We start from the raw sequence: 55341 nt of genomic DNA, 5'->3' as shown, positions 1-55341 counted from the left end.
GCCGCTGATCGCGCGCGTCAACGGCTACGCGCTGGGCGGCGGCTTCGAGATGGTGCTGGGGGCCGACATCGTGGTGGCCGCCGAGACCGCGAAGTTCGGCCTGCCCGAGGCGCGGGTGGGGCGGATGCCGCTCGATGGCGGCATGGTGATGCTGCAGCGCAAGATCCCGCACAACCTCGCCATGGGGGTGATGCTGGGCGGGCGGCGCATCGACGCGGCCACGATGGAGCGCTTCGGCCTCGTCAACGAGGTGGCGGGGCAGGGCGAACTCGACGCCGTCACCGAGCGCTGGATCGAGGATATCGCCGCCTCCGCGCCGCTGTCGCTGCGCGCGATCAAGCAGGTGGTGAACCGCACCGGCCATCTGAGCCCGTCCGAGGCGCAGGCGATGAAACTGCCCGCGGTTGTGAAGGCGCTCAAAAGCGCCGATGCTGACGAGGGCGTTCGCGCCTTCCTCGAAAAGCGCGCGCCGGTCTGGCAAGGCGCCTGACCGGAGAGACGACATGCACGCAGCCTTCCTGCGCTATTTCACGGTGGTGGCCCGCGCGGGATCGATCCGCGCGGCCTCCGAGCAGCTGCATGTCGCCTCCTCCGCGATCAGCCGGCAGATCCAGAAGGTCGAGGACGAGCTCGGCACGCCGCTGTTCGAGCGGCTGCCGGGGGGCTTGCGGCTGACGCAGGCGGGCAAGCGGCTCTTGGCCCATGCCGATCAGACCTTGAACGATTTCGAGGTGCTCAAGGGCGAGCTGGGCGCGCTCAGGGGCGAAAAGACCGGCACCGTCTCGATCGCCTCGCTCGACAGCCTGCTGGTGAGCTTCCTGCCCGAGCAGGTGAGCCGCTATCACAAGGCCCATCCCAAGGTCGATTTCCGGGTGCGCACCGGCGCGCATGGCACCGTCGCCACCATGGTCGCCGAGGGCGAGGCCGATCTCGGCATCACCTTCAGCCTCGCGCGGCCAGAGGACACCGAGTTCATCTCGCCGATCCCGATGCCGCTGATGGCGATGGTCGCCAAGGACCACCCGCTGGCGGATCGCGCCTCGGTGACCCTGGCCGACTGCGCCGCCTACAACCTGCTCTTGCAGCTCGACACCGCGCCGATCCGCTCGTTGATCGAGATGGAACTGTCGGTGCTCAACCGCACCGGCCGGGTGCTGGCGGCCTCCAACAACCTGCTGATGCTCAAGCCGCTGATCCTCGAAGGCGACGGTGTCGCCTTCTACACGCCGCTGGGCATGGTGCGCGAACTCACCGAAGGCAGCATCGCCGCGGTACCGCTCGCGGGCACGCGCCTCGGGGGCCTGGAACTGGGGCTTCTGGTGCCGCGCCGCCGCAAGCTGACGCAGGCCGCCGAGGCCCTCGTCGCGCAGCTGACCGAGGGGCTGGAGGAGCTGCGCGACGCGCCGTGGATGCGCAAGTTCAACGCGCTGGAAGGCGCGTGAGCCTCGCGCTCGAGGTCGACCGCTGGTGGCCGCGCCCCGGGCACGGCGCCCCCGAGGGGCCGCGCCGCATCACCTTCGGCCCCGAACCGCAGGCGGTGCCGGGGCAGGGCGGCACCGGGCTGATGGCGCTGCCCGCGCCGATCAACGGGCACGATCATGGCTACGGCATCCGCACGCTCGATTTCGGGGCGAATGACGACGCGCTGGAGCCGTGGATCGCCGGGCTGCGGCTCAGGCCGCGCACCGATCCCTATCTCGAGGCGCTGGTCGCCTTTTCGCGGCTGGCCCGCGCCGGCTGCGCGGGCACCGTGCATTGCCATAACTCGCTCAATGCCGACCGGCTGGTCGAGGAGGCGGGCGAGGTGGTCCGCGCGGCGCGTGATGTCGGGATCCGGCTGGCGCTGAGCTGTCCGCTGCTCGATGCCTCGCCACTGGTCTATGGCGGGGCGGAGGCCTACCGGCAGAGCCTCGATGCTGCCGATGCGGATTGGCTCGACGGGCTGCTGCCGCGCTATGCGCCGATCCCCCAGCAGATCGCCGCCGTGGAGGAGATCGCCCGGCGCCATGCCGGGCCGATGGTCGACGTGCAGCTCGGCCCCATCGGCCCGCAATGGTGCTCGGACGCGATGCTGGAGGCGGTGGCCGAGGCCTCCGAGCGCCACGACCGGCGCATCCACATGCATCTGCTGGAAAGCCCGCGCCAGCGCGACTGGCTCGACCGGCGCTTTCCGGGCGGGGTGGTCGCGCATCTCGACGCGATCGGGTTCCTGTCGCCGCGCCTCACCGTGGCGCATGGCGTGCAATTGACCGAGGCCGAGGCGGAGCTTCTGGCCGAACGCGGCGTGCGGCTCGCCTCGAACCCCTCGGCCAATCTGCGGCTGCGATCGGGCATCCTGCCCGGCGCGGTCCGCGCGCGCGTGGCGACCGGCATCGGCCTCGACGGCACCGGGTTCGACGACGCGCAGGACATCTGGGCCGAGATGCGGCTCTTCGGCTTGCTGCAGGCGGGGCGGGGGCTGGAAACCGAGATGCCCGTGGCCGCCGTCTTCGACGCGGCCTGCAGGACCAATGCCGATATCGGCGCGATGCCGGAAGGGGCCGACGTGGTGACGCTCGACTGGGCCACGCTGAGCGCCGAGGCGCTGTGGCCCGACGACGCGCCGGGCGAGAGGCTGCTGGCCCGGATGGGCGCGCGCCATGTCCGCGATCTCGTGGTCGCGGGCCGCGCGGTGCTGCGCGACGGGGCGCTCACCGGCTTCGATGCCGATGCGGCCCTGGCCGAGCTGATGGCGCAGGCCCGCGCCGACCTGCCGCGTCTCGACGCGCTGCGGGTCGATGTCGCGCGGATCGCGGCGCTGACGAAGGCGCATTACGCGCAAAGCTGAGGCGGGCGGCTCAGACCTCGACCAGGTCGTAATGGCGGATGCTGCGGGACTCGACCAGCTCGGCCTCGGCCGGGTCGACATGGGGCTGCGTGTAATCCTCGCCCGCGAAGGCCCGGAGCGCGTCGAGATCGCGCCAGATCATCACGAAGGCGAATTCGCGCGGGCTGTCGGGGCGCGCGGCGCCGGGCAGCACCTGCACGAGACCGTCCGTGGCCCGCATGAGCGGGATCGCCGTCTCGCGGAAAAAGCGTTCGAAAGCCGCTTCCTTGCCGGGCCGGGTCACGACCTGAAATATCCGCATGATCATGGCTGGACCTCCCTCGCCTCGATGCGCGGGGCTGGACGCCCCGGTCCCTCCCCAGCATAGCACGCGCTCGCCATGGCAGGGCCGCATCGAAAAAGGCGCGCGCCGCGGGGAAGCGGGCGCGCGCCGGGGGTCACCGGGAGGAGGTGGTGACGCCGTGCCGGTCAGGCCTGGATGTAGGTGGTCTTGACCGTGGTGTAGAATTCGCGCGCGTATTGCCCCTGCTCGCGCGGGCCGTAGCTCGATCCCTTACGCCCGCCGAACGGCGTGTGGTAATCGACGCCCGCCGTCGGCAGGTTGACCATCACCATGCCGGCTTCGGCGTGGCGGCGGAAATGCGCGGCGCGACCGAGGCTGGTGGTGCAGATCCCGGCGGAGAGGCCGAAATCGGTGTCGTTGGCCACGCGCAGCGCCTCGTCGTAGTCGGCGACCTTGATGACGGTGGCGACGGGGCCGAAGATTTCCTCGCGGTTGATGCGCATCTCGTTGGTGGTGTTCGTAAAGAGCGCGGGCGTCATGAAGTGGCCGGGCGTCGGCCCTTCGATCACCTCGCCGCCGCAGACCAGTGTGGCGCCTTCGTCCTGGCCGATCTTCACGTAACGCTTATTCTGTTCGAGCTGGTTCTCATCGACCACCGGGCCGATATGGACAGCATCGTCCATCGGGTCGCCGACCTTGAGCGCCTTGAGCTTCTCGGTCAGCGCCTCGACGAAACGGTCATGGATGCCCTCGGTCACGATCAGTCGCGACGAGGCGGTGCAGCGCTGGCCGGTCGAGAAGAAGGCACCGTTCAGCGCGCAGTTCACCGCCGTGTCGAGATCGGCGTCGTCGAGCACCACGAGAGGGTTCTTGCCGCCCATCTCGAGCTGCACCTTCTTCATCTGCGCCACGCATTTCTCCGCGACCATGCGCCCGGTCTCGACCGAGCCGGTAAAGCTTACCGCGTCGATCTCGGGGTTGTCGAGGATCTCGGCGCCGACCTCCGAGCCGCGGCCCATGACGAGGTTGAACACGCCCTCGGGCACGCCCGCCTCGTGGAGGATCTCCGCGAGCGCCCAGGCGCAGCCCGGCGTCAGATCGGCGGGCTTGAGAACCACGCAGTTGCCATAGGCCAGCGCCGGGGCGATCTTCCAGGCCGGGATCGCGATGGGGAAGTTCCACGGGGTGATCAGCCCGATCACGCCCAGCGCCTCGCGCTGCACCATGACCTCGACGCCGGGGCGCACGCTGTCGATCGCGTCGCCGGTCTGGCGCAGCGTCTCGCCCGCGAAGAAGCCGAAGACCTGGGAGGCGCGCATCACCTCGCCCTTGGCCTCGGCAAAGGTCTTGCCCTCCTCGCGGGCCAGAAGTTCGCCCAGCTCCTCGGCACGCGCGGCGATGGTGTCCGAGACCTTCCTCAGCAGGTCATGGCGCTGCTGTGGACCGGAGCGGCTCCAGGCGGGAAAGGCGGCGCGGGCCGCGGCGATGGCGCGCTTGGCGTCGTCCTTGGAGGCGCGGGCATAAAGCCCTACGATCTCGTCGGTATTGGCGGGGTTGCGGTTCTCGTTGACGTCCGCGCCCTCGACCCATTCGCCCGCGATCAGGTTGCGGTGCTGCTTGGTCACGTCGTTCATCTTCATCTGGTCTGTCCTGTCGTTCTGGAAAATTGTCGCTCAGGCCGGCTCGGCGGCGTGCGGGGACAGCTCGGGCAGGGCCCGTGCCTGTTCATCGGTGAGCGGGGCAAGCGGCAGCAGCACGCGGGCATAGCCCGGCAGGTCGTGCAGCCGCGCGACCAGCGCCTTGACGCTGGGGATCAACGGCGTCGCCGCGATGGCGCGGCGGCGGCGGCCGACCTCATTCGCAAGGGCGGCGTCCGCGGGATCGGTCCAGAGCCGCTGCGCCAGCGGCGCGGTGAGATTGACGGTGGCCGAGATGCAGCCCGCAAAGCCGCGCGCCTCGCATTGCGCGAGCGCGGCCTCGTCGCTCGGAAACACGTCGAAACCCCCGATCCGCGCAAGCTCGGCGGCGTAGTCGAGATCGCCGGAGCTGTCCTTGGCCCCGGCGATCCGGTCCGGGAAGCTGGCCTTGAGCCAGGCCGCGAAGCCCGGCTCGAAGCGAAGCCCGGTCATCTGCGGGAAATTGTAGAGATAGATCGGGATCGGCCGGTCCGCCGTCGCCTCCATCAGCCGCTCGAAATACGCGTGCAGCCCGGCCTCGTCGACGCCCTTGTAGTAATAGGGCGGCAGCACCAGCGCCGCGGCAAAGCCCAGCTCGGCCGCGTGCCGGGTCAACGTCACGGTGGTGGCGAGATCCGGGCAGCCGGTGCCGACCATCATGCGGGCGGGGGCGATCTCGCGGGCAAGGACGCTCATCAGCTCCATCCGCGCGGGAGCGGGCAGCGAGCTGGCCTCGCCGGTGGTGCCGAGAAGGTTGAGCGCGTCGCAGCCATTGTCCAGAAGCCAGCGCGCATGGCGCAGCATCGGCGCCGGATCGGGGCGTCCGTCTTCGGTCAGGGCGGTAGCGATCGCGGCAATGACGCCGCGCGGTCGTTTGGGGAACATCTGCACCTCAGGCTGTCTGGCGTTCGGATTTCGGATAGGCCGCGACGAGAGGGTGGTCCGCATCGGTCGAGACCGACTTGTCCCAGCCGCCGGGATCGCCGAGCCCGCTGACCTCCGCGCCGAAGAATTCGCGGTTGATGGCCTCGAAGGGGCGCGCGGCCTCCGGCAGTTCCCGGTCATAATGGATCGCGTCGACCGGGCAGATCGACAGGCACAGCCCGCAATTGATGCATTCCTCGGGGTGGATGTAGAACATCCGCCCGCCTTCGTAGATGCAGTCCGCCGGGCAGGCCAGCGTGCAGGCGCCATCCTTGATGTCGATGCAGGGCTCCGCGATCACATAGGCCATGGGGGTGCTCCTCCGGGTCACGAGGCGACTATCGAGCCGCAGGGTGATCCAATAAAGAAGAGAATTCCGGCTAGGCCGATGCCAAAACGGCAACGCTTGGCGGGTGCGCGGCGCTGCCGAAACGTCGGCACCTCCTGGCCAGAAGCGTCCCTCTCCGAGCAGGCCCGCCTGGCGGCAACGGCTCTCGCGCCCATCTGTCAGGTGCGGAGGAAGGCCCGCCGCCACGCGGCCGCGCCGATCATCGCAGCCGGGCGTCCTCGAAGCCCTGCGTGTCGTGGCAGGCGCTGCAGTTCTTGCCGAACCGGCCGTCATGGACGTCGTCCTCGGCATGGCAGGACACGCAATCCCGGGAGATCGCCATGCTCGTGGCCGCGGCCTCGGTATGGCACGATCCGCAGCTCACGCCCTGATGCGCGCCGGTGAGGGCGAAGTCGGTTTCGGTGTCGTGGTCGAAGGTCCAGAACTCCCAGCCATTCGGATTGTGGCAGGTCTCGCACTGGTCGGAGAGGCTTCCCTCGTGGATGTCGTCATCCTGGTGGCAGCTCGCGCAGGAAGGCTTGGCCGAGCGGAAGGCGGGGTCGAGATGGCAGCCCTCGCAAGGCACGAGCGTGTGCAGCCCGAGCAGGGGAAAGCGGGTGATGTCGTGGTCGAAGGCGACGTCGACGGCCCACCCGGTCGGCGCGTGGCAGGTGTCGCAGGCCTCGCCGAGCTGACCCTCATGCGCGTCGTCGGCCTCGTGGCAGCCAAAGCAGTCGGTGGCGAGATCCTCGGCGAAGGCGTTGGTCGCGTGACAGGCTTCGCAAGCCGCATCCTCATGGGCACCGACCAAGCTGAACTCGGTGTCTCGGTCGTGATCGAACTTGACCTCGGTCCAGGCCTCGACCACGTGGCAGGTGTCGCATTCCTCGCCGAACCGCCCCGCATGCACGTCCTGTATCTGGTGGCAGCCGATGCAGTCCGTCGGCAGCCCCTCATAGACCTCGCCGACATGGCAGGACGTGCAGGTCACCTCCGCATGTGCCCCCGCGAGCGCGAAGCCGGTTTCGGAATGGTCGAAGGGCTTCAGCTCGGCCCAGCCCGTCTCGGCATGGCAGGCGGCGCAGTCGGTTCCGAGGCGCCCCTGATGCGGCTGGTCCTCCTCGTGGCAACCGACGCAGTCGTTCGGCGCCTCACGGAACTTGGCCTCGTCCGCATGGCAGGAGGCGCAGGGCAGGATCGCATGCGCGCCTTCGAGCATGAAATCGGTATCGGTGTGATCGAAGGTTTCCGTGTCGAGCTGCACGATATCGGCGTCGCGCCCGTCATGATCGGTGTGGCAGTACCGGCATTCCTGCTCCAGCACCTCCTGCCTGCGGCCGTGAAAGCCGCGCCGCTCGGCGATGTCGCGATCGACCAGTTCGTGGCAGTCGAGGCAGAGTTCGGATTCGCCTTCCTCCGAGAAGGAGACATGGCAGTTCGAGCAGTCGTCCTCCAGCTCGGCATGCCCCTCGATGAGATCGCCCGGCATGACCAGCCGTTCGAGCAGGGATTGTGCGAGGGAGGGGGTGGGCATCAGCAGCAGGAAGACCCCGGCCAGAACCTGGCGGACGGCGCGGAGCGTTATGCTGCTAACAAGGTACATTCAATACAGATGAACCCCCACGACATGCACGATAGCAGCAAAGACGAGGATCACGAACAGCGGAAGGTGAAATAGGTGCCAGAGCGCGAACAGCCGCTCATAGAGCGCGAAGGACTGGGCCCGCGCGACGGCATGGAGATAGCTGTCGAGGTGCTGCTTCACCAAGGCGCTGCGGTCGCGCCTGGGGCCGTCCTTGCGTCCGAGCAGCTGGGCGTAGCGCCGCATCACGTCGCGCCGCAGCCGATAGCGCGAGACCGGTCCGGTGAGCGTGCGATGGAGGTTCGACCACAGATCCTGCGACGGGGTGAGGCGGCGCGTCTCGTAGTCCTTCAACGTCTCCAGAAGCCATGACGGGTCGGGCATGTCCGTGTCGAACTCGTGTTTCAGGTCCTCCATGTCGTTCAGGTATTCCCGCACCGAGGCCCGCCGCCCGTAGAGCCCCTTGTGGATGCGCGAATAGAACAGGCGTCCGATCAGGCCGCTGCCCGCCACCACCAGCATGGCAAAGAAGGCCATCGTGCTGTTGAGCGACCCGAGCGTGAAGTTGGAGTGCAGGATGATCAGCACCGGGCCGATGATGCCCAGCATCATGTGGATCCTGAACCAGTTGCGGACATTGCCGATGAAGCGCAGCCCGGCGAACCGCTTGCGCAGCGGGTAGAGCAGCAGGGTCAGCATCGCCAGCGCGCCGCCGATCCCGAGGAAATACCCAAGCCCCGTCTCGGCCGTGAGATCGCCCTCCAGCCGCCGGGTCCAGGCATAGCCAAGGACGAGGAAGGAGAGCGTCAGCATCACCGGCAGCTCGAACGCACCCGAGGTCCGCCGCTGGGCCTTCAGTTTCTTGCTCTTGGGCTGGGTCGCCTCTCCGCCAGACGGGCTGGCACCCGGATCCACTCCGGCAGTTCCGACGAGTGTTGCAGTCATCTACGGGCCTCGGGGCAGGGAACATGTGATATCGACCGAGGCCGCGTAATGGCTCCGCGCGGGTCGCGCCACTTCGGCCGTGTCGATGTTCCGATTCCGGCGGGTTTACGCGCGCGCGCGGCCGGGTCGCGGCGGAAACTGGCGCAAAATTGCGCAGCTTCAAGCCGGATTTCTGGACAAAACTTCGTTATGGGCGAAGAATGCCTCAACGCGCTCCGGTCGGGAGGAACCTACGGAGCGCCGCCTTGCGTGGCCTCGACGACCGGCAAAGCACCGCGAAGCCGCCGTCAGGCGCCGCCGAAGGATCGGGGGTGATCGGCGATGGTGGCGGAGATCGGACTGTTCGCCTTGGTGCTGGCGCTGATGATCGCGCTCGCGCAATCGGTCGTTCCCCTGATCGGCGCCAAGCGGGGCGAAACCCAGCTCATGTCGTTTGCGGATGCCGCTGCGGTGGTGCAGCTCGGCTTCGTGGTCGTCGCCTTCGCGGCGCTGGTCCGCGCCTTCATGGTCACCGACCTGTCGCTGCGCGTCGTCGTCATGCATTCGAACTCCGCGATGCCGATGCTGTTCAAGGTGACCGGCGTCTGGGGCAACCACGAGGGATCGCTGCTTTTGTGGGTGCTGATCCTGACGCTGTTCGGCGCGGCGCTGGGGCTCAGGGGCGACAACCTGCCCGCCACGCTCAAGGCGCGCGTCCTTGCGGTGCAGGGCATGATCTCGGCGGCGTTCCTCGCGCTGATGATTTTCACCTCCAACCCATTCGCGCGGGTGTCCCCGGCGCCCGCCGACGGGCAGGAGCTGAACCCGCTGTTGCAGGATGTGGGCCTCGCGATCCACCCGCCGTTTCTCTATCTCGGCTATGTCGGCTTCTCGGTGACCTTCGCCTTCGCCATCGCCGCGCTGATCGAGGGCAGGGTCGATGCCAGCTGGGCGCGCTTCGTGCGGCCTTGGGTGCTCGCTGCGTGGTGCTTTCTGACCATCGGCATCACGCTGGGCAGCTTCTGGGCCTATTACGAGCTGGGCTGGGGCGGCTGGTGGTTCTGGGACCCGGTCGAGAACGCGAGCTTCATGCCGTGGATCGTGGGCACTGCGCTGCTGCATTCCGCGCTCGTGGTCGAGCGACGACAGACGCTGATCGTCTGGACCGTGCTGCTGGCGATCCTGACCTTCTCGCTGAGCTTGGTGGGGACGTTCCTGGTGCGCTCGGGGCTCCTGACCAGCGTGCACGCCTTCGCGACCGACCCGTCGCGGGGCATGGGGGTTCTGGCGATCCTGTTCGCCGCCACCGGCGGCGGGCTGGTCCTGTTCGCGATGCGGGCCGGGTCCTTCGACCGGCCGGCCGTGTTCGCCCCGGTCAGCCGCGAAGGCGGGCTGATCCTGAACAACATCTTTCTGGTGGTGGCGGCCGGCACGGTCTTCGTCGGCACCTTCTACCCGCTGGCCGTCGAACTGCTGGGGCCGGACAAGATCTCCGTCGGTCCGCCCTATTTCAACCAGACCTTCGTGCCGCTGATGATCCCGCTGCTCGTCGCCGTCGCGGTGGGTCCGATCCTGCGGTGGAAGCGCGACAGCCTGCGCCGGGCGCTGGGCCAGCTGCGGCCGCCCGCGGCGGTGGCGCTGGTCGTGGCGCTGGCGGTCTTCGTCGCGGGCGGCGGCGCGCATCCCTTCGCGGCGGCGGCATTCGGCCTCGCGGCATGGCTGGTGGCCGCGTCGCTCTGGGCGCTGGCGCTCTGGATCCGGCTGTTTCGCGAGCCGTGGCGCCGCAGCGCGACGCTCGCCCGCAAGGTACCGCGCTCGGTCTACGGGATGGTGATGGCGCATGCGGGCCTCGGCCTTCTCGTGGCCGGCATCACCGGCGTCACCGCCTTTCAGGAGGAGCGGATTCTCTCCATGTCACCGGGCGACCGGGTGGCGCTGGCCGGTTACGAGGTCAGCCTCGACCGGGTCGAGCAGCTCAATGGCGAGAACTTCATCGCCGAGCAGGGCCGGTTCACGATCGAGCGCGACGGCGAGCCCTTTGCCGTCATGACCTCGGAACGACGCTTCTACACGGTGAGCCGCAACACCACCACGGAGGCCGGCATCCGGGCGGTGGTGCTCTCGAACCTCTACGTCGCGATCGGCGAGCCGAATGATGGCGGGCAATGGGTGGTGCGGCTCTACCACCACCCGCTGGCGCTGCTGATCTGGCTCGGCCCGCTGAGCATGGCGGCGGGCGGCTTCGTGTCGCTCAGCGACCGCCGGATGCGCATCGGCGCGCCCCAGCGATCGCTGGGGCGCCCCCAAGGCGTGGAGGCGTGATGGCAGGTGGCATCCGCAAATCCGTGCTGATCCCGGTCGCCGTCTTCGTGCTGATCGGCGGGGCGCTGCTCGCTCTGGCGTCGTCGGGCGGCCGCGAGGTGGCCGGCGAGGGGTATCTCGACCGCCCGCTGCCGGAATTCGCGCAGCCGCCGCTCATCGGCGACGAGCGCGGGCTTGCGGCCTCGGACATCCGGGGCGAGGTGGCGCTGATCAACGTCTTCGCCTCGTGGTGCGCGGTCTGTCTCAGCGAACACCCGATGCTGATGCGTCTGGCCGAGGAGGAGGAGGTCGCGCTCTACGGCCTGAACTGGAGGGATCGGCCCGGTGCTGGGCGGAGGTTCCTCGACCGGCACGGCGACCCCTATGTCGCCACGGGCGAGGATGCCGCAGGCAGGCTCGGCGCGCAACTCGCCGTGACCGGCGTGCCCGAGACCTATCTCGTCGATGCCGAGGGCCGCATCCGCTATCGCCATGTCGGCGCCCTGACCGAGCAGGTCTGGCAGGAGGTTCTCAAACCCCTGATCCGCGAAATCGAGAAACCGTCATGACCGGCCCGCGGCAGCTCGCGCGGGCACTGGCCGTCGCCTGTCTCTGCGCCCTCGCTCCGCTCGCCGCGCCTGCCGTGCAGCCCGACGAGATGCTCGCCGACCCGGCGCTGGAGCAGCGGGCGCGGGCGTTGAGCCTCGAGATGCGCTGCCCGGTCTGCCGCAACCAATCGATCGATGATTCCAACGCCGAGCTCGCGCGCGACTTGCGGGTGCTGATCCGCGAGCGGCTGGTGGCGGGCGACAGCGACGCCGAGGTGATCGACTACCTCGTGGCCCGCTATGGCGCCTACATCCTGCTGCGGCCGCAGATCGGCGCGAATACGCTGCTGCTGTGGCTGGCACCGGCGCTGATGCTGGGCGCGGCCTTCGCCGGGTTCTCGATCCTCTGGCGACACAAGAGACCGTCGCCCGAGCCCGAGGCCCTGTCGGAGGACGAGAGAGCGATACTCGCGCGGGCGCTCGGGCAGGGAGCGGGGCAGGGCGCGGCACAGGGGGACGGACCATGACGCTGTGGATCATCTTGACGGCCATGATCTCGGTGGCGGCCACGCTGGTGGTCGCCCCGTTCCTGCGACGCCGGATGGGCGGTCCGGGCAGCAGCGACCAGTCGATCGCTGTGGCGCGCAGCCAGATCGAGGCGATCGAGGCCGAGGTGGCGCAGGGGCTGCTCGCCCCGCAGGAGGCACAATCGGCGCGCACCGAGATCGAACGGCGGATCGTCGCGGCGTCCCGGGCGCCGCGCTTTGCGCTGGGCGAGGCCCCTGACAAGGTGCGGCTGGTCGCGGTCGCGGTCGTCTCGGGATGGGTGGTGATCGGTTCGGCCGCGCTCTACCTCTCGATCGGTCGGCCCGATCTGCCGGCGGCGCCGCACCTGCCGATGGCCAGCCTCGCCCAGCCGGTCGCGCCCGCGCCCGCGACCGCCACGGTGTCGCCCGCGAGCCCGGTGCAGGCGGAGATGTCCCAGCCCGCCGGCAGCGTCGACGGCGCGATCGCCAGTCTCGTCGCGCGGCTGCGCGAGACGCCCGATGACGCCGAGGGCTGGCGGATGCTGGGCTGGTCCTACTTCAACACCGGGCGCCATGCCGAGGCCGCGAAGGCCTATGCGCAGGCGGTGGCGCTCGTCGAGGACGACCCCGATCTCTGGTCACATTATGGCGAGACGCTGGTGAGGGCGGCCGACGGGCTGGTCACGACCCCCGCGCACGAGGCCTTCGACGCGGCGCTGGCCCTGAACCCCGACGACGCGCGCGCGCGGTTTTTCAAGGGGATGGCGCTGGAGCAGGATGGCGACCCGCGCGCGGCGATCGACCTGTGGATCGAGATGCTGGCCGATGCGCGGCCCGACGCCGATTGGGCGCCGGGTGTCTTGCAGCGCGTGCGCGAACTGGCTAGCCAGCACGGCATCGATATCGCCGGGCGGCTGCCGGATGGCGAGTCGCTGCTGCCGCCCCCGCCGGTCGCCCCGGGTCCGACGCGGGCGGATGTCGAGCAGGCGGCGGGAATGACGCCCGCCGAGCGGCAGGCGATGATCGCCGGCATGGTGGACGGGCTCGAGGCCCGTCTCGAAGACGCGCCGGACGATCCCGAGGGCTGGATGCGGCTGATGCAGTCGCGGATGGTGCTGAACGATCCCGAGGCGGCCCGCGCGGCCTACGAGCGTGCGTTACGACAGTTCTCCCGGTTCCCCGATACCCTTGCCCGGATCGATGCCAAGGCCGACGAGCTGGGCCTCCGGGCGGATTGAACAGAGGAACGGACCCCTGATTGATACGACATTCCTGATCTATGCCGTGCCGTTGGCGCTGGTGTGGGTGGTGTTCGTGGTCCTGCGCCGGCGGGGCGAACGCAGGGCGCTGACGCAAAAGCAGGAGGCGCAGGCCGCCGGGCTGACCCAGCCCGCCTCGCTGCACCCGGACATCGACGCGAACATGTGCATCGGCTGCGGGGCCTGCGTGCGCGCCTGTCCCGAGGGCCAGATCCTCGGGCTTGTGAACGGCAAGGCCGAGCTGGTCGAGCCCGCCAACTGCATCGGTCACGGCGCCTGCGCGGCGGCCTGCCCGATGGATGCGATCAGCCTGGTCTTCGGCACCGCCGAGCGCGGCGTCGACATCCCCGAGGTGGGGCCGGATTTCCAGACCAACGTGCCCGGCATCTACATCGCGGGCGAACTCGGCGGCATGGGGCTGATCCGCAACGCGATCGAACAGGGCCGACAGGCGATTGGCGAGATCGCGAAGCAGAAGCCGCAGGCGCCCGAAGGCGGGGTCGACGTGGTCATCGTCGGCGCCGGCCCGGCGGGCTTCGCCTCCGGCCTCGGCGCCAAGCAGCACGGGCTCAAGCACGTGATCCTCGAACAGGAGAGCTTCGGCGGCACGGTTTCGCATTTCCCGCGCGGCAAGCTGGTGATGACCGCGCCGGTGACGCTGCCGATCTATGGCAAGGCGAATTTCCGCGAGACCACCAAGGAAAAGCTCATGGAGTTCTGGACCAAGGTGCTCGAGGATACCGGGCTCGAGATCAACTACGAGGAACGGGTCACCGACATCGCGCCCGAGGGCGACGGCTTCGTGGTCACCAGCACCAAGGGCACCTACCGCACCCGGGCCGTGCTTTTGACCATCGGGCGGCGCGGCACGCCGCGCAAGCTGGGCGTCGAGGGCGAGGAGCAGAGCAAGGTGGTCTACCGCCTGATCGATCCCGAGCAGTACAAGGGCCAGTCGGTGCTGGTGGTGGGCGGCGGCGACAGCGCGATCGAGGCGGCGACCAGCATCGCGGACCTGCCCGATACCGACGTCACCCTGTCCTATCGCAGCGCCGCCTTCTCGCGGGTGAAGCCCAAGAACCGCAAGCGGCTCGAAGAGGCCGAGGCCGAGAAGCGCCTCGACGTGATCCTCAGCTCGAACGTCAAGGCGATCGGCGAGACGCATGTGGAGATCGAGCAATCTGGCGAGACGACGAGCCGTCCCAACGACGCCGTCATCGTCTGCGCGGGCGGCATCCTTCCGACCCCGTTCCTGAAATCCATCGGCATCACCATCGAGACCAAACATGGCACTGCATAAATCGCCGCTCGTGCTGGCACTGGCCCTGCTGGCCTTTCCGGTTCACGCCGAGGAGGGGGCGGACCCGACCACGGCCTTGCGGCTCGAGGAGGCGCAGTGGGCGGTGCGGCAGCGCAATTACTCCGAGGCCGCCGAAATGCTCACGGCGCTCGCCGCCGCCGGCAATGCCGAGGCGAACTACATGCTGGCCACGCTCTACCGGAGTGGCCGTGGCGTGCCGCAGGACGAGGCGATGGCCTTCGACCTGACCCGGACGGCGGCCGAGGCGGGGCATGTCGAGGCGCAGTTCAGCCTCGGAACCCTCTACCTCTCGGGGCGCGGTACGGACGAGGATGCCGCCGAGGCGCGCCGCTGGATCGCCGCCGCGAGCGAGGCGGGGCATCGCCGGGCCAGGGCGGCGCTGTCGGAGCTGGATGCTCGCGCCGCCGAGCCGGCCTCGAACGCGGCGGTGTCGCCGCCGGAGGGGGAGACGCCGGCGATCACGCTCGCGCCATCGCGGATCGCGACCGAGCTGGGCTGGACCCTGCTGATGGAGGCGGCGCGCCGTGGCGAGGTAAAGACCGCGCGAAAACTGCTCGAACAGGGTGCCGCACCGGACGAGACCGACAAGCAGGGGCGCACGGCGCTGATGCACGCGGCCGAGGCCGGGCATCTCGACACGGCCCGATCGCTGGTCGAGGCGGGGGCCGATCCCGACCTGCAGGATGCCGAGGGCAGGACGGCGCTGGGGCTCGCGACCGGCGCGGGGCATTTCGAGATCGTCGAATATCTCGTCATGAAGGGCGCGCGCAGCGATCTTGCCGACAGGTCGGGCAACCGCCCCCTGCAACTGGCGATCGCGGACGGACGGACCCGCATCGCCATGCTGCTGGCGGGCGAGGACCTGTCCGTCCAGAACCCCGAGCACCAGTCACGCCTGCTCATGGCCGCGGCGCGCAGCAGCGGGCCCGAGCTCTTGCGCCTGCTGTCCGATCACGGCCTGCCGTTCGATCTTCTGGACGAAGACGGCCGGGGCGCGCTGTGGCATGCGGCCGCCTCTGGCAACGCGCCCGCGACGGCCTTGCTGATCGAAAACGGGCTCGGGCTCGATCAGGCGGACCATGCCGGTGAGGCGCCGCTGCATGCCGCGCTCCGCTTCGACCAGACGGAGACGGCGAAGCTGCTCCTGGCCGGGGGCGCCGATGCCAACCTCGCCACCTCCACCGGCAACACGCCTTTGCTGATCGCGGCGCAACAGGGCAATCTGGACGCGGTCCGCCGCCTTCTGAAGGCCGGGGTGGACATCGATCTGCGCAACGAAAAGCGCAACTCGGCGCTGATGCTCGCGGCGCAGGCCAACCGTGTCGAGGTGGTCCGCCTGCTGCTCGAGGCCGGCGCCGACAAGTGGCTCCGCAACCAGGACCGCCACCGTGCGCACGATCTGGCCCTCGCGGCGGGTCACGCGGAGGTCGCCGAACTGCTGGAATAGGCGCTCGTTCGAGGCGTCAGAAATCCTGCCTTATGCCGATGAAGGCGTAGCTCTCGGTGCTGTTGTCGCGCGTCGTCGACGTCTCGGTTCTCGACAGCCGGCCGCCGATCTCGAGTTCGAGCATGGTGTTGTCCCTGATCTCGTAATCGACGTTCAGTGAGGGGATCGCGAAGATCTCGGTGCCGCCGGTGTTCTTCAGGTCCCGGTGGCCGAGCCGCAGGCGGGGCCGCAGCCGCCATTGCTGCGTCGGCTCGAAGCGGTAGGAGGCATCGGCGAGCACGAGCGTCGACGACGAGGTGTCGGCATAGCGCGCCGATGCGCTCACGACATCGGTTTCCGAGAACACGCCGGAGCCGAAGACGCCGATGGAGGCGTAGTAATCCTTGCCCGGGGCCGGGATCTCGGCCACGCCGCCCGAGGCGGGGTTGCCTTCGGTGTCGAAGATCGTGGCATCCATGTTGAGCAGCCATGTCTCGTTCAGGGGCCGGAAATAGGTCAGGGTGGCCGAGCGCGACGCGGTGGTGCGGTCCAGCGCCAGCTGTCTCAGCTCGCTCAGCGTGAAGCTGTCCCGCAGGTCGTCCAGCGTCATGCCGAGTTGACCCTGCTCGGCATTGCTCAGCGCGAGCGTGGGGGACTGGACGAAATCGAGGCTGAGCGTGATCGTCGAGCGGTCCTCGAAGATATGCGTGCCCGAAACCCGGGCGTAGTTCAGCCGGTCGAAATAGATGTCGTAATCCACGGCGGCGTCGGCGCTGAACCACTCGCCCTCGTATTCCAGCTCGAAGCCGACCGTGCGGCGATCGACCAGCGATCCGACGCGTTGCTCGGCCGCATAGATCGTCAGGTCGGTGTCGGGATAGATCTCCGCGAAATCGACGCTGATGCCATAGAACAACCGGTCGAAGGCAAAGAGGGAATCCCGCACGCTGTCCACGGGCGAGCCGATCTGGAAATGGCTGCTGATATCCTCCTGATGCTGCCAGCTGAGGGTCGCGCCGTCGAACCGGTCGAACACCCCGCCGGATCGGACAAGGTGCCGCCCGAAACGCAGCGACAGATCGGTCCCCTTCTGATCGTAGTCGAGATAGAGCCGGGAGAAGCGGAAGTTCTCTTCCTCGTCGTCGAAGTCGATTTCGAAAGCGCCCGCGACGCGCCAGGACAGAAGGTAGTCCTCGGTCTCGTAGGAGCCGATGGTGCTCAGGCTGGTCACCAGTGAGTTCTGCAGCACGAAATCGTCCACGGATCGGCGAGAGGTGTCGAACTCCGTGAAACGGGTCGTGCCCTGCCGGAAGAAATAGGTGGAATCGACGCTGCCGGAGTATTCGAGCTTCGGAAACGTCTCTTCCTCTTCCTCTCGTTCGTCCTCCTCCGCCTCCGGCGCATCCGCGCGCCTCCGGTCCGTGACCTCGGGGGGCTCCGGCTGCTCCAGATCGGGAGTAACGGGTACGTCCTCTTCCTCTTCCTCTTCCTCCTCTTCCGCCTCCGCCGGTTCGGGACGGGCACTGTCCGCTTCGGCGACCTCGCGAAGCGGTTCGGGCGGGGCGCCCCTCGCCGTGGTCAAGGCGTCGAGGCGCTGACGGACGCGGACAGCGCCTTCGCTGTCCGGATATCGCTCCAGATAGAGCAGGTACTCGGCCTCGGCCTGCGCGAACTGCTCGTTGCGCTCCCGCACGACGCCGAGCAGTTCCCGGGCCTCGGCGCTCCGGCTGTTCTCGGGCGCATTCAGGATCCTGGTCAGCAAGCGGATCGCGAGATCATAGTCCTCTGCAGTGATCGCGGCGCGCGCATCGGCGAAATCGGTCTCGATGTCGTCCTCGTCGACGGCAGGCTCGTCGCCCGCGGTCTCCGCCGGATCGGCATCGGTTTCCGGCTCCGACAGGGCCGTGCCATCCGGCTCCGGCCCGTCCGGCTCGGGACCCTCTCCCGTGAGGCTGGCAAGGCATTCCCCCTCGTCACCGGCATCGGCGACCGCGACGGACAGGCGCAACCCGTCCGAGGACATCGTGGCGTTCGTGATCACCGCGCGGGCGAAGGAAATGCCGAGCACGAGGTCCGCTCCCGATTGCTCGAGGCCGATGCTGGTCACGCCGAGATCGCTCGATGACGGGGCGGGAATGGACTCGGGCGCGTCCAGTTCGAGGCCCTCGCCATCCTCCGTTTCCTCGCGCAGGACGAAATCGATCTGGCTGCTGGCTTCCGCCCCGCTCTGCACGAGGAGTTCCAGCGGCTCGGCGAACTCCACGGCGAGGATCGGGCAGCCTAGATCCGGATCGAAATCCGCGCTCGCCCCGACCAGCACGGCCTGCGCCCGGGCGGTTTCCGGACAGGTCAGCGCGGCGAGCAGCGAGAGCGCCGCGATCGGGCCGTAACCTGGTTTGCAGTCCAACCCGTTGCGGTCGCCCATCCCGATCCCTCCCATTCGCAGTCTCTCTCAGCTTCGGGGTTCAGGGAAAGCTGTCAATGAACCGAAAGCCGGAGGCTGGGCCATTTTCCGCGTGGCCGCCCGGGGTCGGGCCGTCTGAGAGAGCCGCTAGCGGAAGGGTCGACAGGTGGGGGGCAATCCTGTCCGTGACGGACGGAGCGGATCGCAGGTCCGCCGCATCAATCATCCCATTCGCGGGTGTCGTGGCAATCGTCGCAGGCATTCGAGGACTGCGGATGGTCGCTGGGTTTGCCCTCGGCGAAGCTGCCATTGTGGCAGGTGACGCAGGCGCCGGCGACCGAGTCGTGGTTGACCCGCACCTCCGACCATTCGGTGGTCTGGTGACAATCCTCGCAAAGATTGCTGCTCGGGATGTGGTTGCCGGGCTTGCCGGTGGCGGTGCTGCCGTTGTGGCAGCTGGCGCAGGCGCCGCTGACCGAGGCGTGGTCGAAGCGCACGTCGGTCCAGTCGGTGACGACATGGCAGTCGTCGCAGCTATTGGAGCTGGGGATGTGGTTGCCGGGCTTGCCGGTGGCGGTGCTGCCGTTGTGACAGCTGGCGCAGGCGCCGCTGACCGAGGCGTGGTCGAAGCGGACGTCGGTCCAGTCGGTGACGACGTGGCAGTCGTCGCAGGTATTGGAGCTGGGGATGTGGTTGCCGGGCTTGCCGGTGGCGGTGCTGCCGTTGTGGCAGCTGGCGCAGGCGCCGCTGACCGAGGCGTGGTCGAAGCGGACATCGGTCCAGTCGGTAACGACGTGGCAGTCGTCGCAGCTATTGGAGCTGGGGATGTGGTTGCCGGGCTTGCCGGTGGCGGTGCTGCCGTTGTGACAGCTGGCGCAGGCGCCGCTGACCGAGGCGTGGTCGAAGCGGACGTCGGTCCAGTCGGTGACGACGTGGCAGTCGTCGCAGGTATTGGAGCTGGGGATGTGGTTGCCGGGCTTGCCGGTGGCGGTGCTGCCGTTGTGGCAGCTGGCGCAGGCGCCGCTGACCGAGGCGTGGTCGAAGCGGACATCGGTCCAGTCGGTAACGACGTGGCAGTCGTCGCAGCTATTGGAGCTGGGGATGTGGTTGCCGGGCTTGCCGGTGGCGGTGCTGCCGTTGTGACAGCTGGCGCAGGCGCCGCTGACCGAGGCGTGGTCGAAGCGGACGTCGGTCCAGTCGGTGACGACGTGGCAGTCGTCGCAGGTATTGGAGCTGGGGATGTGGTTGCCGGGCTTGCCGGTGGCGGTGCTGCCGTTGTGGCAGCTGGCGCAGGCGCCGCTGACCGAGGCGTGGTCGAAGCGGACATCGGTCCAGTCGGTGACGACGTGGCAGTCGTCGCAGCTGTTGGAGCTGGGGATGTGGTTGCCGGGCTTGCCGGTGGCGGTGCTGCCGTTGTGGCAGCTGGCGCAGGCGCCGCTGACCGAGGCGTGGTCGAAGCGGACGTCGGTCCAGTCGGTGACGACGTGGCAGTCGTCGCAGCTGTTGGAGCTGGGGATGTGGTTGCCGGGCTTGCCGGTGGCGGTGCTGCCGTTGTGGCAGCTGGCGCAGGCGCCGCTGACCGAGGCGTGGTCGAAGCGGACGTCGGTCCAGTCGGTGACGACGTGGCAGTCGTCGCAGCTGTTGGAGCTCGGGATGTGGTTGCCGGGCTTGCCGGTGGCGGTGCTGCCGTTGTGGCAACTGGCGCAGGCGCCGCTGACCGAGGCGTGGTCGAAGCGCACATCGGTCCAGTCGGTGACGACGTGGCAGTCGTCGCAGGTATTGGAGCTCGGGATATGGTTGCCGGGCTTGCCGGTGGCGGTGCTGCCGTTGTGGCAGCTGGCGCAGGCGCCGCTGACCGAGGCGTGGTCGAAGCGGACATCGGTCCAGTCGGTGACGACGTGGCAGTCGTCGCAGGTATTGGAGCTGGGGATGTGGTTGCCGGGCTTGCCGGTGGCGGTGCTGCCGTTGTGGCAACTGGCGCAGGCGCCGCTGACCGAGGCGTGGTCGAAGCGCACATCGGTCCAGTCGGTGACGACGTGGCAGTCGTCGCAGGTATTGGAGCTCGGGATATGGTTGCCGGGCTTGCCGGTGGCGGTGCTGCCGTTGTGGCAGCTGGCGCAGGCGCCGCTGACCGAGGCGTGGTCGAAGCGGACATCGGTCCAGTCGGTGACGACGTGGCAGTCGTCGCAGGTATTGGAGCTGGGGATGTGGTTGCCGGGCTTGCCGGTGGCGGTGCTGCCGTTGTGGCAGCTGGCGCAGGCGCCGCTGACCGAGGCGTGGTCGAAGCGGACGTCGGTCCAGTCGGTGACGACGTGGCAGTCGTCGCAGGTATTGGAGCTCGGGATGTGGTTGCCGGGCTTGCCGGTGGCGGTGCTGCCGTTGTGGCAGCTGGCGCAGGCGCCGCTGACCGAGGCGTGGTCGAAGCGGACATCGGTCCAGTCGGTGACGACGTGGCAGTCGTCGCAGGTATCCGTGGTCGGAAGATGGGTCTCGGACCTTCCGGTCGCCGTCACGCCGTCGTGGCAGCTGACGCAGGTGCCGCGCACGGCGGCGTGGTCGACGCGGACATCGGTCCAGTCGCTGGTGACGTGACACGCGTCGCAGCTGTCGGTGCTCGCGATATGGTCCGCCGGTTTGCCGGACGCCGTCCCGCCATCGTGGCATTCGACGCAGGCGCCTTCCACGAAAGCGTGGTCGAAGGCGAAGGGCTTCCAGTTCTGGGCGGTGTGGCATTGGCCGCAACTGTCCGAGGAGGGAGGGTGGGATTCCGGCTTGCCCGCCGCGATGCCATTGTCGTGGCAGCCGACGCAGGTTTCCGGTGTCCCAGTCAGGACGCCGTCCAGATGACAGCTTTCGCAGGTCACCTCCCCATGGACGCCCTCCAGCGGAAACCCGGTCGCGCCGTGATCGAAATCCGAGAATTCGCCGGCGATGCCCCCCGATTCCTGCGCGCGCAGGGCGGGCCCCAGAACGACGAGACACAGCAGGATCAGGACGCGGAGGCCCCATGCCAAGGCGGTCGTCACCCGGGAGCCGTGGGGCTTTCCCTGGACGCCCACTGAGCTTGCGCCATCTGGGTAACACATAAGGCAACCCCAGTACCGCTTGGAGGACCAGATTGCCTTCGGACGCGCTAGCTTCGAGACATGCGGCACAGCCTGCAGCCGGTAAACCAGTGGGCAACGCGGTCGTCGAATTGCTCAACGATAGCGCCAGCCCGGTTTTCGAGCAAGCTCGGCGTCCCCCGGTTTCGGTGTTGGGCGGCATTCTGCCATGGCGATCGGGCGGGGCGATGCCACCGGCCGGAGGCGGAGCAGCCGCGCCCTGAACGGAGGAGAGCGGTCCACTCGGAATATTGCCGTTACGCGTGGTGGTTTCGGTGCAACTCCGCAGTTCGAACTCTCGGCGGATGTCGATCAGGTAGTGTTCGACCGCTTCCCGTTCGGATCGATCGTCTCGCGTTCGGGCTTCATGCCAGTTCCATCCGCGCGAAACCCTCGTCCAGAAGCAGCGCATCGGCGATGGCGCTGCCTTCGTCGAGACGGGCGGGCCTCAGGCCCATCACCCGGCGCGGGATGTCGCAGACCATGGGCAGCGCCTCGGCGAGCGGCAGGCCGACCTCGGTCACGAGGTTGGCCAGGCTCTGGCGCAGGTCGATATGCGCCCCGGCGAGGGCGCCTTCGGCGTTGACGAGCATGCCGTCGCGCACGGCGATCCTCTGGCCGTAGAGCTCGAAATGATCCGGACCGCCCACCGTGGCCATCGCGTCCGAGACGGCGAAGGTCAGCCCGGGCCTCGGGCGGGCCCGCAGCGCGATGCGCAGCATGTCCCAGCTGACATGAATGCCGTCGACGATGATCCCGGCATGGGCTTCCGAGTTCAGGGCAGCCCCCAGCACGCCGGGCGCGCGCGAGGTCATCGGTGGCATCGCGTTGAAGAGATGCGTGAAACACGACAGACCCCGCGCCAGCGCGTCGCGGGTTTCCTGGGCGGTGGCCATGGTGTGACCGGCCGAGACCACCGCGCCGCAATCGACGAGCCGGGCGAAGAGGTCGGGTGGCGCGAGCTCCGGGGCGAGGGTGATCATCACCGGTATTCCGGCCGCGCGCAGCCGTTCGACCAGGGCCACGCTGCGCGCGTCGAGGGGGCGGATGTAGCCCTCCTTGTGGGTGCCGCGTCGCGCCGGGGCGATATGCGGCCCCTCGATATGCAGCCCGACGATGCCGTCCTCGCCGAACACGGCCAGCGCGGCTTCCCCGGCCGCCTCCATGACCTCCGCCGTGTCGGTGATGACGGTGGGCAGGATGGCGCCGGTGCCGCAGCGCCGCTGCGCCGCCGCGATGGTCCGCAGCGCGTCGGGGGTCGGGGTGCCGTTGACCATGACGCCGCCGCTGCCATTGACCTGCAGGTCGCATAGCAGGGGCGAGGCCAGCGCCACCTCGGTATCCGCCGTGTCGCCGCCCAGGGGACGGATGGCGTCGATCCGGCCCGCTCGGACGTCGAGCGCCATGTCCTGGAGCAGGCGTCCGTCCCGCCACAGGGCTTTCACGGAAATCAGCATCGCGGCGTCCCGTCGAGGCCGGGCACGGGGCTCTGCTGCCCATGCGCGTTGATGGTCGCCCCGGCACGGGCCCGCGACGCGGTGGGCAGGGCGGGTTGGGCCTGTCGGATGGCGGGCAGGGCGGCGCCCCGCCCGGTCCGGTCGGCATGGATGGTGCTCTTGATCCGTCGGCTCATCTTCTCGCCAGCAATGCGGCTCCGCGGGTGCCCGAGCTGTCGCCGTGTCGGGCCCGCAAGAGCCTTGTGGGTGTCATGTTGTCGAGCGCGTGGTGCTGCAGGCTCCGCTCCAGTCGCGGTACCACCTCGGGCAGGTTGGACAGGCCGCCCCCCAGGACGATGCAGTCCGGCGCGAGCATGAGCTGGATCGTCAGCAGGCATTCCCCGGCGATGTCGGCCCAGACGTCGAGAACCCCGCTTTCGCCATGTCGGACCAGCTCCTCGCCGCTCATGCGGGTGCCCAGCATGTCCTCTGCGATATTGGCGAGGCCGGTGCCGGAGACGGCGGTTTCCAGACAACCCATCCGGCCGCAGCCGCAGCGCCTGAGCGTCAGGCCGTGGCGCGCGGCGGCGCTGGCCGGGAGACCGATATGGCCCAGCTCGACCGCGAGGCCGCCATGGCGACGACCCGGCACGCCATCGACGCAGATGCCGCCGCCCACGCCGGTGCCGAGGATCAGACCCATCACCGTGCCATGGCCTTCACCGGCGCCGCCGCGTGCCTCCGACAGGGCGAAGGCCATGCAGTCGTTGACCACCGGAAACGCTCGGCCAAGGCGTCTCTGCAGGTCGTCGCGCACCGAATGGCCGGTGGCGGGGATGTTGGCGGCGAAGATGCGGCCGCCTTGCGGGTCGATGATCCCCGGCACGGCGATGCCGATCGGCAGGTCGGGACGCTCGGCCATCTCGGAAAGCCAGCGGATCTGCTCCTCCAGCGCGTCGAGCATGGCGGCATAGCTCCGGCGCGGCGTCGGGATGCGGCGCATCTCGGTGGTGCTGGCCTCGGGCCCCTCGAACAGGCGGGCCTCGATCTTGGTCCCGCCGAGATCGATGCCGCCGCAGCTCAACGCGCCCATGTCGACCGCCCTTCGCGCAGGCCCGGAGAGCGGTTTGCCGCGAACGAGGCGTCCGACAAGTCATGCCCGACAGAGGAACGTTCCGGCCGGTTCGGGAGCGACGCGGCAACCGGCGTCCTGGCCCAAGCGGCGATCTCGTTCGAGGGCACCGCCCCGACCGGCCTTTTCACACGTGTCGGCACGCGGGCGACGCACGCTTCCGCCCCCGTCAGTTCAATGCCGAAACGGCTATCGACTCGTTTCATTCGCGCATCCGTCGTGGTTCGGGCCATGACCCGGCGTTCCAATCTCTCGATACACTGCGATGTCATATTAGACATGGGCGGACAAATCACCTTGCATCGTATGTGGCTTCGTAACAGCCTGCGATGGGACAACATCTCGGTCGGTTTCGGATGCATCCTCAACCCGTATCGGACAATGGTATCAATGGCTCCGCCGAAGCGGGGCACGTGACGAGGGCCGGGATCGCCGCGCCCAGCCCGGGCCGATTGCCCGGAGCGTTTGCAGAGGCTTCGCTGATCCCGGGCTGCGGAAATGGGCGCGGCGTGGTGGCCCACGAGCACGGCGTCCCAGAGATTTCGATCTTCCGGTCCCACGCCGACGTCCTCCGTGACGTTCGGGCGAGCGAACCATCCGCCGTTCGGGCCGGGCGGGGGCAAAGCGGCTCGGGTTCGGCAAAACCTGCTCCGCGCCGCCATCCCGGCGCGCACGTGCTCAGGGCAGCGGTCTAGGGCCATGCGGGTCGTCATCCTTCCGACCGCCGATGATGCGGCGCGCCACGTGACCGAGTTGATCGCGGGTCAGTTGCGGGAGAACCCGCGCAGCGTTCTCGGCCTCGCCACGGGCGGCACGATGGAGCCGGTCTACGAGGGTCTCATCGCCCGTCACCGTGCCGGTCTGAGCTTTGCCGAGGCCACCACATTCAACCTCGACGAATATGTCGGGCTGGGCCCGGAGCATCCGCAGAGCTACAGCCGCTACATGCGCGAGCGCCTGTTCGCCCATGTCGACATCGCCGAAACCTCCTGTTTCGTGCCGTCCGGCCGCGGCGTCCCCGCCGAGGCGGCGCGCGCCTTCGAGGCCGAGATCGCGCGGCGCGGTCCGGTCGATCTGCAGCTTCTGGGGCTGGGAGAGAACGGTCATATCGGCTTCAACGAGCCGGGCAGTTCGCTCGGATCGCGGACCCGCGAAAAGCTGCTGAGCCACGACACGGTCGAGGCGAACCGGCGGTTCTTCGGCCCGGGCGAGACCGTGCCGGAAACCGCCGTGACCATGGGCATCGCCACGATCTGCGAGGCCCGAAGCATCGTCGTGCTCGCCACCGGCGCCCGCAAGGCCGCGGCGGTCCGCGCGATGGCCGAGGGCCCGGTCACGGCCATGTGCCCGGCCTCGATCCTGCAGATGCATCCGCGCGTCCGGGTCGTCATCGACGCCGAAGCGGCCGCCGATCTCGCGCTCAGGGATCACTACCTCCGCGCCGAGCAGATCCAGTCGGCCCGCGACGCGAAGACCTGATCATGCGGGATCGGCCGGGGTCGGGGGCATCGTGCAGCGCAAGGCCCGCATGATGCTGCGATCGAGGGTCGGCGCGGGTCAGTCGGTCGCGGTCTTGTCGCGGCGGGCGCCCAGTATCGCGGTGAGCTTGGCCATCATGTGGTCGCGCAGCAGCGGCCCCAGCGTCGCCGCGTCGCGTGTGGCGAGGGCCTCGGCGATCCGCTCGTGCTCGGCCATGGCCTTTTCCCAGCGGCTTCGCGTCAGGTTGGCCTGGTAGCGGGCGCGATGGATCTGCCCGGCCACGGTGGCATGGGTGCGCGCCAGCACCTCGTTGCGGCTCGCCGCGAGGATCGCCGCGTGGATCTGCTGGTTGATCTCGAAATAGCCGGGCCGGTCACCGGCCTCCACCGCGGCGCGCAGCCGCGCGGTGAGCCGCCCGATCTCGGCGATCTCGGCGTCGGTGGCGCGCTCGGCGGCCTGCGTCCCGGCGATCCCCTCGAGCGCGGCAAGCACGGGAAAGGCGTCGGCGAGCTCCGCGTCGGAGCGCCGCGCCACGGTGGCGCCGCGGTTCGGGATCAGATCGATCAGCCCCTCGGCGGCGAGGATCTTCATCGCCTCGCGCAGCGGCGTGCGCGACACGCCGAAGCGCTCGGTCAGTTCGATCTCGCGGATCTTCTCGCCGCCCTTCAGCTCGCCTTCGAGGATCAGGTTGCGCAGCGCGTCGGCCACCTGCACCGCGAGCGCGGGCCGGGCGAGAAGCCCCGCCTGTTCCGGAACCGGCCGGTCCACATTCATGCCGTTCTCCTCATTCACCCGCCGACATCCGGTCGAAGACCTCCGCGATGTGCAGCGCCCGCCGCCTGGTCCCGTCGGCGATCTGATGCCTGCAGGAGGTGCCGTTTGCAATGATCAGCGCCTCCGGCGCGGCGCGGCGCACGGCCGGCAGCAGATCGGCCTCGCTCATGGCGAGCGACACGTCGATCGTGTCGGCGCCATAGCCGAAGGCCCCGGCCATGCCGCAGCAGGATGATTGTATCACATCGGCCTCGAGACCGGGAATCGCGGCCAGCGCGCGGGTCATGTCGCCCATCGTGCCCGCGGCCTTCTGGTGGCAATGACCATGCACATGCGCCGTCGCCCGGGTCGCCGCGAAGGGCAGACGCATCCGGCCGGCCCCGGTCTCGCGCGCCACGAACTCCTCGAAGAGCAGCGCATTGCCCGCGAGCTTCTCGGCCTCGGCCCCCGGCAGCAGCGCCTTGAATTCGTCGCGCAGCGTCAATAGGCAGGAGGGTTCGAGCCCGATCACCGGGCGGCCCGCCTCGACATGCGGCAACAGCGCCGCGAGCGTGCGCCGCGCCTCGTCGCGGGCGCGGTCGAGCATCCCGGCGGCGAGGTAGCTGCGCCCGCAGCAAAGCGGCCGTTCCCCCTCGGGCACCGCCGAATGCACCTTGTAGCCGGCACGGCCCAGCACCCTGAGCGCGGCGCGGGGAATCTCGGGCTCCATCCAGCGGTTGAAGGTGTCGGCGAAGAGCACGGCCTCGCCTGCGTCGCCCTGCGGCGCGGCGTCGATCTCGGCCTCGCGGAAGGCGTCGCGGCGAAAGCGGGGCAGGGAGCGACGGGCCGAGATGCCGGTGACCCGCTCGACGAGCCGCGCCACGGCCGGGACCTTGTCGCGCAGCGCGAAGAGCGGGCCTGCCAGCGCGGCGAGATAGGCATAGCGCGGCATCTCGGCGATAAGCCGGTCCCTGAGCGGGAAGCCCAGCCGCTGGCCGCGCTGATACAACACCTCGGTCTTCATCTTCGCCATGTCGACGCCGGTGGGGCATTCGCGCTGGCAGGCCTTGCAGCCGACGCAGAGCTTCAGGGTCTCGGCCATCTCGTCGCGAAACAGCGCGTCGCGGCCGAGCTTGCCCGACAGCGCAAGGCGCAAGGTGTTGGCGCGGCCGCGGGTCACGTCCCGTTCGTCGCGCGTCACCCGGTAGCTCGGGCACATGACGCCGCCCGAGAGCTTGCGGCAGGCGCCGTTGTTGTTGCACATCTCGATCGCGCCCTGGAACCCGCCCGAGGCGCCGGACCAGGCCGACCAGTCGAAGCCGGTGTCGAGATCGGCGAAGCGATAGCCCGCGGGGTAGCGCAGCAGCGACCGGTCATCCATGCGCGGCGGCTCGACGATCTTGTTCGGGTTCAGGCGGCGCTCCGGGTCGAAGGCGTCCTTCACCTCCTCGAAGGCGCGCACCATCCGGCGGCCGAACATCTTCTCGTGGAATTCCGAGCGGACGATGCCGTCGCCATGCTCGCCCGAATGCGAACCCTTGTACTCGCGCACCATGTCGAAGGCTTCCTCGGCGATGGCGCGCATCGCCTTCACGTCCTTCTCGAGGCGCAGGTTCAGGACCGGGCGGACATGGAGGCAGCCCTCCGAGGCATGGGCATACCATGTGCCTTCGGTCCCGTGCTTGCGAAACACCTCGCTGAGCCGGTCGGTGTAATCGGCGAGATGTTCGAGCGGGACCGCCGCGTCCTCGACGAAGGAGACCGGCTTTCCGGCCTCCTTCATCGACATCATGATGTTGAGGCCGGATTTCCTGAGCTCGCCGATATCGGCCATCAGCCTCGCGTCCCAGACCTCGACCACGCCGCCTTCATGTTCGCCGCCGCGGCCAAAGCCGTAGCCCAGATCCGACATGGTATCGTGCAGTTCGCGGATCTTCTCGGCATTGGTGTCGGGATCGTCGAACTCGACGAACAGGAGCGCCGCCGGATCGCCCTTCACGAAGGCGTCGAGCGTCGGCACGAAGACCGCGATGTCGCGCGCCAGCGACAGCATGGTGCGGTCGACCAGCTCGACCTGCGTGGGATCGAGCTTCACCAGGTGCTGCGCCGCCTCCATCGCCGCGCGGAAGGTCGGGAAGTGGCAGACGCCCTGCACCTTCTGCTGCGCGGGCAGGGGTGACAGCCTGATCTCGATCGCGGTGGAGACCGCGAGCGTGCCCTCCGAGCCGACCAGCAGATGCGCGAGATTGACCGGGTGGCCGTTCGGGATCAGCGCGTCGATGTTGTAGCCGCCGACCCGGCGCTGCACCTGCGGGAACCGCCTGGTGATCTCGATCGCCTCGCGCTCGCCCAGTCCCAGAAGCCGCTGCATCAGCTCCTCCGGCACGCGGTTGCCGGAACCGGGGCCGAAATCGAACTCGGTACCGTCCGACAGGAGCCCCTGGATCGAGATCACGTTGTCCCGCGTGGTGCCGTAGCGCAGCGACCGGGCGCCGCAGGAATTGTTGCCGACCATGCCGCCGATGGTGGCGCGCGAGGCGGTCGAGACGTCGACGGGAAACCACAGCCCGTGCGGCCTCAGCTGGCGGTTCAGCTCGTCGAGGACGATGCCCGGCTGGACCAGCGCCCGCCGCCCCGCCACGTCGAGATCGAGGATCCGGTTGAGATGCCGCGAGCAGTCGAGGATCAGCCCGGTATTGATGGTCTGGCCGCATTGCGAGGTGCCGCCGCCGCGCATGGTGACCGGGATCTCGGCCTCGCGGGCGGCCTCCAATGCGCGCGCCACGTCGGCCGCGCCCTTGGGCACCGCCACGCCCATCGGGATGATCTGGTAATGCGATGCGTCGGTCGCGTAGCGGCCACGGGAGAAGGCGTCGAACAGCACCTCGCCCTCGAACTCCTCCGTCAGCCGGCGTCTCAAGCCCTCGCGCAGCATCCTGTCGATCCCCCGGCCGTTCCGATCATATTCGTTCTTGACTCGAATTATGAATTCAGAATTCAATCCAAGTCAACCGAGAGGCCCGGTCCCGTAATCCGGGGCCGCCAAGCGCACCGGGCCACCTGTCAAAGGAGCGTCACCCATGCCTGCCGGCCGCCATTTCCTTCAGATTCCGGGCCCGTCCAACGTGCCCGACCGCATCCTGCGGGCCATGGATTACCCGACCATGGATCATCGCGGCCCGGCCTTCGCCGATGTCGGCCGTGCCGCGCTCGACGGTGCGAAATGGGTGTTCAAGACCGACAGCCGGGTGATCATCTACCCGTCCTCGGGCACCGGCGCCTGGGAGGCGGCGCTGGTCAACACGCTGTCGCCGGGCGACACCGTGCTGATGTACGAGACCGGCCATTTCGCGACGCTGTGGAAGGCGCTGGCGGAGCGGCTCGGGCTGAAGCCCGTGTTCATCGAGGGCGACTGGCGCCGCGGCGCCGACCCCGAGGCGATCGAGGCGCGGCTGCGCGAGGACAAGGGCCACGAGATCAAGGCGGTCTGCGTGGTCCACAACGAGACCTCGACCGGCTCGGTCTCGCCGATCGCCGCGATCCGCCGCGCCATCGACGCCGCCGGCCACCCGGCGCTGTTCATGGTCGACACCATCTCGGGCCTCGCCTCGATCGACTACCGCCACGACGAATGGGGCGTCGACGTCACCGTGTCCGGCTCGCAGAAGGGGCTGATGCTGCCGCCGGGCCTGTCCTTCAACGCGATCAGCGAGAAGGCGATCGAGGCGTCGAAGCGATCGGGCCTGCCCAAATCCTACTGGGCCTGGGACGACATGATGGGACCGAACGACAGGGGATACTTCCCCTACACCCCGGCAACCAACCTGCTCTACGGCCTCAACGAGGCGATCGCGATGCTCAAGGAGGAGGGGCTGGCGAACGTCTTCGCGCGCCATGCCCGCCACGGCGAAGCGACGCGGGCGGCGGTGAAGGCATGGGGGCTCGAGGTGCTCTGCGCGCGGCCCGAGGATTATTCAGGCGTGCTGACCGCGGTGGTGATGCCCGAGGGTCATTCCGCCGACGGCTTCCGCGCCACGGCGCTCGAGAATTACGACATCTCCTTCGGCAACGGTCTGAGCAAGGTGGCCGACCGGGTGTTCCGCATCGGGCATCTGGGCGATTTCAACGACCTCATGCTCTGCGGCACTTTGTCGGGGGTCGAGATGGCGCTGAGCGATGCGGGCGTGCCGCATCGCAAGGGCGGGGTGCAGGCGGCGATGGAGGTGCTCGGCGGCGGCCAGTCCGCGATGCGGGCCGCCGCCGAGTAGCGCCGCGCGCCCGCCGCTTGGAGGAAATGGCGGGTTTCAGGCAAGGCGAAGGGCAGGGCGGACAGAGCCGGAACGGCCGGGCGCCCAGCCATGATCGAGGAATGTCCATCAGGGAGGAGGACAGAATGACCATCAGGATTCTCGCGACCGCCGCGGTGTCGGCGCTGATCGCCGGCCAGGCGATGGCCGCCGACATGACCTTGCGTTTCGGCCATGTCGGCAACCCGGGCTCGCTGTTCGAGGCGACCGCCGAGCATTTCGCCGAATGCGCCAACGCCGCGCTGGGCGAGACGGCCGAGGTGCAGACCTTCGGCTCGTCGCAGCTCGGCAACGATCAGGAGATGCTGCAGAAGCTCAAGCTCGGGCAGGTGCAGTTCGCGCTGCCATCCTCGGTGATGTCCTCGGTCGACGACCGCTTCGGGGTGTTCGAGATGCCCTACATCATCAAGGATCGCGACCACATGCGCCGGGTCCAGTCCGAGATGATGGACACCTTCGAGCAGGCCGCCAACGATAAGGGCTATACCATCGTCGGTCTTGCAGAAAACGGCTTTCGCCACATCACCAACAACCTGCGGCCGATCAACGTGCCCGCCGATCTCGACGGGGTGAAGTTGCGGACCCCGAATGGCAGCTGGCGGGTGAAGATGTTCCAGCAATACGGCGCCAACCCGACGCCGATGTCCTTCTCCGACGTGTTCACCGCGCTTCAGACCGGCGTGATCGACGGGCAGGAGAACCCCTACGCGCAGATCGCCTCGGCCAAGTTTCAGGAGGTGCAGGACTATCTCTCGATCACCGGCCACGTCTACACGCCGGCCTACATCCTCGCCTCCAAGAAGCATTTCGACGGGCTGCCCGAAGAGGTGCAGGCGACGCTCAAGGACTGCGCGAGCCAGACCCAGGACTTCACCTACGAGCACGCGGCCAAGCTCGAGGTCGACCTGCTCGAGGAGATCAAGGCCGCCGGGGTCGAGGTGAACGAGGCCGACAAGGACGCCTTCATCGAGGCCTCGCGCCCGGTCTACGACGCCTTCGCGGCCGAGGTCGATGGGGGTGGCGAGCTGATCGATCAGGTGCTCGCGCTCGGCGGCTCGAGCTGAGGAACGCAAGCGGGGCGCCTTCGATCAGGGGCGCCCCGCTTGCCCATTGCCTCCCGCGCGCCCCGCGCGAGGCGGGGCGCGACCTGCCATCCAGCGAGCGAGCGATGACACAGCAAGCGACGATCGGCGCCGGGCATTCGCTCCGCCGCACCCCCTCACAGGCCGCGAGGACCCGAAGGGCCATGCAAATTCTCAACCGAATATCGACCGTGATGGCGCTGCTGCTCGAATGGGTCATGGTGGCGCTGATGGTGACGCTGACCGTGGTGGTCATCGTCGCCGTGATCGCCCGCCTGATGGGCGAGAGCTTCTCGTGGTACGACGAGGTCGCCGCGATCATGCTGGCCTGGATCACCTATTACGGCTCGGCGCTGGCGGCGCTGAAGCGGCGGCATATCGGCTTCGACACGGTGCTGCTGGCGCTGCCGCCGCGGGCCCGGCTGGCGGCGCTCCTGTTCGGCGAGGCGGTGGTGCTGACCTTCTTCGCGCTGATGGCCTGGGCGGGGTTCCAGGTGCTGGCGATCCTCGAAGGCTCCTACCTCGTCTCGCTGACCTGGGTGCCGGTGCAGTTCACCCAGTCGGTGATCCCGATCGGCGCGCTGCTGTTCATCATCGGCCAGCTGCTGAGCCTGCCGGATTACTGGTCCAAGACCGCGCGCGGCATCTCGCTCGAACATGCCGAGATCGAGGAGGAGGTCGATACCGAGATGAGCCGCAGCGCCGGCCACGTGATCGGGGAGGTGCGCTGATGCTGATGCTGTTGATCTTCGTGGCGCTGGTGGCGCTGATCTGCATCAACGTGCCGATCGCCGTGGCGCTGGCCATGGCGGGCGTGATCGGCCTGCTGGCCACCGAGGGCGTCAACTCGCTCGCCGCCATCGCGCTCGACATGTATGGCGGCGCGACCAAGTTCTCGCTGATCGCGATCCCGATGTTCGTGCTGGCGGGCGCGATCATGAACGCGGGCGGCATCACCGACCGGCTGATCAACTTCGTCGCGGCGCTGATCGGCTTCGTGCGCGGCGGCCTCGCCATGGTCAATATCGGCGTGTCGCTGTTCTTCGCCGAGATCTCCGGCTCGGCCGTGGCCGACGTGGCGGCGATGGGCTCGATCCTGATCCCGCAGATGAAGAAGCGCGGCTATTCCGGCGCGCTCTCGGCGGCGGTGACCTCCTCCTCGGCCTCGCTGGCGATCATCATCCCGCCCTCGATCCCGATGATCCTCTACGCGGCCTCGGCCAACACCTCGGTCGAGCAGCTCTTCGTCGCGGGGCTGGTGCCCGGCGTGCTCGGCGCGGCCGGGCTGATGGGCGTCGCCTACTGGTTCGCGCGGCGCTACAACCTGCCGACCGAAGAGGCCTTCAACATCCCGCGCCTCAAGGCCACCTTCATCGACGCGCTGCCGGCCTTCGCGCTGCCGGTGGTGATCCTGGGCGGCATCTTCGGCGGCTACGTCACCGCGACCGAGGCGGCGGGGCTCGCGGTGATCGCGGCGCTGGTGGTCTCGGCCTGGTATCGCAAGGTCGATCTCAAGCATCTGCGGCAGGCGATGCTCGACGGCGGCATGCAGACGGCGGTGGTGATGCTGCTGGTCGCGGCCTCGGTGCTGATGGGCGGCTTTCTCACCCGGGCGCAGATCCCGCAGCAGCTGGCCGAGGGCATCTTGTCGATCACCAGCGCGCAATGGGCGATCCTGCTGATCCTCAACGTCTTCTTCCTGGTGATCGGCTTCTTCCTGCACTCGGCGGCGGCGATCATCCTCGTGGTGCCGATCGTGATCCCGCTGATCCAGCAGGCCGGCATCGACCCGGTGCATTTCGGCCTCGTCGTGACGCTCAACCTCGCCATCGGCCAGCAGACGCCGCCCGTGGCCTCGGTGCTGATCACCAGCTGCGCGGTGGCGCGGGCCAATATCTGGGAGGTCTCGAAGGTCAATGTCTACTTCGTCGGCGTGTTGCTCGCGGTGCTGATGCTGTGCACCTATGTTCCTTCGGTGCCGCTGTTCCTCGTGGAGTATTTCTACCGATGAGTGATGAGCTGATCACGGAGCGTCGCGGCGCGACGCTCCACATCGTCTTCAACCGTCCCGATGCCCGCAACGCGCTGACCTTCGGCATGTACGAGGCGCTGGCCGAAGCCTGCGCCAACGTGCCCACCGACGGCTCGGTCCGCGCCGTGGTGATCTCGGGCGCGGGCGGCCGCGCCTTCGCGGCGGGGACCGACATGACCCAGTTCCGCGGCTTCGAGACCGCGGCGGACGCGCATGGCTACGAGGCGCGGATCGCCGAGGTGCTGGGCACGGTCGAGAGCTGTCCGCTGCCGACGCTGGCGGCGCTGAACGGTGCCTGCACCGGGGGCGGGGCCGCGATCGCGGCGGCCTGCGATTTGCGGATCGCGGCGGCCAACCTGCGCTTCGGCTTCCCGATCGCGCGGACGCTGGGCAACTGCCTCTCGGCCGCCAATCTCGCGCGGCTGTCGGAACTCGTCGGCGCGGGGCGGCTGCGCGAGATCATCTTCACCGCCCGGCTGATCGGGGCCGAGGAGGCCCGCGCCATCGGCCTCGTCTCCGAGCTGCTGCCCGACGAGGCGGCGCTGATGGCGCGCGCGGACGAGATCGCCGGGACGCTGGCGGGCATGGCGCCGCTGACCCTGCGCGCCACCAAGGAGGCGATGCGCCGCAACCGCGAGGCGCGCGCGGTGGAGGACGCCGACCTGATCGAGATGTGCTACATGAGCGAGGATTTCCGCCACGGGATGGAAGCCTTCCTCGCCAAGCGCAAGCCGGAATGGAGGGGCAGATGAGCGGCAAGGGACCCTTGGCGGGCATGAAGGTGGTGGAGCTCGCGCATATCATGGCCGGGCCGGCCTGCGGGCTGATGCTGGCCGATATGGGCGCCGACGTGATCAAGGTCGAGAAGCCCACGGGCGACGACAGCCGCCGCTTCGTGCCGCCCGAGATCGCCGGCGAGAGTGCGGCCTATCTCATGATGAACCGCAACAAGCGCGGCATCGCGCTCGATCTCAAGCGGCCCGAGGCGGTGCGGGCGCTGCGCGATCTGCTGGCCGGGGCCGACGTGGTGATCGAGAACTACCGCCTCGGCACGATGGAGAAGCTGGGCCTCGGCTACGAGAGCCTGCGCGAGATCAATCCGCGCCTCGTCTATTGCGAGATTTCCGGCTTCGGCCGCACCGGTCCCTATGCGGCTCGCGGCGGCTTCGACCTGATCGCGCAGGGCATGTCGGGGCTGATGTCGATCACCGGCGAAGGGCCGGGGCGTCCGCCGGTCAAGCCCGGCGCGCCGATCACCGACATCACCGCCGGCATCCTCGCCGCGATGGGCTGCTGCGCCGCCTATGCGCAGGCGCGCGCGACCGGGCAGGGGCAGAAGGTCGACACCTCGCTGTTCGAGGCGGGGATCACGCTCACCTACTGGCAGAGCGCCATCGCCTTCGCCACCGGCGAGACGCCGGGGCCGGTGGGCTCCGCGCATCCGCTGAACGCGCCCTACCAAGCCTTCGAGACCCGCGATGGCTGGATCAATGTCGGCGCCGCCAACCAGCAGAACTGGCTGCGCCTGCTGCAGGTGATCGAGGCGCCCGAGCTGGGCGAGGACCCGCGCTTTGCCACGAACCGCGACCGGATGCAGAACCTTCCGGCGCTGGTCGATCTGCTCAACAATCATCTCAGGCAGCGCGGCACCGCCGACTGGTTGGAACGGATGGAGGCGCAGGGCCTGCCCGCCGGGCCGGTGCTGAGCATCCCCGAGATGCAGGCCGATCCGCAGGCGCTGGCGCGCGGGATGATCGTCGAGACCGAGCACCCGGTCGCGGGCCGCGTGAAGGGGATCGGCCACCCGGTGAAGTTCTCGGCCGCCGAGACCGCGACCGCGACGCCCGCGCCGCTCCTGGGCCAGCATGGTTGCGAGGTACTCGGTGAACTGGGCTATGCGCCCGAGAGGATCGAGGCGCTGATCGCGGCGGGGGCGCTGATCTGCCCGGCGGACGCCGTCATGGCATAGGAACAGGGCTTGGCCGCGGCGCCTCCCAAGGGGACACGCCCGACCGGGCCCCGCATGAGCCTGCGGCCCAACCGCGCCTGCGTCCTCATGCAGCCTTTCCGAACGACTGCGCCCGATACGGTTTCGACCGATCGACGGGCTGCCCGAGGCATGCAGTCCTGGCGCTCAGGTGCCGGGCGCGGTTCCCCGGGCATCGCCACGCGAAGGAGCTTGTTTCTCGGCAGCCTCCCCGAAGGTCGCCTCGACCTCGCGGATGGCAGCTTCCATGCCGAGCCGCACCACCTCGGCGATGGGCAACTCCTTGCCGTTTGCCTCGCAGATCCGCCGCGCCGCGACGAAGCGCTCGACGAGGGTCGCCTCGACGCGGACGCTGACCTGCCGGGTTTCCGGTTCGTCCGGGAGCGATGGGTGATCTTCCGTCTCGCCTGCCACTCGATCCTCCGCGCATCTGGTCCCGAAGGTCATTAGATCGCGTTTCCCGCGTCGGAGCCAGAGGGCTCCGCAACCAATGCGAGCAGTTCCGGGGCAATCGCCTCTCCAAGGGCCTCAAGGGCGGTAAACGGGACGGGGGGTGCGCAGTCAGTCTTCTGCACTTTGTGGTGCGGGTGAGTGATACCAAGGCTCGGAGCGCGATGTCGGCGTTGAGCCCACCTCGGCTGTCCTGGCTCAGCAAGTTCAGGTTGGCCTACGCCATTCATACAACGCGTCAGGGGCCTTTTCTGCATTCGATGACCCGTCGGTTTCACTTATCTTTTGAAACTCGTTGCGTTGGTAGAAGCTAATGGCGCGTTTATTCTCCTGAAACACCCAAAGGCGTAGCAGGTCATGGCTTTCTTTTGCCTTATTTAAGAGAGATTCGCCAATTGACCTACCGACATGCGTTGGCAAAAGGTAGAGATGATCCACCCAGCCCTTCTGGAAAGCGCAAAAGCCAATAATATGTTCATTTTCGATCGCAACCCAGACGTCGCACTCTAAGAAAACACTGTTTCTGTAAAATTTCTTGTCGTCATCAAAAGAATGCAAGTCGGGCAGATATGGCAGGAAATGCGATCGAGATTTACGTGCAATCGCTGCGACGGCATCGGATTCCGCAGAAACCGCCTGCCTGATCGATATCTTAGTAGTATTCATTAATGTCTGTTCCACCCGGACATTGCAACGAACGGCACTGACCACATCAGGCAGTGTATCGTTTAAAGCGCTCGTGTCTTCGTTCATTGACAAAGTGTAAGGTCAGCTTCGTCAGCATGGCAGACATCAATCAGAGGCTCCCGACGATTTTTTCGGGAGCCTCTGATTGCCATGACTTTGCAGTCCTAAGGGCCTTCGCGGGAGGCTGCACCACGAAGTGCAAAGGGCTGGGATTCGCAGGGGATCGGCCCCAGCCTCCTGCGTGTCGAGGAGGCGGCTCGGAGGCGAACCACGAAGCGGTGGAGCCGCCGGGCGCCGTGGCGCCCGGCGGCCTTGGCGTCAGAGCCGGATCACGAAGCGGGCGAAGCCGTCGGGGCCGTCGCCGGCGGGCGCGATCTGCACGCCCTTCACGTCGTTGAGGTATTCGGCCGCGCGGGGGCCGGTGTCGAACAGCACCGTGGTGCCGTCCATCGGCGTGAATTGCCAGTTGGCATCTGCCGAGGGGCTGATCGTACCCTGCTCGACGATGTAGCGCACGATCACGTCGCGGTTGGTGTCGGGGGCCTCGAACACGATGGTGGAGCCGTCGGCCCCGGGGAAGGAGCCGCCCCCCGTCGCGCGGTAGTTGTTCGTCGCGATGATGAACTCCTGCTCGGGGTCGATCGGCTGGCCCTCGAATTGCAGGTTCTTGATGCGGTTCGCCTCGGGCGCCACGACGTTGCCCTCGCGGTCGAACTTTGCCGGTTCCGACAGGTCGATCTCGTAGGTCACGCCGTCGATCACGTCGAAATTGTAGGAGGGGAACTCGTCATTGAGCAGGACCTGATCCTCGCGGCCCGGCTCGATCCGGTTGAACATCCCCGCCGAACGCTCGAGCCAGTCCTTGACCTCGGCCCCGGTCACCCGCACCGCGCGCACCGTGTTGGGATAGAGGTAGAGATCGGCCACGTTCTTGATCGCCACGTCGCCGGTGGGCACGTCGGTATAGTAGTCCGGGCCGCCGCGACCGCCCGCCTTGAAGGGCGCCGCCGCCGAGAGGATCGGCAGCCCCTCGTGCTCGGTGCCCGCGAGCATCTGCTCGATATACCAGGTCTGGGCGTTGGAGACGATCTGCACGCTCGGATCGTCGGCCACCAGCGCGAAGTAGCTGTGCAGCGGCGCGTCGGTCTTGCCCACGGCGCGGCGCACGTAGTCGAGCGTCTCCTGATGCTCCTGCGCCACCGACTCCAGCACCGGCTCGAAGCTCTCGACCAGCGGCGTGATCGAGCGGTCCTCGCCGCGCTCGTAGATCGGCCGCGCCTCGACCTCCGATCCGGCGACGCGCCAGCCTTCGCCGTCGCGCTCCAGCATCAGGTCGACGAGACCCATGTGGGAGCCCCAGAAACCCGCCATCACGCCCGGCTTGCCGTTGATCGTGCCGGCGGCGACATCGACGCCCTCGTGATCCTCGTAGTCGGGGCCGGGGAAGACGAGGTGGCTGTGGCCGGTGAGGACCACGTCGATGCCGTCGACGCCGGCCAGCGGGATCGCGGCGTTCTCCATGCCCTCGCTATGCTCGACCGGGCCGATGCCGCTATGGCTCAGCGCCACGACGATATGCGCGCCTTCCTCCTTCATCTTCGGCACGTAGGCCTCGGCGGCGCGCACGATGTCGCGCGGCTCGACCTTGCCCTCGAGATGCTTGCGGTCCCAGTTCATGATCTGCGGCGGCACGAAGCCGATCACGCCGATCTTGATGGCGTGGGTCTCGCCGGCGCCGTCGGTGATCTCGCGGTCGAGGATCACGTAGGGCGGCACGAGGGTCTCGTCGCCGGTGATCTCCTCGCCCATGCTGGTCACGACGTTGGCCGAGACGATCGGGAAGGCGGCGCCCGAGACCGAGTTCATCAGGAACTCCAGCCCGTAGTTGAACTCGTGGTTGCCCAGCGTCGAGGCGTCGAAGCCCAGTGTGTTCATCGCCTCGATCACCGGGTGCATGGCGCCCTCGGGCATGCCGCGTTCATAGGCGATGTAGTCGCCCATCGGGTTGCCCTGCAGGAAATCGCCATTGTCGAACAGCACCGAGTTGGTGGCCTCGGACCGGATGTCCTCGATCAGGCTGGCGGTGCGGGCGAGGCCGACGGTGTCGATCTCCTTGTCGGCGTAATAATCATAGGGGTAGACGTGGACGTGCAGGTCCGTCGTCTCCATGATGCGCAGATGCGCCTGATTGGCCTGCGCGCGGACCGAGAAGGGGTGCAGCGCCAGCATGGCCGAGCTTCCGGCGAGAAAGCCGCGGCGGTTCAGGATCAGTGCCATTGATCGTCTCCCTGGTGTCGGGGGTCGTTTCGCCCCCGTAATTGGTGGCCGCAGGGTAGCGGCTTCGCGTCACAGGGGAATGACCATTCGCAGGCTGCCGTGGCGGAAGCCTGCATGCCGCCCCGGCTGGCGGCATCGGCCAGGGCAGGGGCAGGCGCGTGCGCAATTGCGGCGTCTCGCGTGCGCGGGCAGGGCGTCCGTATCCAGCAGGGTGGCGGCAATGAAGGATCATCGACCGGAACATCGCGCGCCGGGCGCGCGGCCGGGCCGGTTCAGCGGTCGGCGGGAAAGGCAAGCCGGGCCACCAGCCCCTCGCGCTGCCAGTCGAGCTCGAGCGTGCCGCCGACACCGGCCACCAGCGAGCGGATGATGCCGGAGCCGCTGCGCCGCTCGGGCGCCACCACCTCGGGGCCGCCGCGCTCCGTCCAGCACAGCCTCAGCCCGTCATCGGCCGAGACCTCGAACGCGACCCGGCCCTCATGGGCGCCCAAGGCGCCATGCTTCACCGAATTGGTCGCCAGCTCGTGGACCGTGAGGGTCAGCGCCGAGACGAGATCGGCGGGGACCTGCGGATCGTCGCCCCCGAAGGCGAATTGGGCGTCGCCGCGCGGCGCGTAGGCGTCGAGGATCGGCCGCAGCAGTTCGCGCAGCCGCGCCGCACTTTCGGAGCTGTCGCCGATGGTGCGGAAATGCGCCTCGCTCAGGGTCTTGAGCCGCCCGTCGACGATCCGGGCCAGCGTCTGGACGTCCGCGGCCTCGCGCGCCGACATGCGGATCATCACCGACATGACGTTGACGATGTTGCGCAGCCGATGGCCCAGCTCGCGATCGGCCAGCTCGCGCGCCTGTCGCTCGCCCTCGCGGCGCGACGAGGTGTCGAGCTGCGAGCCGAAGAACAGCACCGGCGTGCCGTCCTCGCCCATGATCGGTCCGATCTGCAGCGCGTTGACGAAGCTGGTGCCGTCCTTGCGGTAGTTCAGGATCTCGACCGTGTCGACCTCGCCGCTGGCGATGATCCGGCGGATCCGGTCGATGCTGGCCTCGGTGGTGTCGCGGCCCTGCAGGAAGCGGCAGTTGCGGCCGACGACCTCCTCGATCGGGTAACCGGTCAGCGCGCAGAACGCCGCGTTGGCGAAGACGATCGGGTTGTCGGGCAGGGTCGGATCGGTGATGCACAAGGGCAGCCGGGCATGCCGGATGGTCTCGAGGAGCCGTTCCTCGTTCAGCCGGTCGGTTTCCGGCCGCGTGGTCGTGTCCGCTTCGATATTCACCGCCCGTCCATCTCCCGGTCGTTGCGCCCATTGCCCGAGCGAGGCCGGACGGGCCCGGCACTCGAGTACAGTCGGATCATATAGGCCGCCGCCGGGGGTGTCAGTAGGGGGGAAAAGCGTACCGACCGGCGACACGGCGTCGCGTCCGCGAGGCTGGCGCATCCTGTCTCCCGAAATGAACATGGCCGCGTCTTTCGACGCGGCCATGTCCTCATGCCGGTTCAGGCGGGCTTCAGCCCTCCTGGCCCTCGTCGTCATTGGCGGCGCCGCCAATGTCGTCGAACAGGCCCTGGATCTCGAACTCGGCGGCGGCTTCCTCTTCCGCGGCCAGATCCTGGATCGACTTGCCCGACGCCTGCAGCTCGGCCTCTTCGGGCGAGCGGGCGACGTTGATCTCGATCGTGGCGTCGACCTCGGGGTGCAGGACCACGGTCACCTCGTAGAGGCCGAGTTCCTTGATCGCGCCGCGCAGCACGACCTGCTTGCGGTCGATCGAGAAGCCGTCGGCGGTCGCGGCTTCGGCGACGTCGCGGGTGGTGACCGAGCCGTAGAGCGAGCCGCCGTCGGAGGCGGAGCGGATCACGACGAACTGCTGCCCGTCGAGCTTCGCGGCCATCGCTTCGGCCTCTTTCTTCGACTCGAGGTTCTGCGCCTCGAGCTGGGCTTTCTGGTCCTCGAAACGGGCCTTGTTGGCCTCGTTCGCGCGGAGCGCCTTGCCCTGGGGCAGAAGGAAGTTACGGGCGTAGCCGTCCTTCACCTTCACGATTTCGCCCATCTGGCCAAGCTTGGCCACACGTTCCAGAAGGATCACGTCCATGAGTCGGTCTCCTTATTTCACGGCGTAGGGCAGCAGCGCCAGGAACCGCGCGCGCTTGATCGCCTGGGCGAGCTTGCGCTGGTTCTTGGAGCCGACGGCGGTGATGCGCGAGGGCACGATCTTGCCGCGCTCGGAGATGTAGCGCTGCAGCAGACGCGTGTCCTTGTAGTCGATCTTCGGCGCGTTCTCGCCCTCGAAGGGGTCGGTCTTGCGGCGACGGAAAAACGGTTTGGTGGCCATTCTCTTATCCTTTCCTGGAGGCGATCAGCGACGCTCGCGGCGCTCGCCGCGCTCTTCGCGCTTCTGCATCTGGACCGAGGGGCCCTCTTCGTGGGCGTCGACCTTGATGGTCAGGACGCGCATCACGTCGTCATGCAGGCGCATCAGGCGCTCCATTTCCTGCACGGCGGGCGACGGCGCGTCCGAGCGCAGGAAGGCGTAGTGGCCCTTGCGGTTCTTGTTGATCTTGTAGGCCATGGTCTTCACGCCCCAGTACTCGTTCTCGAGCACCTTGCCGCCATTGTCGGCGAGGACGGTCGAGAAGTGCTCGACGAGGCTTTCGGCCTGCGCGTTGGACAGGTCCTGACGCGCGATGAAGACATGCTCGTAAAGCGGCATGTGAACTCCAGTTCGATTTCCGGGCGCATTTCATAGAACGGGGCCTTGGCCTTCCGCTCCCCGTTCACGAGAGTCTGCGCGGTTCATGCGAATGCGCGGAAGGATGCGGCCTTATACAGATCATGCGGCGCGGCGCAAGCGGCGTGGGCGAAACCGCGTGGAAAGGCCGATCCGCGCCCGCAGCCGGCCATAATCCCGCCCTTATCCCTATGGAAGCTCGACCTGTCCGATTGCACAGGTTCCAAGGTCGCGCCTCATGAACGCATCCGCCCAAGCCCGCTCCGAAGATGCCCCCCTCGTGCTCGGCTGCGGCCCCCGCTGCCGCCGGCTGGCCGGCCTCGGCCTCCTCGCGATCTGGGCCTTCGGCCTCGGCGTCACCGCGGCGGCGGGGGCGGTCTGGCTGTCGCCGCTGGGCCAGCCGTTCGACGCCGCGCTCTGGGCCAAGCTGGCGCTGGCGGTGGCGCTGGGCGGCGGGCTGCTCTGCTATGCCGGGCTGAGCAGCCGCAGCGAGATGCATTTCGACACCGAGCGGCGGCTGGTGCGCGAGGTGCTGCGCCGCCCCGGCGGCCGGGTCGAGCAGGTCGCGAGCTGGGGCTTCGACGAATTCCGCGCCACCGAGATCCGCGACCGCCACGACGCGCGGCGCATGGCGCTGCGGGCCGAGCTGCGGCTGTCGGGCGAGAACCTCTCGGTGCGGGTGGCGCAGGGCGACCTGCACGCGATTTCCGAACTGGCGCGCCGCATCGAGGCCGATCTCGGCCTGCCGCAGCGGCCGGGCGTGCCGCTGTTCCGCCGCGCTGCCATGGGCTGAGGCTTTCTTGTCGCGGCGGGCCCGAGCCGTTATGCGGTGGCGCGACGCACCGCATCACAAGGGAGCAGGGCCATGCGCGCATACGTTTTTCCGGGGCAGGGATCGCAGACCATCGGCATGGGCCGGGCGCTGGCCGAGGCCTATCCGGCCGCGCGCGAGGTGTTCGACGAGGTCGACGCGGCCCTGGGCGAAAAGCTCAGCACCCTGATCTTCGAGGGCGAGATCGAGACCCTGACCCTCACCCGCAACGCCCAGCCGGCGCTGATGGCCACCTCGATCGCCGCGATGGCGGCGCTGAAATCCGAGGGCATCGGCGTCACCGACGCCGCCTACGTGGCAGGCCACTCCTTGGGCGAATACTCGGCGCTCTGCGCCGCCGGCGCGCTGCGCCTCGACGACACGGCGCGGCTGCTGCGGCTGCGCGGCGAGGCGATGCAGGACGCGGTGCCGGTGGGCGAGGGCGCGATGGCCGCGCTTCTCGGCCTCGATCTCGCCGCCGCGCGCGAGGTGGCCGAGGCCGCCGCGCAGGGCGAGACCTGCCAGGCCGCCAATGACAACGATCCCTCGCAGGTGGTGATCTCCGGCAGCCGCGCCGCGGTCGAGCGGGCGCTCGACATCGCCAAGGAAAAGGGCGCCAAGCGCGCGATCCTGCTGCCGGTCAGCGCGCCGTTCCACTGCGCGCTGATGGCGCCCGCCGCCCGCGCCATGGCCGAGGCGCTGGAAGGCGTCGACATCCGCGAGCCGGCGGTGCCGCTGGTCGCCAATGTGCGCGCCGACGCGGTCTCCGACCCGGCGCTGATCCGCACGCTGCTGGTCGAGCAGGTGACCGGCGCGGTGCGCTGGCGCGAAAGCGTGGAGTTCATGGCGGCGCAGGGCGTCACCGCCTTCTGGGAGGTCGGCGCCGGCAAGGCGCTCTCGGGGATGATCCGCCGCATCGCCAAGGGGGCCGAGACCCGCGCCATCGGCACGCCCGAGGATGTCGCGGCGGCCAAGGGCTGAGGTCGCGGCCACTTTGTTCCACAAATACGCGAACCCGCGCGCGCGGCGATGCGCGCGGGCGGTGGTCCGGGCGCCTCGGCGCTGCTAGACCCGTTGCCAACCGCTTACGCAGGAGACCACACATGTTCGATCTGACCGGGAAATGCGCGCTCGTCACTGGCGCCTCTGGCGGCATCGGCGGCGCCATCGCCACCGCGCTGCACGGGGCCGGTGCCACCGTGGGGCTGTCCGGCACCCGCACCGCGCCGCTCGAGGAACTGGCGGCGACCCTGGGCGACCGCGCCCATGTCCTGCCTTGCAACCTGTCCGAGGCCGAGGCGGTCAACGCCCTGCCAAAACAGGCGATCGAGGCGATGGGCGGGCTCGACATCCTCGTCAACAACGCCGGCATCACCCGCGACAACCTGTTCATGCGCATGTCCGAGGAGGACTGGGCGCAGGTGCTCGAGGTCAACCTCACCTCGACGATGCGGCTGTGCAAGGGCGTGGTACGGCCGATGATGAAGGCGCGCTGGGGCCGGATCATCAACATCTCCTCGATCGTCGGCGCCACCGGCAACCCCGGCCAGGCCAACTACGCCGCCGCCAAGGCCGGCATGGTGGGCATGTCGAAATCCATCGCCTACGAGGTGGCGAGCCGCGGCATCACCGTGAACTGCGTGGCGCCGGGCTTCATCGCCACGGCGATGACCGACAAGCTCAACGACGAGCAGAAATCGGGCATCCTGGGCCAGATTCCCGCAGGCCGCATGGGCGAGGCCGAGGAGATCGCGGCGGCGGTGCTGTATCTGGCGAGCCCGGAGGCGGGTTATGTCACCGGCGCCACGCTGCATGTCAACGGCGGCATGGCGATGCTCTGAGGCCGGGAAGATCGGGGCCCACAAAGCGTTTGCGCGGCCCGGATTCTCTGCTAAAGGACGACGAGATTTTCCGGAAGGGGCCGTCGCGGCCCCTGTCGGTGAGCGGCCCGCTCGGGCATGAGAATGTCCTTCGGGGCAAGAGAAAAAGGCCCAAATGGGCCGGAAAGACGTGAGGAACTGTTATGAGCGACGTCGCCGACCGCGTGCGCAAGATCGTTGTTGAGCATCTGGGTGTCGAAGAGGACAAGGTCGTCGAGAACGCCTCGTTCATCGACGATCTGGGCGCCGACAGCCTCGACACCGTCGAGCTGGTCATGGCCTTCGAGGAAGAGTTCGGGATCGAGATCCCCGACGATGCCGCCGAAACCATCCAGACCTTCGGCGACGCGGTCCGCTTCATCAAGGAAGCGCAGTAACCGACGGGGCCACGGCCTTCCGGCCTGGCACGGGAAACGGCACCCCTCGCGGGTGCCGTTTTCGATTCAGGGCCCCTCGCGCGGCCCGCGCGCGGGCTGGATCAGCGGCGCCATCATCTCCTCGCTGAGCGGTTTGACGAACTGCACCCCGAGATAATGGGTGTTGCGCCAGCGCGGCGCCGCCTCGATCTCGCGATCGCCCAGAAACAGCACGATCCGCGACGGGTCCGGCGCTCCGACGCCGGGGTCAATCCGCAGCTTGGCGCCCAGACGGCTGATGTCGAGCAGCCGCGCCTCGATCTCCTCGCCGCCGCTGCGCAGCCGCGCGGGTAGGTTCACCGAATGGCGCTGCTCGCGCCGTCGTCGCCTCTGCCCGTGACGCACCAGGATCCAGACCAGCGCGCCGCCGCTCCCGGCGACGACCAGCGCCGCCACGCCGACGCCGACGAGCCGGATCGCCTGCCAGCCCCCGCTTCCCGCGACCGCCCCGGCCTTGCGCTCGGCCAAGCCCGACGCGCCCGGGGCGCCGATCTCGTCACCGCAGCCGGCGCCGGCCAGCAACGCCTCCAGCCGCGCGAGGGCGGCCTCGTCCTCCGGGGACAGCGGTGCGCGGTCGAGGCCCGGTCCGCGCGCCGCATTGGCCCAATCTGCCGCGATCCGCAGCGCGGCTTCGATCTCCGTGCGATGCCGCACCAAGGGGTGACCCGCTAGGTTCCACATCGCCCGCGCCGCATCGATCCGCCGCAGCGCCCGGTTCAGCATCGCGACATCGCGGTCCTGCGCGCTCGTCACCACGCGGCCGAGCGCCGCCACGGTATCGCAGGCGGGATCGGCCCGCAGCGGCGCGGCCAGCATCAGGAACAGTAGCACGGGCCAGACGCGCATGGCGGAACTCCTTTTGCGCAGCAAAGCCGATCTTGCTGAACTCCGCGTTAAGCCGCGCAGTGGCGCCGAGCCGCGAATTCGCCACGCCCGCGCTCTTGCTCCCGCGCGAAGCCCTGCGGTATCAGGGCGCGAGTTATTGCGAAGAGGATGGTCAGATGCGGCGAGTGGTCGTGACGGGGCTGGGGCTGGTGACGCCGCTGGCAGACAAGGTCGAGCCGAGCTGGGACGCGATCCTGGCCGGGAAATCCGGCGCGGGCACCATCACCCGCTTCGACGCGAGCCATCTCGCGACGAACTACGCCTGCGAGGTGCCGCGCGGCGAGGATGCCGATCCGTCGGTGCGTTTCGACGCGAACGCCTACATGGAGCCCAAGGAGCAGCGCAAGGTCGACGATTTCATCCTCTATGGCATCGCCGCCGCCCAACAGGCGGTCGAGGACAGCGGCTGGGCGCCCGAGGATGACGAGGCGCGCGAGCGCACCGGGGTGATGATCGGCTCCGGCATCGGCGGGCTGAACTCGATCGCCGAGACGGCGATCCTGATCAAGGAAAAGGGCCCGCGCCGCGTCTCGCCCTTCTTCATTCCCGGCGCGCTGATCAACCTGATCTCGGGCCAGGTCTCGATCCGCTACGGCTTCAAGGGGCCGAACCACTCGGTGGTCACCGCCTGCTCGACCGGCGCGCATGCGATCGGCGACGCGGCGCGGCTGATCAAGTACGGCTCGGCCGACGTGATGGTGGCGGGCGGTGCCGAGGCGGCGATCTCCGAGATCGGCATCGCCGGGTTCAACGCCTGCAAGGCGCTCTCGACCAAGCGGCGCGACGACCCGCAGGCGGCGAGCCGCCCCTATGACGCCGACCGCGACGGTTTCGTCATGGGCGAGGGCGCCGGCATCGTGGTGCTCGAGGAATACGAGCACGCGAAGGCGCGCGGCGCCAAGATCTATGCCGAGGTGCTGGGCTACGGCCTGTCCGGCGACGCCTATCACATCACCGCCCCGTCGGAGGACGGCGAGGGCGGCGAGCGGGCGATGCGCGCCGCGCTCAAGGATGCCGGGATCGCGCCCGAGCGGATCGACTACATCAACGCCCATGGCACCTCGACCATGGCCGACACGATCGAGCTCGGCGCGGTGGAGCGGATGATGGGCGAGGCGGCCTCGAAGGTCACCATGTCCTCGACCAAGTCGATGACCGGCCACCTGCTCGGTGCTGCCGGTGCGATCGAGGCGATCTTCTCCATCCTCGCGATCCGCGACCAGGTCGCGCCGCCGACCATCAACCTCGACAACCCGGCGGTCGAGACCGTCGTCGACCTCGCGCCGAACCAGAAGCGCGAGCGCCGCATCGACTATGCGCTGTCCAACAGCTTCGGCTTCGGCGGCACCAATGCGAGCGTGCTGTTCGGAAAGGTCGCCTCCTGATGTGGCGTCATCTCGCCTCGAACACGATTACCTTCCTGATCGTGGGGCTCGCGGGCGCCGCCGGGGTCATCGCCTGGGGCGTGAACGAGTATTCGGGCGACGGCCCGCTCGAGGCGGCGATCTGCCTGCGGGTCGAGCCGGGCACCAACATGCGCAGCGTCAGCGCCCGGCTCGAAGAGCAGGGCGCGATCGGCTCGGCGCCGATCTTCCGCATCGGTGCCGAGTATTCCGAGAAGGCGGGCCAGCTCAAGGCCGGCAGCCATTTGATCCCCGAGCGGGCCTCGATGGAGCGGATCGTCGACATCGTGACCCGCGGCGGCGCCTCGACCTGCGGCACCGAGATCCTCTACAAGATCGGCGTCAACGCGGTGCTGGCCGAGGTGCGCGAGCTTGACCCGGCGAGTTCGGAATTCAACGAGCTCGCCGAGTTCGACCCGACCGCCGAGGGCGTCGAGATCCCCGAAGCCTATACGGAGATGCGCGGCCGTGCCGATACGCGCTACCGCATCGCCATGGCCGAGGGCGTGACCTCTTGGCAGGTGGTGCAGGCGCTCAACGCGCTCGACACGCTCGAAGGCGATGTCGAGGAGATCCCGGCCGAGGGCAGCCTCGCGCCCGACAGCTACGAGATCGCGCCGGGCACGCAGGTCGAGGCGGTGCTCGACCAGATGGAGGCGGCGCAGGCCGCGATCCTCGCCGAGGCCTGGGAGAACCGCGCCGGCGACCTGCCGCTGGAGAGCCCGGAAGAGGCGCTGATCCTCGCCTCGATCGTCGAGAAGGAGACCGGCATCGCCGCCGAACGCCCGCAGGTCGCGAGCGTCTTCATCAACCGGCTGCGCCAGGGCATGCCGCTGCAGACCGACCCGACGGTGATCTACGGCATCACCGAGGGCAAGGGCGTGCTGGGCCGGGGCCTGCGCCGCAGCGAGCTTCAGGCCGAGACCCCGTGGAACACCTACGTGATCAACGGGCTGCCGCCGACGCCGATCGCCAATCCCGGGCGCGCGGCGATCGAGGCGGCGCTGAACCCGGCGACCACCGACTACGTGTTCTTCGTGGCCGATGGCACCGGCGGCCATGCCTTCGCCGAAACGCTGGCCGAGCATAACAGCAACGTCGCCGAATGGCGCAAGATCGAGGCCGAGCGCGCAGTTCAGAATTGATTTTTCGTAAACGGGCCGGGCGCTTGTAGGGCGCACTTCAACTCGTTTCGATTGACATTCGGCGCGGTATGACCTAGGGTCAAGCACAGGCTGGGAAAGAACGACGAGGCGGCACCGGGGCAACCCGGCGCCGCCTTTTTCATGTCCGCTCCCGGCCGGGACACAGCCGGGAGAATGGAAGATGAGCGAGATGACGGGCCCCTCGGGACCGGACGAAGCCGCGCGCCGCAAGGAATGGGAGGATGCGTGGCTGCTCCTGTCATCGGTGCGGTCGACGCTGGCGGACCTGCTGACGGAGCTACGGTCGGACGCCGTAGCCCCGAAGGACATTCAGAAAAAGATCAGTGACTTGGAGAGCGCTCTTAAGGGGGCGTTCGAGGTCGAGAGGAAGTTCAATGACTGGCTCAGGCGACAGGATGGCGGGCTCGCCGCGGGCGATTTCGATCTCGACGAGGCGCGGCGACGGATCGGTTGCCGGCTGGATCGCCTGCGCGCCTGCTGCCGCGAGGGCTGAGTTTCTCGACGGGCTCGGGCCGGTCGAGCTGGCGGCGCTGCCATGGCTCTTCGACCTCTGGGCGCTGCCGCATCAACTGCCGCCCGCAGGCGACTGGCGCACATGGGTGATCCTTGGCGGGCGCGGCGCGGGCAAGACCCGCGCCGGCGCCGAATGGGTCCGCGCGCAGGTCGAGGGCGCGCGCCCCGGCGCACCGGGACCTGCGCGCCGGGTGGCGCTTCTGGGCGAGACGCTCGACCAGGCGCGCGAGGTGATGGTGTTCGGCGACAGCGGCATCATGGCCTGTTCACCGCCCGATCGCCGCCCCGAATGGAGCGCGACGCGGCGGATGCTGACATGGCCCAACGGCGCGGTGGCGCAGCTCTTTTCGGCGCATGATTACGAGGCGCTGCGCGGCCCGCAATTCGACGCGGCTTGGGCCGACGAGCTGGCCAAGTGGAAACGCGGGCAGGCGGCTTGGGACATGCTGCAATTCGGGCTGCGGCTGGGCGATCCGCGCGCCTGCGTCACCACGACGCCGCGCAACGTGGCGGTGCTGCGCGACCTGCTGGCCGCCGACAGCACCGTCACCACCCATGCGCCGACCGCCGCCAACGCGGCGAACCTCGCCCAGGGGTTCCTCGACGAGATGGCCCGTCGCTACGCCGGCACCCGGCAGGGCCGGCAGGAGCTCGACGGGGTGCTGCTGGCGGATGCCGAGGGCGCGCTGTGGACCGCCGATATGTTGGCCGCCTGCACGGTCGAGACAGCGCCCGCCCTCGACCGCGTCGTCGTCGCCGTCGACCCTTCGGTGAGCGGTCATGCCGGCTCGGACGCCTGCGGCATCGTCGTGGCCGGCGCCGTGACCCAGGGGCCGCCGCAGGACTGGCGCGCCTTCGTGCTCGAGGATGCCACGGTGGCGGCGGCCTCGCCGCATGGCTGGGCCCGCGCCGCCTGCGCGGCGATGGCGCGGCACGAGGCCGGGCGGATGGTCGCCGAGGTGAACCAGGGCGGCGCGCTGGTCGAGGCGGTGGTGCGCCAGATCGATCCCCTGGTGCCGTTCAGGGCGCTGCATGCCAGCCGGGGCAAGGCGCGCCGGGCCGAGCCGGTCGCGGCGCTCTACGAGCAGGGCCGCGTGCATCACCTGCGCGGTCTCGGTGCGCTCGAGGATCAGATGGCGCAGATGACGGCGCGGGGTTTCGTCGGATCGGGCTCGCCCGACCGGGTGGACGCGCTGGTCTGGGCGCTGCACGAGCTGATGATCCTGCCGGCCAAGCAATGGCGCCGCCCGCGTCTGCGGCAGCTCTGAGGCCCGACTCCCGGGCCCGACTTTGTTCCGAAAATACGCGCGGGGGAGCCGCGGCACGCGGCGGGGGCGGCAGCCCCTCCACCCCTGGCCGTTGCGCCCCGGGCCGGACCACCGTTCGCGCCGTTCCGGCTTTCCCAACCCGGCGCTGCCATTCTCCCTCCCGAGCCAGGAAGACGACCAGCGGGGGGCGGCGATGTTCGAGTTTCTCAAGCGCGGCAAGGGGGCGCCCGAGGCCAAGGCCTCGGCGGCGGGGCGCTGCCTCGCATGGCCCGGGGCGGGCCGCCCGGCCTGGAGCGCGCGCGACACCGGATCGCTCACCCGGGCGGGCTTTCTGGGCAACCCGGTGGGGTTTCGCGCGGTCCGGCTCATCTCCGAGGCGGCGTCGGCGCTGCCCTTGATGCTGCAGGACCGGGGCCGCCGCTACGACGGGCACCCGGCGCTGGCGCTCCTGGCGCGGCCCAACCCCGGACAGGGCCGGGCCGAGATGATCGAGGCGCTGGTCGGTCAGATCCTGCTCACCGGCAACGGCTATGTCGAGGCGGTGGGCGCCGAGGGGCTGCCCTATGAGCTGCACGTGCTGCGCTCGGAGCGCATGGCGCTGGTGCCCGGCGCGGATGGCTGGCCCACGGCCTATGAATATGCCGCCGGCGGCGCCAAGCACCGCTTCACGGTGACGGATGGCCTCTCGCCGATCTGCCACATCAAGAGCTTTCACCCGCAGGACGACCATTACGGTCTCTCGGCGCTCACCGCCGCCGCCAGCGCGATCGACGTGCACAACGCCGCTTCGGCGTGGTCAAAGGCGCTTCTCGACAACGCCGCGCGCCCCTCTGGCGCCATCGTCTATCGCGGCGCCGACGGGCAGGCGGGGCTGACCCCCGATCAATACGACCGGCTGGTCGAGGAGATGGAAAGCCAGCACCAGGGCGCGCGCAACGCCGGCCGACCGATGCTGCTCGAGGGCGGGCTCGACTGGAAGCCGATGGGCTTCAGCCCCTCCGACATGGAGTTCCAGAAGACCAAGGAGGCCGCGGCGCGCGAGATCGCGCTGGCCTTCGGGGTGCCGCCGATGATCCTCGGGATCCCGGGCGACGCCACCTATGCCAATTACCAGGAGGCCAACCGCGCCTTCTACCGGCTGACCGTGCTGCCGCTGATGACGCGGGTCGCGGCGGCCCTGGCCGAGTGGCTGTCGGATTTCGCGGGCGAGCGGTTCGAGCTTCGGGTCGATCTCGACCAAGTGCCCGCCTTGGCCGCCGAGCGCGACGGCCAGTGGCGCCGCGTCTCGGAGGCGCTGTTCCTGACCGATGCGGAAAAACGCGCGCTGCTGGGCCTGCCCGCGCGCGAGGTCGGCTCGGATGGATGATCTGCGCGAACATCGCTTCGCCTGCGCGCCGGGCCTCAGAATCGAGGCGCATGAGCGGCTCGTGGCGCTGCAATTCGCGCAGGTGGCCGCGACGCTGGAGCGGATCGAGGCGGTGATGGAGCGGCTGGAGCGCCGGCTCTGGCTCGCCGTCTACGGCGTCGTCGCGGCGATCGGCGCGCAGGCGGCGCAGGGGATCGTGGGGCTTTGAGGGAGGGATTGATGGAGCTGGAACGCAAGTTCTGCGCGGGCGGCACGGATCGCACCGGGCCGCTGGAGATCGGCGAGGGGGCGGTGATCTCGGGCTACGCCTCGCTGTTCGGCCGCGCCGACCAGGGCGGCGACGTGGTGGCGCCGGGCGCCTATGCCGCCTCGCTGAAGCGGCTGGAGGGCTGTGGCGGCCGGGTGCGGATGCTGTGGCAGCACGACCCGGCGCGCCCGATCGGCGTCTGGGACGAGGTGCGCGAGGACGGCACGGGCCTATGGGTCAAGGGCCGGATCCTCACGGAGGTGGCGCAGGGCCGCGAGGCGGCGGCGCTGGTGGCGGCGGGGGCGATCGACGGGCTGTCGATCGGCTACCGGACGCGGCGATCGAGCAAGGCGGGCACGGGCCGCAGGCTCGACGAGCTGGAGCTGTGGGAGGTGTCGCTGGTGACCTTCCCGATGCTGCGCGAGGCGCGGGTCGGCACCAAGCGGTCGGGCGCGCTCCTGGCGAAGATACGGGCGGCGCGGGGCGCGCTCGGGGGACGAGAGGGGGAACGCGATGCGTGACGACGACGACGAGCTTGGCCGCGAGATCGGCGGGCTGATGGAAGAGCTGGGCCGGTTCTCGGCCGAGATCCGAACGAAACTCAAGGCACAGGACGACCGGATGACCCGACTGGACCGCAAGACCGCGCTCGCCGCGCGCAGCCCGCTCGAAGCCAAGGCCGCAGGCCAGCCGCACCGCGCCGCCTTTGGCGCCTATCTGCGCACCGGCGAGGATGAGGGGCTGCGCGGGCTCGGGCTCGAGGGCAAGGCGATGAGCACCACCGTGGCGGCCGATGGCGGCTATCTCGTCGATCCGCAGACCGCCGAGCGGGTGCGCGGCGTGCTCGGCGCGACCGCCTCGCTGCGCGCCATCGCCAGCGTCGTGGCGGTGGATGCCGGCTCCTACGACGTGCTGATCGACCATGCCGAGCCGGGCGCCGGCTGGGCCGACGAGACCTCGGCGCGGACCGAGACCGGCACGCCGCAGATCGACCGGATCAACATCCCGCTGCACGAGCTTTCGGCGCTGCCCAAGACCTCGCAGCGACTGCTGGACGACAGCGCCTTCGACATCGAGGGCTGGCTCGCGGGCCGGATCGCCGACACCTTCGCGCGGGCCGAGGCCGCGGCCTTCGTCTCGGGCAACGGCGTCGACAAGCCGCGCGGCATCCTCGACTACCCGCGGGTCGATGATGACGGCTGGGCCTGGAACAGCCTCGGCTATGTCGCGACCGGCACCGATGGCGGCTTCGACGCCGCGAACCCGGCCGAGGCGGTGATCGACCTCGTCTACCGGCTCGGCGCGCCGTATCGCGCGGGCGCGAGCTTCGTGATGAACTCGCGCACCGCCGGCGCGCTGCGCAAGCTCAAGGACGCCGATGGCCGGTTCCTGTGGTCCGACGGCCTTTCAGCGGGGGAACCGGCGCGGCTCCTGGGCTACCCGGTGCTGATCGCCGAGGACATGCCCGACATCGCCTCCGACACCTGCGCTGTGGCCTTCGGCAATTTCGAGGCCGGCTACACCATCGCCGAGCGGCCCGACCTGCGGGTGCTGCGCGATCCGTTCTCGGCCAAGCCGCACGTCATCTTCTACGCGACCAAGCGGGTCGGCGGCGCGGTGAGCGATTTCGCGGCGATCAAGCTGCTGAAATTCGGCATCGCCTGATGCGGGGGGCCGGGCCGCGCGACGACGCGGCCCGGCATCATGGCTGCGACCGCGAAAGGACGGGTGATGAGACTGATCGAGACGGGCGCTGTGCCCGAGGCGGCGCTGCCGGTCGAGGGCTTTCGCGCGCATCTGCGGATCGGCACCGGCTTTGCCGAGGCCGGGTTGCAGGACGCGGCGCTGGCGGGGTTCCTGCGCGCGGCGATCGCCGCGATCGAGGGCCGCACCGGCAAGGTGCTGCTGGCGCGCGGCTTCGTGCTGGAGGTCGGGCGCTGGCGCGACGCGCGGCGGCTGGCGCTGTCGGTGGCGCCGCTGCGCGCGGTGACGGCGTTCGAGATCGTCGACGCGCAGGGCGTGGCCGTGGCCGTCGCCCCCGAGCGCTGGCAGGCGGTAATGGACGACCAGCGGCCGCATCTCCTGCCCGTCGCGGCGGGCTGGCCGGGCATACCGCAGGGCGGCACCGCGCGCATCGGCTTCGAGGCGGGTTACGGGGCGCATTGGTCCGAGATCCCCGCCGATCTGGCGCAGGCGGTGATGATGCTGGCGGCGCATTACCACGAATACCGGCATGACACCGCGCTCGGTCCGGGCTGCATGCCGTTCGGCGTCACCGCGCTGACCGAGCGGTTCCGGGCGCTGCGGCTTTCGGCGGGGGGCGGAGCATGAGGCCGGTGCGGCTGAACCGGGCACTCCTGCTCGAAGCGCCCCGGCGCGCCCCCGACGGCGCTGGCGGGTTCGAGCGTGGCTGGACCGCGCTGGGCACGCTCTGGGCCTCGGTCGAGGCCCGTTCCGGGCGCGATCTCGACGGCATGGGCGCGGCGCTGAGCCGGGTCAGGCTGCGCATCGTCACCCGCGCCGCGCCGCCGGGCTCGACGATGCGCCCGGCGCCCGAGCAGCGCTTTCGCGAGGGGGCGCGGATCTTCGCGATCCGCGCGGTGCGCGAGCTCGACGCCGAGGGGCGCTATCTCCTGTGCGAGGCCGAAGAGGAGGTGGCGCGATGAGCTACGCGGTCTCGGCGGCGCTGCAAGCCGCGATCCATGCGCGGCTGGCGGCGCATCCGCCCCTGGCCGACCTGCTGGGCGCCGCGATCTACGACGCGTTGCCCGCCGGGCCGCTGCCGCCGCTCTACGCGGTGCTCGGCCCCGAAACGGCGCGCGACCGCTCCGACGGCACGGCGGCGGGGGCGCTGCACGACATCACGGTGAGCGTGGTCAGCGACGCGGCCGGGTTCCGAAGCGCCAAGCTGGCGGCGGCGGCGATCTGCGACGCGCTGGCGGGCACCGCGCCCGCGCTGGATCGCGGGCGGCTGGTGGGGCTGTGGTTCCTGCGCGCCCGGGCCAAGCGGATCGGCAGCGGCGAGGCGCGGCGCATCGACCTGGTGTTCCGCGCACGCAGCGAGGACATCTGAACACAAGCGAGGGAGGGCCAGAGGATGGCGGCTCAGAACGGCAGGGATCTCCTGCTCAAGATCGACATGACCGGCGACGGGCTGTTCGAGACCATGGCAGGGCTGCGCGCGACGCGGCTCACGCTCAACGCGCAGAGCGTCGACATCACCCATCTGGGCAGCGAGGGCTGGCGCGAGCTTCTGGGCGGTGCCGGCATGCGCTCGGCCGCCGTGGCGGGCTCGGGCGTGTTCCGCGACGCCTCGACCGACGCCCGGGCGCGGGCAATCTTCTTCGCGGGCGAGACGCCGGATTTCCAGCTGGTGATCCCCGGTTTCGGCACCATGACCGGGCCGTTCCAGATCGCCTCGATCGACTATGCCGGCAGCCATGACGGCGAGGCCAGCTTCGAGATCGCGCTGGTCTCGGCCGGGCCGCTCGCCTTCGAGGCGGCGCCCTGATGGCCAATCCGCGCGCCGGCGAGGTGGCGCTGATCCTCGACGGGCGGCGCCATGTCATGAAGCTGAGCCTCGGCGCGCTGGCCGAGCTGGAGGAGAGC

General features: G+C 69.1%; 54 protein-coding genes (2 of these 54 only partly in view). 33 read left to right on the top strand and 21 right to left on the bottom strand.

The genetic code is table 11. The features are described 5' to 3' along the window. The 3 genes in view from ACRAQ3_RS08925 to ACRAQ3_RS08915 are tightly spaced (at most 13 nt apart) and all read left to right on the top strand, a layout consistent with a single transcriptional unit that may run on beyond the window. On the top strand, positions 1-490 hold the 3' portion of the coding sequence (locus tag ACRAQ3_RS08925) for an enoyl-CoA hydratase-related protein (protein WP_269397106.1). 284 nt of this gene lie to the left of the window's left edge; only the last 490 of its 774 coding nucleotides appear in the window; the start codon falls outside the window, past its left edge; the stop codon is at positions 488-490. 13 nt (positions 491-503) lie between these two features. Then, positions 504-1442, top strand: coding sequence for a LysR family transcriptional regulator (locus tag ACRAQ3_RS08920; protein WP_269397107.1), 939 nt, complete (start codon positions 504-506; stop codon positions 1440-1442). Continuing rightward, positions 1439-2827 (top strand): amidohydrolase family protein, encoded by a 1389-nt coding sequence (locus ACRAQ3_RS08915; protein ID WP_432254373.1) that lies wholly within the window; start codon positions 1439-1441, stop codon positions 2825-2827. The genes ACRAQ3_RS08920 and ACRAQ3_RS08915 overlap by 4 nt, the downstream gene beginning before the upstream one ends. 10 nt (positions 2828-2837) lie before the next feature. Here ACRAQ3_RS08915 and ACRAQ3_RS08910 read toward each other — a convergent pair whose 3' ends face one another. From ACRAQ3_RS08910 to ACRAQ3_RS08885, 6 genes are all read right to left on the bottom strand, one after another. Further along, positions 2838-3134, bottom strand: a complete 297-nt coding sequence (locus tag ACRAQ3_RS08910; RefSeq protein WP_432254372.1) for a putative quinol monooxygenase — start codon at positions 3132-3134, stop codon at positions 2838-2840. A gap of 161 nt (positions 3135-3295) precedes the next feature. Beyond that, on the bottom strand, positions 3296-4750 hold the full coding sequence (locus ACRAQ3_RS08905) for an aldehyde dehydrogenase family protein (protein WP_432254371.1): 1455 nt from the start codon (positions 4748-4750) through the stop codon (positions 3296-3298). A 33-nt stretch (positions 4751-4783) separates the two neighbouring features. Continuing rightward, positions 4784-5671: a dihydrodipicolinate synthase family protein gene (locus ACRAQ3_RS08900; RefSeq protein WP_432254370.1), complete on the bottom strand. Its 888-nt coding sequence runs from the start codon at positions 5669-5671 to the stop codon at positions 4784-4786. Positions 5672-5678: 7 nt separating this feature from the next. Further along, positions 5679-6020 (bottom strand): ferredoxin, encoded by a 342-nt coding sequence (gene fdxA / locus ACRAQ3_RS08895; protein ID WP_085897839.1) that lies wholly within the window; start codon positions 6018-6020, stop codon positions 5679-5681. Positions 6021-6258: 238 nt separating this feature from the next. Beyond that, entirely contained in the window at positions 6259-7572 is a 1314-nt protein-coding gene (locus ACRAQ3_RS08890; RefSeq protein WP_432254369.1) for a cytochrome c3 family protein, read from the bottom strand. A 69-nt stretch (positions 7573-7641) separates the two neighbouring features. Then, positions 7642-8565 carry a hypothetical protein gene (locus ACRAQ3_RS08885; protein ID WP_432254368.1) on the bottom strand — a complete coding sequence of 308 codons (924 nt, stop codon included), beginning with the start codon at positions 8563-8565 and terminating at the stop codon, positions 7642-7644. A gap of 321 nt (positions 8566-8886) precedes the next feature. Here ACRAQ3_RS08885 and ACRAQ3_RS08880 point away from each other — a divergent pair, with 321 nt between their 5' ends. From ACRAQ3_RS08880 to ACRAQ3_RS08855, 6 genes are read left to right on the top strand one after another with little or no spacing between them, the layout of a single operon-like run. Then, on the top strand, positions 8887-10866 hold the full coding sequence (locus ACRAQ3_RS08880; RefSeq protein WP_432254367.1) for a heme lyase CcmF/NrfE family subunit: 1980 nt from the start codon (positions 8887-8889) through the stop codon (positions 10864-10866). Next, positions 10866-11414, top strand: coding sequence for a DsbE family thiol:disulfide interchange protein (locus ACRAQ3_RS08875; RefSeq protein WP_432254366.1), 549 nt, complete (start codon positions 10866-10868; stop codon positions 11412-11414). Before ACRAQ3_RS08880 ends, ACRAQ3_RS08875 begins: the two co-directional genes overlap by 1 nt. Beyond that, on the top strand, positions 11411-11920 hold the full coding sequence (locus ACRAQ3_RS08870; RefSeq protein WP_432254365.1) for a cytochrome c-type biogenesis protein: 510 nt from the start codon (positions 11411-11413) through the stop codon (positions 11918-11920). Before ACRAQ3_RS08875 ends, ACRAQ3_RS08870 begins: the two co-directional genes overlap by 4 nt. Then, positions 11917-13158 (top strand): c-type cytochrome biogenesis protein CcmI, encoded by a 1242-nt coding sequence (ccmI, locus tag ACRAQ3_RS08865; RefSeq protein ID WP_432254364.1) that lies wholly within the window; start codon positions 11917-11919, stop codon positions 13156-13158. The genes ACRAQ3_RS08870 and ccmI overlap by 4 nt, the downstream gene beginning before the upstream one ends. Continuing rightward, positions 13121-14476, top strand: coding sequence for an NAD(P)-binding domain-containing protein (locus ACRAQ3_RS08860; RefSeq protein ID WP_432254363.1), 1356 nt, complete (start codon positions 13121-13123; stop codon positions 14474-14476). Before ccmI ends, ACRAQ3_RS08860 begins: the two co-directional genes overlap by 38 nt. Next, entirely contained in the window at positions 14463-15944 is a 1482-nt protein-coding gene (locus ACRAQ3_RS08855; protein ID WP_432254362.1) for an ankyrin repeat domain-containing protein, read from the top strand. The genes ACRAQ3_RS08860 and ACRAQ3_RS08855 overlap by 14 nt, the downstream gene beginning before the upstream one ends. A 16-nt stretch (positions 15945-15960) precedes the next feature. On the opposite strand, the gene ACRAQ3_RS08850 is transcribed toward ACRAQ3_RS08855, so the two are convergent. The 5 genes from ACRAQ3_RS08850 to ACRAQ3_RS08830 form a co-directional block, all read right to left on the bottom strand. After that, the gene (locus ACRAQ3_RS08850) at positions 15961-18348 is read right to left on the bottom strand and encodes a hypothetical protein (protein WP_432254361.1); all 2388 of its coding nucleotides are present in this window, start codon (positions 18346-18348) and stop codon (positions 15961-15963) included. A gap of 197 nt (positions 18349-18545) precedes the next feature. Then, a complete protein-coding gene (locus ACRAQ3_RS08845) occupies positions 18546-21353 on the bottom strand; it encodes a hypothetical protein (RefSeq protein WP_432254360.1) in 2808 nt (935 codons plus the stop codon). 443 nt (positions 21354-21796) lie between these two features. Further along, the gene (locus ACRAQ3_RS08840) at positions 21797-22888 is read right to left on the bottom strand and encodes an N-acetylglucosamine-6-phosphate deacetylase (protein WP_432254359.1); all 1092 of its coding nucleotides are present in this window, start codon (positions 22886-22888) and stop codon (positions 21797-21799) included. Continuing rightward, positions 22882-23064 carry a hypothetical protein gene (locus ACRAQ3_RS08835; RefSeq protein ID WP_432254358.1) on the bottom strand — a complete coding sequence of 61 codons (183 nt, stop codon included), beginning with the start codon at positions 23062-23064 and terminating at the stop codon, positions 22882-22884. The genes ACRAQ3_RS08840 and ACRAQ3_RS08835 overlap by 7 nt, the downstream gene beginning before the upstream one ends. Then, positions 23061-23960, bottom strand: a complete 900-nt coding sequence (locus tag ACRAQ3_RS08830) for an ROK family protein (RefSeq protein ID WP_432254357.1) — start codon at positions 23958-23960, stop codon at positions 23061-23063. Before ACRAQ3_RS08830 ends, ACRAQ3_RS08835 begins: the two co-directional genes overlap by 4 nt. Positions 23961-24698: 738 nt before the next feature. On the opposite strand from ACRAQ3_RS08830, the gene nagB reads away from it, so the two are divergent. Continuing rightward, entirely contained in the window at positions 24699-25478 is a 780-nt protein-coding gene (gene nagB / locus ACRAQ3_RS08825) for a glucosamine-6-phosphate deaminase (protein ID WP_432254356.1), read from the top strand. Between the two features lie 78 nt (positions 25479-25556). Here nagB and ACRAQ3_RS08820 read toward each other — a convergent pair whose 3' ends face one another. Together ACRAQ3_RS08820 and ACRAQ3_RS08815 are read right to left on the bottom strand one after the other, a co-directional pair. Next, positions 25557-26252 carry a GntR family transcriptional regulator gene (locus ACRAQ3_RS08820; RefSeq protein ID WP_432254355.1) on the bottom strand — a complete coding sequence of 232 codons (696 nt, stop codon included), beginning with the start codon at positions 26250-26252 and terminating at the stop codon, positions 25557-25559. Between the two features lie 10 nt (positions 26253-26262). Continuing rightward, entirely contained in the window at positions 26263-29151 is a 2889-nt protein-coding gene (locus ACRAQ3_RS08815; RefSeq protein ID WP_432254354.1) for an FAD-binding and (Fe-S)-binding domain-containing protein, read from the bottom strand. A 160-nt stretch (positions 29152-29311) separates the two neighbouring features. Between ACRAQ3_RS08815 and ACRAQ3_RS08810 the strand changes: the two genes are divergently transcribed. The 6 genes from ACRAQ3_RS08810 to ACRAQ3_RS08785 all read left to right on the top strand — a co-directional run bounded on the left by ACRAQ3_RS08810 (position 29312) and on the right by ACRAQ3_RS08785 (position 35621). Next, the gene (locus ACRAQ3_RS08810; protein ID WP_432254353.1) at positions 29312-30499 is read left to right on the top strand and encodes a pyridoxal-phosphate-dependent aminotransferase family protein; all 1188 of its coding nucleotides are present in this window, start codon (positions 29312-29314) and stop codon (positions 30497-30499) included. A 125-nt stretch (positions 30500-30624) separates the two neighbouring features. Beyond that, entirely contained in the window at positions 30625-31602 is a 978-nt protein-coding gene (locus tag ACRAQ3_RS08805; RefSeq protein WP_432254352.1) for a TRAP transporter substrate-binding protein, read from the top strand. Between the two features lie 182 nt (positions 31603-31784). Then, the gene (locus ACRAQ3_RS08800) at positions 31785-32351 is read left to right on the top strand and encodes a TRAP transporter small permease (protein WP_269397130.1); all 567 of its coding nucleotides are present in this window, start codon (positions 31785-31787) and stop codon (positions 32349-32351) included. Further along, on the top strand, positions 32351-33631 hold the full coding sequence (locus tag ACRAQ3_RS08795) for a TRAP transporter large permease (RefSeq protein ID WP_269397131.1): 1281 nt from the start codon (positions 32351-32353) through the stop codon (positions 33629-33631). Before ACRAQ3_RS08800 ends, ACRAQ3_RS08795 begins: the two co-directional genes overlap by 1 nt. After that, positions 33628-34404: an enoyl-CoA hydratase gene (locus ACRAQ3_RS08790; RefSeq protein ID WP_432254351.1), complete on the top strand. Its 777-nt coding sequence runs from the start codon at positions 33628-33630 to the stop codon at positions 34402-34404. The genes ACRAQ3_RS08795 and ACRAQ3_RS08790 overlap by 4 nt, the downstream gene beginning before the upstream one ends. Beyond that, a complete protein-coding gene (locus tag ACRAQ3_RS08785) occupies positions 34401-35621 on the top strand; it encodes a CaiB/BaiF CoA transferase family protein (protein ID WP_432254350.1) in 1221 nt (406 codons plus the stop codon). Before ACRAQ3_RS08790 ends, ACRAQ3_RS08785 begins: the two co-directional genes overlap by 4 nt. Positions 35622-35786: 165 nt before the next feature. On the opposite strand, the gene ACRAQ3_RS08780 is transcribed toward ACRAQ3_RS08785, so the two are convergent. From ACRAQ3_RS08780 to rpsF, 7 genes are all read right to left on the bottom strand, one after another. Next, positions 35787-36053, bottom strand: coding sequence for a hypothetical protein (locus ACRAQ3_RS08780; RefSeq protein WP_432254349.1), 267 nt, complete (start codon positions 36051-36053; stop codon positions 35787-35789). Between the two features lie 243 nt (positions 36054-36296). Beyond that, entirely contained in the window at positions 36297-36842 is a 546-nt protein-coding gene (locus ACRAQ3_RS08775) for an N-acetyltransferase family protein (RefSeq protein ID WP_432254348.1), read from the bottom strand. Between the two features lie 252 nt (positions 36843-37094). Continuing rightward, positions 37095-39053, bottom strand: a complete 1959-nt coding sequence (locus tag ACRAQ3_RS08770; protein WP_432254347.1) for a bifunctional 2',3'-cyclic-nucleotide 2'-phosphodiesterase/3'-nucleotidase — start codon at positions 39051-39053, stop codon at positions 37095-37097. Between the two features lie 272 nt (positions 39054-39325). Beyond that, entirely contained in the window at positions 39326-40324 is a 999-nt protein-coding gene (locus ACRAQ3_RS08765; RefSeq protein WP_432254346.1) for a PAS domain-containing protein, read from the bottom strand. A gap of 232 nt (positions 40325-40556) precedes the next feature. Beyond that, positions 40557-41141, bottom strand: a complete 585-nt coding sequence (gene rplI, locus ACRAQ3_RS08760; protein WP_269397138.1) for a 50S ribosomal protein L9 — start codon at positions 41139-41141, stop codon at positions 40557-40559. Between the two features lie 12 nt (positions 41142-41153). Further along, positions 41154-41381, bottom strand: a complete 228-nt coding sequence (rpsR, locus tag ACRAQ3_RS08755; RefSeq protein WP_017929480.1) for a 30S ribosomal protein S18 — start codon at positions 41379-41381, stop codon at positions 41154-41156. Between the two features lie 24 nt (positions 41382-41405). Further along, positions 41406-41759 (bottom strand): 30S ribosomal protein S6, encoded by a 354-nt coding sequence (gene rpsF, locus ACRAQ3_RS08750; protein WP_085897358.1) that lies wholly within the window; start codon positions 41757-41759, stop codon positions 41406-41408. Positions 41760-42015: 256 nt separating this feature from the next. On the opposite strand from rpsF, the gene ACRAQ3_RS08745 reads away from it, so the two are divergent. The 4 genes from ACRAQ3_RS08745 (at position 42016) to ACRAQ3_RS08730 (ending at position 44845) form a co-directional block, all read left to right on the top strand. Continuing rightward, positions 42016-42570, top strand: coding sequence for a hypothetical protein (locus ACRAQ3_RS08745; protein ID WP_432254345.1), 555 nt, complete (start codon positions 42016-42018; stop codon positions 42568-42570). Between the two features lie 72 nt (positions 42571-42642). Continuing rightward, a complete protein-coding gene (gene fabD / locus ACRAQ3_RS08740) occupies positions 42643-43569 on the top strand; it encodes an ACP S-malonyltransferase (protein ID WP_432254344.1) in 927 nt (308 codons plus the stop codon). Positions 43570-43691: 122 nt separating this feature from the next. Beyond that, positions 43692-44429, top strand: a complete 738-nt coding sequence (gene fabG / locus ACRAQ3_RS08735; protein ID WP_269397141.1) for a 3-oxoacyl-[acyl-carrier-protein] reductase — start codon at positions 43692-43694, stop codon at positions 44427-44429. 182 nt (positions 44430-44611) lie between these two features. Continuing rightward, the gene (locus ACRAQ3_RS08730) at positions 44612-44845 is read left to right on the top strand and encodes an acyl carrier protein (protein WP_017929475.1); all 234 of its coding nucleotides are present in this window, start codon (positions 44612-44614) and stop codon (positions 44843-44845) included. 66 nt (positions 44846-44911) lie between these two features. Here ACRAQ3_RS08730 and ACRAQ3_RS08725 read toward each other — a convergent pair whose 3' ends face one another. Then, positions 44912-45730 carry a PilZ domain-containing protein gene (locus ACRAQ3_RS08725; RefSeq protein ID WP_432254343.1) on the bottom strand — a complete coding sequence of 273 codons (819 nt, stop codon included), beginning with the start codon at positions 45728-45730 and terminating at the stop codon, positions 44912-44914. Positions 45731-45885: 155 nt separating this feature from the next. Between ACRAQ3_RS08725 and fabF the strand changes: the two genes are divergently transcribed. The 13 genes from fabF to ACRAQ3_RS08660 all read left to right on the top strand — a co-directional run. Next, positions 45886-47154 carry a beta-ketoacyl-ACP synthase II gene (gene fabF / locus ACRAQ3_RS08720; protein WP_432254342.1) on the top strand — a complete coding sequence of 423 codons (1269 nt, stop codon included), beginning with the start codon at positions 45886-45888 and terminating at the stop codon, positions 47152-47154. Continuing rightward, a complete protein-coding gene (gene mltG / locus ACRAQ3_RS08715; protein WP_432254341.1) occupies positions 47154-48317 on the top strand; it encodes an endolytic transglycosylase MltG in 1164 nt (387 codons plus the stop codon). Before fabF ends, mltG begins: the two co-directional genes overlap by 1 nt. Positions 48318-48498: 181 nt before the next feature. After that, positions 48499-48831: a hypothetical protein gene (locus ACRAQ3_RS08710; RefSeq protein WP_432254340.1), complete on the top strand. Its 333-nt coding sequence runs from the start codon at positions 48499-48501 to the stop codon at positions 48829-48831. Continuing rightward, entirely contained in the window at positions 48734-50119 is a 1386-nt protein-coding gene (locus tag ACRAQ3_RS08705; protein WP_432254339.1) for a DNA-packaging protein, read from the top strand. The genes ACRAQ3_RS08710 and ACRAQ3_RS08705 overlap by 98 nt, the downstream gene beginning before the upstream one ends. A 193-nt stretch (positions 50120-50312) precedes the next feature. Beyond that, the gene (locus tag ACRAQ3_RS08700; RefSeq protein ID WP_432254338.1) at positions 50313-51485 is read left to right on the top strand and encodes a phage portal protein; all 1173 of its coding nucleotides are present in this window, start codon (positions 50313-50315) and stop codon (positions 51483-51485) included. Continuing rightward, complete coding sequence (locus ACRAQ3_RS08695; protein WP_432254337.1) at positions 51478-51693, top strand: GTA head formation protein, RCAP_rcc01685 family; 216 nt, start codon at positions 51478-51480, stop codon at positions 51691-51693. Before ACRAQ3_RS08700 ends, ACRAQ3_RS08695 begins: the two co-directional genes overlap by 8 nt. A gap of 11 nt (positions 51694-51704) precedes the next feature. Further along, positions 51705-52253, top strand: coding sequence for an HK97 family phage prohead protease (locus ACRAQ3_RS08690; protein ID WP_269397149.1), 549 nt, complete (start codon positions 51705-51707; stop codon positions 52251-52253). Beyond that, positions 52246-53397 (top strand): phage major capsid protein, encoded by a 1152-nt coding sequence (locus ACRAQ3_RS08685; RefSeq protein WP_432254336.1) that lies wholly within the window; start codon positions 52246-52248, stop codon positions 53395-53397. The genes ACRAQ3_RS08690 and ACRAQ3_RS08685 overlap by 8 nt, the downstream gene beginning before the upstream one ends. Before the next feature lie 66 nt (positions 53398-53463). Beyond that, positions 53464-54063, top strand: a complete 600-nt coding sequence (locus tag ACRAQ3_RS08680; RefSeq protein ID WP_432254335.1) for a head-tail connector protein — start codon at positions 53464-53466, stop codon at positions 54061-54063. Continuing rightward, positions 54060-54398 (top strand): head-tail adaptor protein, encoded by a 339-nt coding sequence (locus tag ACRAQ3_RS08675; protein ID WP_269397152.1) that lies wholly within the window; start codon positions 54060-54062, stop codon positions 54396-54398. The genes ACRAQ3_RS08680 and ACRAQ3_RS08675 overlap by 4 nt, the downstream gene beginning before the upstream one ends. Then, positions 54395-54805, top strand: a complete 411-nt coding sequence (locus ACRAQ3_RS08670) for a DUF3168 domain-containing protein (RefSeq protein WP_432254334.1) — start codon at positions 54395-54397, stop codon at positions 54803-54805. The genes ACRAQ3_RS08675 and ACRAQ3_RS08670 overlap by 4 nt, the downstream gene beginning before the upstream one ends. A gap of 24 nt (positions 54806-54829) precedes the next feature. Next, positions 54830-55243 carry a phage major tail protein, TP901-1 family gene (locus ACRAQ3_RS08665; RefSeq protein ID WP_432254333.1) on the top strand — a complete coding sequence of 138 codons (414 nt, stop codon included), beginning with the start codon at positions 54830-54832 and terminating at the stop codon, positions 55241-55243. Continuing rightward, positions 55243-55341 carry the 5' end (the start) of a gene transfer agent family protein gene (locus tag ACRAQ3_RS08660; RefSeq protein WP_432254332.1) on the top strand. The gene runs 216 nt beyond the window's last position, so 99 of the gene's 315 nt are visible here — the first part of the coding sequence; it begins with the start codon at positions 55243-55245; the stop codon falls past the right edge of the window. Before ACRAQ3_RS08665 ends, ACRAQ3_RS08660 begins: the two co-directional genes overlap by 1 nt.

The sequence above is a fragment of the Limimaricola sp. AA108-03 genome, from assembly GCF_050847355.1.
GTDB lineage: Bacteria > Pseudomonadota > Alphaproteobacteria > Rhodobacterales > Rhodobacteraceae > Limimaricola.
This window is presented reverse-complemented; position numbering and strand designations above follow the sequence as displayed.

Coding starts and splice junctions, on each gene's coding strand:
- ACRAQ3_RS08920 (WP_269397107.1), top strand. CDS start 504: ATGCACGCAGCCTTCCTGCGCTATTTCACGGTGGTGGCCCGCGCGGGA.
- ACRAQ3_RS08910 (WP_432254372.1), bottom strand. CDS start 3,134: ATGATCATGCGGATATTTCAGGTCGTGACCCGGCCCGGCAAGGAAGCG.
- ACRAQ3_RS08905 (WP_432254371.1), bottom strand. CDS start 4,750: ATGAAGATGAACGACGTGACCAAGCAGCACCGCAACCTGATCGCGGGC.
- ACRAQ3_RS08900 (WP_432254370.1), bottom strand. CDS start 5,671: ATGTTCCCCAAACGACCGCGCGGCGTCATTGCCGCGATCGCTACCGCC.
- fdxA (WP_085897839.1), bottom strand. CDS start 6,020: ATGGCCTATGTGATCGCGGAGCCCTGCATCGACATCAAGGATGGCGCC.
- ACRAQ3_RS08890 (WP_432254369.1), bottom strand. CDS start 7,572: ATGCCCACCCCCTCCCTCGCACAATCCCTGCTCGAACGGCTGGTCATG.
- ACRAQ3_RS08885 (WP_432254368.1), bottom strand. CDS start 8,565: ATGACTGCAACACTCGTCGGAACTGCCGGAGTGGATCCGGGTGCCAGC.
- ACRAQ3_RS08880 (WP_432254367.1), top strand. CDS start 8,887: ATGGTGGCGGAGATCGGACTGTTCGCCTTGGTGCTGGCGCTGATGATC.
- ACRAQ3_RS08875 (WP_432254366.1), top strand. CDS start 10,866: ATGGCAGGTGGCATCCGCAAATCCGTGCTGATCCCGGTCGCCGTCTTC.
- ACRAQ3_RS08870 (WP_432254365.1), top strand. CDS start 11,411: ATGACCGGCCCGCGGCAGCTCGCGCGGGCACTGGCCGTCGCCTGTCTC.
- ccmI (WP_432254364.1), top strand. CDS start 11,917: ATGACGCTGTGGATCATCTTGACGGCCATGATCTCGGTGGCGGCCACG.
- ACRAQ3_RS08860 (WP_432254363.1), top strand. CDS start 13,121: ATGCCAAGGCCGACGAGCTGGGCCTCCGGGCGGATTGAACAGAGGAAC.
- ACRAQ3_RS08855 (WP_432254362.1), top strand. CDS start 14,463: ATGGCACTGCATAAATCGCCGCTCGTGCTGGCACTGGCCCTGCTGGCC.
- ACRAQ3_RS08850 (WP_432254361.1), bottom strand. CDS start 18,348: ATGGGCGACCGCAACGGGTTGGACTGCAAACCAGGTTACGGCCCGATC.
- ACRAQ3_RS08840 (WP_432254359.1), bottom strand. CDS start 22,888: ATGCTGATTTCCGTGAAAGCCCTGTGGCGGGACGGACGCCTGCTCCAG.
- ACRAQ3_RS08835 (WP_432254358.1), bottom strand. CDS start 23,064: ATGAGCCGACGGATCAAGAGCACCATCCATGCCGACCGGACCGGGCGG.
- ACRAQ3_RS08830 (WP_432254357.1), bottom strand. CDS start 23,960: ATGGGCGCGTTGAGCTGCGGCGGCATCGATCTCGGCGGGACCAAGATC.
- nagB (WP_432254356.1), top strand. CDS start 24,699: ATGCGGGTCGTCATCCTTCCGACCGCCGATGATGCGGCGCGCCACGTG.
- ACRAQ3_RS08820 (WP_432254355.1), bottom strand. CDS start 26,252: ATGAATGTGGACCGGCCGGTTCCGGAACAGGCGGGGCTTCTCGCCCGG.
- ACRAQ3_RS08810 (WP_432254353.1), top strand. CDS start 29,312: ATGCCTGCCGGCCGCCATTTCCTTCAGATTCCGGGCCCGTCCAACGTG.
- ACRAQ3_RS08805 (WP_432254352.1), top strand. CDS start 30,625: ATGACCATCAGGATTCTCGCGACCGCCGCGGTGTCGGCGCTGATCGCC.
- ACRAQ3_RS08800 (WP_269397130.1), top strand. CDS start 31,785: ATGCAAATTCTCAACCGAATATCGACCGTGATGGCGCTGCTGCTCGAA.
- ACRAQ3_RS08795 (WP_269397131.1), top strand. CDS start 32,351: ATGCTGATGCTGTTGATCTTCGTGGCGCTGGTGGCGCTGATCTGCATC.
- ACRAQ3_RS08790 (WP_432254351.1), top strand. CDS start 33,628: ATGAGTGATGAGCTGATCACGGAGCGTCGCGGCGCGACGCTCCACATC.
- ACRAQ3_RS08785 (WP_432254350.1), top strand. CDS start 34,401: ATGAGCGGCAAGGGACCCTTGGCGGGCATGAAGGTGGTGGAGCTCGCG.
- ACRAQ3_RS08775 (WP_432254348.1), bottom strand. CDS start 36,842: ATGAACGAAGACACGAGCGCTTTAAACGATACACTGCCTGATGTGGTC.
- ACRAQ3_RS08770 (WP_432254347.1), bottom strand. CDS start 39,053: ATGGCACTGATCCTGAACCGCCGCGGCTTTCTCGCCGGAAGCTCGGCC.
- rplI (WP_269397138.1), bottom strand. CDS start 41,141: ATGGACGTGATCCTTCTGGAACGTGTGGCCAAGCTTGGCCAGATGGGC.
- rpsR (WP_017929480.1), bottom strand. CDS start 41,381: ATGGCCACCAAACCGTTTTTCCGTCGCCGCAAGACCGACCCCTTCGAG.
- rpsF (WP_085897358.1), bottom strand. CDS start 41,759: ATGCCGCTTTACGAGCATGTCTTCATCGCGCGTCAGGACCTGTCCAAC.
- ACRAQ3_RS08745 (WP_432254345.1), top strand. CDS start 42,016: ATGAACGCATCCGCCCAAGCCCGCTCCGAAGATGCCCCCCTCGTGCTC.
- fabD (WP_432254344.1), top strand. CDS start 42,643: ATGCGCGCATACGTTTTTCCGGGGCAGGGATCGCAGACCATCGGCATG.
- fabG (WP_269397141.1), top strand. CDS start 43,692: ATGTTCGATCTGACCGGGAAATGCGCGCTCGTCACTGGCGCCTCTGGC.
- ACRAQ3_RS08730 (WP_017929475.1), top strand. CDS start 44,612: ATGAGCGACGTCGCCGACCGCGTGCGCAAGATCGTTGTTGAGCATCTG.
- ACRAQ3_RS08725 (WP_432254343.1), bottom strand. CDS start 45,730: ATGCGCGTCTGGCCCGTGCTACTGTTCCTGATGCTGGCCGCGCCGCTG.
- fabF (WP_432254342.1), top strand. CDS start 45,886: ATGCGGCGAGTGGTCGTGACGGGGCTGGGGCTGGTGACGCCGCTGGCA.
- mltG (WP_432254341.1), top strand. CDS start 47,154: ATGTGGCGTCATCTCGCCTCGAACACGATTACCTTCCTGATCGTGGGG.
- ACRAQ3_RS08710 (WP_432254340.1), top strand. CDS start 48,499: ATGAGCGAGATGACGGGCCCCTCGGGACCGGACGAAGCCGCGCGCCGC.
- ACRAQ3_RS08705 (WP_432254339.1), top strand. CDS start 48,734: ATGGCGGGCTCGCCGCGGGCGATTTCGATCTCGACGAGGCGCGGCGAC.
- ACRAQ3_RS08700 (WP_432254338.1), top strand. CDS start 50,313: ATGTTCGAGTTTCTCAAGCGCGGCAAGGGGGCGCCCGAGGCCAAGGCC.
- ACRAQ3_RS08695 (WP_432254337.1), top strand. CDS start 51,478: ATGGATGATCTGCGCGAACATCGCTTCGCCTGCGCGCCGGGCCTCAGA.
- ACRAQ3_RS08690 (WP_269397149.1), top strand. CDS start 51,705: ATGGAGCTGGAACGCAAGTTCTGCGCGGGCGGCACGGATCGCACCGGG.
- ACRAQ3_RS08685 (WP_432254336.1), top strand. CDS start 52,246: ATGCGTGACGACGACGACGAGCTTGGCCGCGAGATCGGCGGGCTGATG.
- ACRAQ3_RS08680 (WP_432254335.1), top strand. CDS start 53,464: ATGAGACTGATCGAGACGGGCGCTGTGCCCGAGGCGGCGCTGCCGGTC.
- ACRAQ3_RS08675 (WP_269397152.1), top strand. CDS start 54,060: ATGAGGCCGGTGCGGCTGAACCGGGCACTCCTGCTCGAAGCGCCCCGG.
- ACRAQ3_RS08670 (WP_432254334.1), top strand. CDS start 54,395: ATGAGCTACGCGGTCTCGGCGGCGCTGCAAGCCGCGATCCATGCGCGG.
- ACRAQ3_RS08665 (WP_432254333.1), top strand. CDS start 54,830: ATGGCGGCTCAGAACGGCAGGGATCTCCTGCTCAAGATCGACATGACC.